We start from the raw sequence: 44,370 nt of genomic DNA on the forward strand, positions 1-44,370 counted from the left end.
ATCGGCGCCGGGTGACTTCGTCACCGTCGGGGAGCACCGGCTGCACGTGCTCGACGAGGGTTCGGGTCCGCCGCTGCTGCTGATGGCGGCGTTGGGAAGCAACTGGTTCGACCTCGATCCGCTGGTGGCCCGGCTGTCGACGTCGTGGCGGGTGATCCGCTACGACCGTCCGGGGTACGGGTTGTCGAGCCCGGTCGGGCGGCAGCACCTCCCGACCCTGCTCGGCGAGGTCGAACGGATGGTCGCGGTCCTCGAGGCCCGCGGTGTGACCGAACCCGTCGTCGTGGTCGGACATTCGCTGGCCTCGCTCTATGTGGAGGCCTTCGCCCGGCAGTACCCCGGCCGGACGGCGGGCGTGGTCGTGCTCGACGGCTCCTATGTGCTCGTGCCGTGGCGCCTGGTGCCGCTGTCGTTCCGGGTCGGGAACGCACACCGGCTCATGGGTGTGGCCCGTGCGGTGACGAGTCGCGTCGGCATCCAGCGGTGGCCGAGCCTGCAGGTGTGGAAGCGGGTCGTACCGGCGCCTCCCGAGGGCCGCGGTGAACAACAACGCCGTTGGGGAGCCCGCATCTTCGGGCAGCCGCCGTTCCTGCTGGCGATGCTCGTCGAGAACGCCGCCTTCGGTGCGATGAACAAGACCCTGCGCGGCCTGCGTCGCACCGCCCCGATGCCCCGAGTACCGGTCGTCGTGGTGGTCGCCTCGTCGACGCTGCGCGGATGGCGGGTGTTCTGGGAGTGGAAGCAACGGCGCTATTCGGACATCCTCGGCGCCGATGAGATCGTGGTCCTTCCGCAGGCCAAGCACTTCCTGGTCTCCGAGCGGCCCGACGAGGTCGCGGGGATCATCGACGGTCTCGTTGGAGAACGGCAGCCCGAACCTACCCGGGAGTAACCCGAAACTTGCGGTAACACCTAAACTGGTCCGCATGAGTGACCTGACCTTCACCCCGACGGCTGATCTCGTCGACGAGATCGGGGCCGACGTCCGTAGTTGCGACACCCAGTTCAACCAGTACGGCGGGAACCGCGAGTTCGTCGGCCGCGTGACCACGGTCAAGTGCTTCCAGGACAACGCGCTGCTGAAGTCCATCCTGAGCGAGTCCAACCCCGGCGGCGTGCTGGTCATCGACGGCGACGCCTCGGTGCACACCGCGCTGGTCGGCGACATCATCGCCGAACTCGGCCGGTCCAACGGCTGGGTGGGGATCATCGTCAACGGCGCCATCCGCGACGCCAAGGCCATCGGCGGGATGACGATCGGCGTCAAGGCGCTGGGCACCAACCCGCGCAAGTCCACCAAGACCGGCGCCGGCGACCGCGACGTGCCGCTGACGATCGGTGGCGAGACCTTCAACCCGGGCGACATCGTCTACTCCGACGACGACGGCATCGTGCTCGTCAGTCCCGAGAGCTGATCGCCCGGTCTTCGACCGTCCATCGCAACGCCCCGAGCCTGCACTGAGGAGACCCGAAATGCCGAAGCCCACCTCCGAATATTTCGCCCGTCTCGGGGCCCTCGTCGCAATCGACGACGCCGCGAGCCGTCCCACCCGGTCGGTGCTCGAGGCCTTCAGCGGCACCGAGATGGCCACCATCCCGGTCGCGACGGCCGAGGACCTCGAGACCGCGGTCGCCCGCGCGCGGCAGGCACAGCAGGGGTGGGCCGCCCGGACCCCGGCCGAACGCGCCCAGGTCATCGACAAGTTCTCCGACCTCGTCTTCCGCAACGCCGAGTCGTTGATGGACATCGCGCAGGCCGAGACCGGCAAGGCCCGGATCTACGCGCAGGAAGAGGTCATCGACGTCGCGATCACCGCGCGTCACTATGCGACCGCCGGACCCAAGCTGCTCGCCGACCGCAAGGTCAAGGGCATGCTGCCCGGCGCGACCAGTGTCCGGGTGCGTCACCTGCCCAAGGGCGTCATCGGCGTCATCAGCCCGTGGAACTATCCGCTGACGCTGGCCGTGTCCGATGCTGTCGCCGCGCTCGTCGCCGGCAACGGCGTGGTGATCAAGCCCGACAGCCAGACCCCGTACTGCGCTCTCGCTCTCGCGGAGCTGCTCTACGAGGCCGGCCTCCCGCGTGAGCTCTACGCCGTGGTCCCGGGACCGGGTGGCGTCGTGGGTCAGGCGATCATGGCCTCGACCGACTACGTGATGTTCACCGGCTCGTCGGAAACCGGTGCCACCCTCGCCGAGCAGGCGGGTCGTCGGCTCATCGGTTTCTCGGCCGAGCTGGGCGGCAAGAACCCGATGGTCGTCACCGCGAACGCCGACATCGCCAACGCCGTGCAGGGTGCTGCGCGCGCCGCGTTCTCCAACTCCGGTCAGCTGTGCATCTCGATCGAGCGGATCTACGTCGACAAGCGGATCGCCGATGAGTTCGCCGAGCGTTTCGCGGCTTTTGTCTCGATGATGAAGCTTTCGGGCACATACGATTTCACCGCCGACATGGGTTCGCTGGCGTCGGCCGCGCAGATCGACACCGCGGAGGCACACGTCCAGGATGCGGTCGCCAAGGGCGCCAAGGTCCTCGCCGGCGGCAAGCGGCGTCCCGACCTCGGCCCGTTCTTCTTCGAGCCGACGGTGCTGACGGACGTCACCGACGACATGGTCTGCTACGGCAACGAGACCTTCGGGCCGGTCGTCTCGATCTACCCGGTCGACTCGACGGATGAGGCCATCAAGCTCGCCAACGACACCGAATACGGGCTCAACGCAAGCGTTTTCGCCGGCAGCAGCGCCGAGGCACAGGCTGTCGCCGAGCGGCTGCGGGCCGGCACCGTGAACATCAACGAGGGATACGCCGCCGCCTGGGCGTCGACCGCCGCGCCGATGGGCGGCATGGGAATCTCCGGTGTGGGCCGACGCCACGGCGAAGAGGGCCTCCTCAAGTACACCGAGGCGCAGACCATCGCCGAGCAGCGCTTCATCGGCATCGACCGGGCCCCGCTGGTCCCCAAGAACGTCTACCGGGCCATCACGCCGACCGCGGTTCGCGCACTGAAGTACCTGCCCGGCCGCTAGATCTCGATCTCGCCGTTTCGCCCTGACCCGACGCCGCGTCGCGGTTACGGTGACTCCTGTGATCCGGACACGTCGTGCACACAGGAAGCTCATCCGACCGGCGGCCAGGGGGCTCGCGGCGATCACCGCATCCGCGGCCGTGCTCGTCGGGATGTCCATCGCCGCCCCGGCGGCTCAGGCGCAGGCGCCGCTGCAGGTCTCGACGGTTGCCGACGGCCTGACCATCCCGTGGGGCGTCGTCGTCGCACCGGACGGCACGGTGTTGACCGGGGAACGCTCGGGGAAGTTCCTCGCCGTGCGCCCCGACGGGAAACGGGTGAACGTCGCGGCAGACCTGTCGAAGATCTTCGCGGTCAAGGAAGCCGGGCTGATGGGTCTCGCCATCGACCCGCGCTTCTCCGACACCCGACGGGTGTATTCGTGTCAGGCGGAATACACCGTGCCGGGAGCGTTCACGCTGCCCGGATCGGTCGCCGACCTCCCGATCCCGGCGCCGCAGACCGGCCAGACCATCAAGGTGGTGTCCTGGCGGGTCAACGCGGACTGGACCCAGATGGCCCGGGAACGCACTCTGCTCAGCGGCATCCCGGTCACCTCCGCCGGCCGACACGCCGGATGCGGTCTGGCCGCCACCGCCGACAGTATCTGGGTCGGCACCGGTGACTCCGCCACCCCGTCGGTTCCCCAGGACCGGAAGTCGCTGGGCGGCAAGGTGTTGCACATTCGCCTCGATGGCACCCCGGCGCCGGGCAATCCGGACTCGCGCAGCCCGGTGTACAGCCTCGGCCATCGCAACATCCAGGGAGTCGCCGTCGCCCCCGGCTCCGGCCGCGTGTACGTGGCCGAACAGGGCACGAGCCGCGACGACGAGCTGAACCTGATCGTTGCCGGCGGCAACTACGGTTACAAGCCGGACCGCGCCCCGCTGATCTACGACGAGTCGGTACCGATGACCGACACCCAGCGGGTGCCGGGCGCGATCGGGCCGGTGTGGTCGTCGGGGAACTCCACGATCGCGACGCCGGGCATCGCCTTCCTGCCCGACACCGGGTGGGGACCCTACAGCGGAGGACTCGTGCTGACCGCACTGAAGGGGAAGCGACTGGTCTTCCTGAAGCTCTCCGACGACGGGCGCCGCGTCGTGTCGAAGACCGAGGCCCTCGAACAGAAGCACGGCCGTCTGCGGAGTGCCGCCGTGGCACCTGACGGATCGCTGGTGCTGACCACAAGCGATGGTGACAGAACCGATCGCATCCTGCGGGTGCGCTGGGAGGACTGACCGTGTGCGACGAGACGATCGTGCGTCACGCACACGAGGAGGCCCAGCGGATGTCGCGGCGCAAGGCGATCCGGGTCGCCGCGGGCGTGGCGACGGGTGTGTCGGCGGCGGCGGTGGCCGCCGGGGTCGGGGTGACGGCCATGGCCCATGCGGCGCCCGGTACGGGGGCAGGTCGTCGGGTCGTCGACCTGACCCACACGCTGTCCTCGTCGTTCCCGCTGTGGCCCGGCGAGCCGCCCGTCGTGACGGTTCCGACCTCCCGGGTCGGCCCGGGCAATTCGGGGTTCGCCACCAACTGGATGTCCTTCGCCGAGCACAGCGGCACCCACGTCGATGCGCCCGCGCACAAGATCGGGAACGGCATCACCGTCGACCGGATCGACCCGCGCAACCTGGTGGCGCCGCTTGCGGTCATCAGCATCGCGGGGCACGCGCGCAGGAACCCGCGCGCGAGACTGAGCGAACGTGACGTCGCGGACTGGGAGAAGAGCCACGGCCGGATTCCGCGGGGTGCGCTGGTCGCCTTGCACACCGGCTGGGAGCCGCGAACGGGTGGCGCGCATGCGGCCGGTTTCTCCGGTGACGTGGTCGACATGCTCGTCGCCGAGCGCCAGATCGTGGCCATCGGAACCGACACCCTCAGCATCGACATCTTCGACGAGACCGCAGCCCACACCGCGATTCTCGGGGCCGGAAGATATGCGGTCGAGGCCATGGCCGAGCTCGAGGCCGTCCCACCCCTCGGCGCCACGGTGATGGTCGGGGCGCCGAAGTTCGCCAACGGGACCGGAGGCCCCGCCCGCGTCCTGGCCATGGTGTGACGGCGATGGCGGGAGACCGGTGACGCCCGAAACGCTGACCACATTCCGACGCGGTCCGTACACCTTCGACGTGCTCGACGCCGGTCCGCGCGACGGGGAACCGATCGTGTTGTTGCACGGATTCCCGCAGCGGGCGAGCTCGTGGGATCTCGTCGTTCCTCTGCTGCACGACAAGGGGTTCCGCACGATCGCCCCGGACCAGCGCGGCTACTCGCCCGGGGCGCGACCCACCCGACGCCGGGACTATGTCCAGGGAGAGTTGGTGGCGGACGTGCTGGCGCTGCTCGACGCCGCGGGGGTCGACGATGCGCACGTCGTCGGACACGACTGGGGTGCGGCGGTGGCGTGGACACTCGCGGCCCATCACTCCGACCGGGTGCGGACGTTGACCGCACTGTCGGTTCCGCACCCCGGTGCGTTCCTGCAGGCGATGCCCCGTGGACAGTTCCTCCGGTCCTGGTACATGCTCGCGTTCCAGATCCCGGCGCTGCCCGAGAAGTTGCTCGGGCGGTTGATGACCGCCCGGCCGGATTTCGGTGTGCGCATGGGACTTCCGGAACCGTTCGCCTCCCGCATCGTTCCGGACGTCGCGGAGTACGGGGCGTTGCCCGGCGCGTTGGGCTGGTATCGGGCGATGCCCATCCCAGACAAGAGGTCGACGCCCCGGCAGGTGCGGGTTCCGACGACGTACCTCTGGGGCGACCGCGACATCGCCCTGGGCAGGGTCGGTGCGCAACTGTCCTCGGGATGGGTCGACGCCCCGTACGACTTCGTCGTCCTGCCGGGTGCCGATCACTGGCTCCCGGAATCCCGGCCGGACGAGGTGGCGGCGGCGATCTGCAGGCGCATCGAGTCGTCGGCTGTCCGATAGGTCCCAGTTGTCGGAGAACGTATCCGGATTGATGCTTCGACCTGGGTTTAGATCCTGATCGCGTAGGTAATCCGGCCGATGTGAACCGATCTGATCGAGTGACCCACCCCGAGGCCCCTGAGGTCGTAGGGTCGGACCCAGATCGCTCGGAGGGTACCCATGGAGCAGCTCGTGGGAACGAAGAGGCAACCGACGACCGCTTGCGAGGTCTCGTGACACGAATCGAATTGCAACAAAGGCTTTTCCGTGGCTGAACGCGGCGCAACACCCAAGGTCTCCCCGCTGCGTCGAGGTTTCCTCGGCGCGATCCGGCACCTGTTCAACCCCCTGCACCCCGACGACTACCTGGAGCTGATCAACCCGCTCTGGACCACTCGGGAGCTGCGCGGGCGGGTCGTCGAAGTACGACCCGAGGGTGCGGATGCGGCAACGGTGTGGATCCAACCGGGCTACGAGTGGCCGGGCCACCAACCGGGACAATATGTGCGTCTCGGAGTGGTCATCGACGGGGTGTTCCATTGGCGCGCTTACTCGTTGACCTCCGACCCCCACCCTCGTGACGGTCTGATCAGCGTGACCCCGAAGCTGGTGGAGGAAGGCAAGGTCTCGCCCTACCTCGTCCGCGGCATCCGCCCGGGGGAGATCGTGCGGCTCGGTGAGATCGAAGGCGTGTTCACGCTGCCCGATCCGCTGCCGGAGAAGATGCTGTTCATCAGTGCGGGCAGCGGCATCACCCCGATCATGAGCATGCTCCGCGACCTCGACCATCGCGATCGGGTCGATGACGTGGTCGCGATCCACTCGGCGCACAGCGACGAGCAGGTGATGTTCAAGTCCGATCTCGAGTCGATGGACGAGCGGCACGGCGGATTCGATCTGACGTTGCGCATCACAGGCCGGGACGGCCGGATCAAGGCGACCGACCTCGACGAACTGTGTCCGGACTGGCGTGAACGGCAGGTCATGTGTTCCGGACCCCGTGAACTCCTCGACAGTCTCGTCGAGCATTTCGAGTCCGAAGGCGTCGGCGACCGGATCCATCTCGAACGTTTCCAGCCGATCATCGGCGGGAACGCGGGTGAGGGAGAGGGGGGCACCGTCCGGTTCACGCGCAGTGACACCGAGGTGACCTGCGAGCCGGGCCAGCCGATCCTCGTCGCAGGCGAGGAGAACGGCATGCAGCTGAAGTTCGGCTGCCGCATCGGTATCTGCCACACCTGCACCGGGGTTCTCAAGCAGGGGAGCATCCGGGATCTGCGGACCGGCGAGGTCAGCTCGCCGGAGGGATCGAGCATCCGCATCTGTGTGAACACCGCAGAGGGAGACGTCGACGTCGAACTCTGACCCAGGGTCAGACCGAGACCACCGACCGAAGGTCGGACACGACCGGAAGGACCAGAACATGACAACCACCGATTCCGGACAGCGCGTGACCAATCCGTTGGCGCACCTCGATCAGGAGACGATCGACAAGCTCGCCGAGGAGTTCGACGCGATCCACGATGAGGTCTACGGGGACCTCGGCGACCGCGACCGGCGCTACATCAAGACCGTCATCGCCACCCAGCGGCAACTCGCCGCGCTGGGGCGCATCGTGTTGCTCAACTCGCGTTCGCGGGGAGCCTGGGTCGCAGGTACGGCGTGCCTCGGTATGGCCAAGATCCTGGAGAACATGGAGATCGGCCACAACGTGATGCATGGACAGTGGGATTGGATGAACGATCCCTACATCCATTCCTCGGTGTGGGACTGGGACACCGCCTCCACCGCCGAGGCGTGGAAGCACTCCCACAACTACATCCATCACACGTTCACCAACATCCGCGGTAAGGACAAGGATCTCGGCTACGAGATCATGCGGATCGACCCGAACCAGAAGTGGCATCCGGTCTACCTGCTCCAGCCGTTCTACAACGTCCTGCTCACCGCGTTCTTCGAATGGGGTGTCGCGCTACACGATCTCGACCTCGAGGCGATCCGACGCGGCGAGAAGCCGATCTCGGAGCTGACCAGGGATCTCAAGGGCATCGCGGGCAAGATGCGTCGCCAGGTCGTGAAGGACTACATCGGCTGGCCGGCGATCAGTGCGGGCGCATTCCTGTTGAGCCAGGCCGCGACCGGCGGTGCGATCCGTCAGCCGTCGACCTCGCGGATCGGCAACGCGATCCGACGACGCGGCGGGCGACGGGGGAAGGCCGCGGCGAAGTTCGCCGATCAGGTCCTGCCCGGTGCGGAGAGCACCTTCCTCCGCACGCTGACCGCGAACTTCACCGCCAACATCATCCGGAACGTCTGGGCGCACGCCATCATCTTCTGCGGCCATTTCCCAGACCAGACATACACATTCAGCAAGGAAGAGACCGAGAACGAGACCCGCGGCGGCTGGTACGTCCGCCAGCTCGTGGGTGCGGCGAACATCGAGGGCAGCCCGCTGTTCCACATCATCAGCGGCAACCTCGGCTACCAGGTGGAGCACCACCTGTATCCCGACATGCCCAGCACCCGGTACTCGGAGGTCGCACCCAAGGTGAAGGACATCTGCGAGCGCTACGGATTGCCCTACAACACCGGGCCTTTCGGACAGCAGTGGGGACAGGTCCACCGCACCATCGCACGCCTGGCATTCCCCGGCGGCAAGGCCCGCCCGAAGCCGGGACCGTACCACCGGCCGCCGCACTCGCGGGGCGAGGAACCGGGTCCGAGCGAAGCCGCACGTTTCCGTGGACGGCTACCCGCCGAACACCCGAACGCCGGACCCGAACACGAGTCGGGCGGCGTCGAGGTCTCACCCCCGCCGCGGTAGTTACCGGCGCAGGATGCGCCGCAGCACCACGAACACCAGCATCGCCACGACCGCCGCCAGCCCCGCGTAAGCGGGGGTGAGGTTGGTCGTCGGCGGTTCGGTGGGTGCGCCGGACCGCAACTGCGCGAAAGTGGCTCGCGCGGCATCGGATTCGGCGACGACGTCAACCGGCGGATGCGTCGGTGTCGGCGTGGGAGTCGCCGGCGCCGCGGGCGCGGGAGTGGGAGTCTCGGCGGCGGGGGCCTCGGTGACGGGAGGCGCCGACTTCGGCGGCGCCTTCTTCGCGGGGGCCTTCTTGGCGGGCGCAGCGCTCGCGGCCTTCTTCGCCGGCGCCTTCTTCTGGGCGGCCTTTTTCGCGGGTGCCTTCTTCGCGGCCTTCTTGGCCGGCAACTTGTCGCCGCCGGATTCCGCCGCGGCCTTCTTGGTAGGCGCCTTCTTGGCCGGGGTCTTTTTCGGCGCAGGCTGATCGGGAGCCGGCGCGGGATCGGCCGCAGCCGACTCCGGGGGAGTGATGGGGAACAGGGTCGGTTCGTCGTTGTCCGCACCGCCGTCGGACGGCGTGACGTTCGGCTCCTGCTCGGTCATACGGCGCTCCCTTGCGTGTGTCCCGGTCGTGCGTGTGTCTCCGGGGTGTGCGCGCAGGGGAGACCCCCGACGCGACGCGTGGAACCCATCTTAGAGGTTCAGGATCGGACGCCGAGCCTCGCGAGAATGTCGGCGTCGATGGCGACGAGTTCGTCGTCGATCGACTGGTGAGCCGTCCGGCGCTGTGCGGCGGACATGGTCTCGGCCGCGCCGACCGCGACGTCGAGATTGTCCAGACGCTGGGTCATCGCCGCGACGAAGTCCTTGGCGTCGGCGCTGGTGTCCTGCGCGACGACCTTGTCCAGGGCGGTGCGCGTCGTGGCGATCCGCGCGGACAGGGCGGCACCGTGGCCGCTGAACTGGCGCAACACTTCTGGCGACACACCTGCACGACTGGCCTGCAGTGCCGAGAGCTGAGCGCGACCGGCGACCGCGGCCCGGTAGGCGATCGGGACGGCGATGGGAGCCACGAGGCGGGCGACGGTGAGGTAGCGCTTGACGCTGGCCGGGCTGAACACCTTGGCGTCGGCGGCCGCCTTCGCCTCGGCACCGACCTTCTTGGTCTCGGCCTTGACCACCTTCTCCTGGGCCTTCGCCAGCTGCTTGGCGGTCTTGCGCTCGGCCTTCAGATCCTTCTGGAGGTACTTGTGCTCGGTCTTGCGACGAGCCTTCTGTTCCTTCCGCCGGTGCTTGGCGTCGAACTTCGCCTCGAGCTTGGCTTTCGTCTTGAGAGCCTTGGCCTCTGCGCGGCGCTGAGCGCGAGACCTACCGTCGGAGGACAACAAACCCATCGAATGACCTTTCGCTGCTGCCGAGTGGACCGCTGCGGGCGTGGTAACAAGTACAAGCATGACACGTGGCCCGGTGGGGCCACGCGTCCGACTGCTCGAGCCGAGAAAGGGATGGCGTGGCCTCTGTGGTGTTGTCGCCGCGCGATCTGGCGGGTTGCGAGCACCGGGTCGCTCTCGACTTCGGTCACGAGGGGCGTCCCGGTACCGAACCCGACCCGCCCGGCGTCCAGCGACGCAAGGAGGCCGCGGCCGACCATCGGGCCGCGGTCCGTGATCTGCTCCGCGGTATCCACAGCGATCAGCCGGGTGCGTTCGTCGCCATCGATCCGGAGTCCCGGGCCGTGGACCGGGTCGCCGCCACCATGAAGGCCTGCGACGAGGGTGTCGCGTGGATCTGGAATGCGGCGCTGCCCACCGATGTCGAGCACGGGCGTCGCGGCCACGCCGAACTCCTGGTGAGGGTGGGCGACGGTTACGTCCCGGTCATCGTCGTCAATCACCGGATAACCCAACCCGCGAAGACCGCCCCGGATCCGAGCCGTCCGCCGACGCTGGTCACCAGCCCGCTCTGGGGTTGGGCGCCCACGCCCGACCCGTATCGCACCGCCCGGCCCAACCGGCGCGACGCCCTACGCCTCGCCCAGCTCACCGCGATGCTGGTCGAGATCGGTCGCGCCCCGTCGTCGGAGAGCGGTGACCTGCGCGGCGGCGTGATCGGCGTCGACGCCGATTGCATCGTGGTGCACGACACCGGCGCAATGCTCGACGACTACAACGAGGTCCTGGACCGGCGCCGGGCGATCGCAAGCCAGCAGGTGCCGACCGAACCGCGGCGCGTCGCCGAATGCCGGTCGTGCCCGTGGTGGGTGAAGTGCGGCCCGGAACTGGAGGCCGTCCGCGACGTGTCGCTCGTCGCCACCGGGAACCAGGGCACCGCACTCATCGAGGCGGGCATCACGACGATCGACCAGCTCGCCGCGCACCGCGGGGATCCGCCGGAGAACTGGCCGGGCAGTGCGCGATTCGACGATGCGGTGATCGGTGCGATCGCCTGGCTGACCGGAACCGAACTCGTCCGGCGCCTGGACACCCCGCGGGTGTACCGCGCCGACGTCGAGGTCGACGTCGACATGGAGAGCTACGGCGAGCACGGTGCCTACCTGTGGGGCACGCTGCGCACCGACACCACCGCGCCCGACGAGCCGGTCGTGTACCGGCCGTTCGTCACCTGGGACCCGTTGCCCACGCGCGACGAGGCGAGGTCGTTCGCCGAGTTCTGGGCCTGGCTGACGGCCGAACGGCTCGCCGCCCGGCAGAGCGGGAAGACCTTCGCGGCGTACTGCTACTCACAACAGGCCGAGAACCGTTGGCTGCTGGGTTCGGCCGACCGGTTCGCCGGCGAACCCGGTATCCCGACGCGCCGCGAGGTGGAGGCGTTCATCGCCTCCGACGAGTGGGTCGACATCTACGAGGCCGTCGGCGAGAACTTCATCTGCCCCCGCGGCAAGGGTCTGAAGCGGGTCGCGCCGGTCGCCGGGTTCGCCTGGCGCGATGACGACGCGAGCGGCGAGGCGTCGATGGAGTGGTACCGCGCCGCGGTCGCGCTGGGCGGTGGACGCCCCGATCTCGGTCAGCGCGAGCGCCTGCTGGAGTACAACGAGGACGACGTGCGGGCCACAAAGGTGTTGCGGGAGTGGATCTCCGGGAGCGCCGTCGACGACGTCCCCCACGAACGCGATCTGCTGGCCCGGACCGACTACTGATCTGCCGGGTCGGTGGGACGAGTCCGGGGGACGTCAGGAACGCAGGGTGCGCAGGGAGTCCAGGAACGATCCGCTGCCGAACAGGGCGACGGCGCCGAGCAGCATCAGGCCACCTGGGGCCACCCCGACCAGGAACTTCTTGACCCCGGTCAGGATCGTGTCGGGGGACGAATCCGGCAATGCCTGAGCTGGACCGTCCGACGGTCCTCGGGGGTTCGGCACCGGCGCGGCGGACTCGTCGGAGTCGGGCGAATCCCCCTCCGGCGATCCGGCATTCGGGGTCTCGCCGACGCGGGGTGCCGATGCTCCGGCGCCTGCGGGTGCTCCGGCGCCTGCGGATGCTCTTGCGGCGGGTGCTGCCGGCGGTGCCGCTGGGGCGGGCGGACCGCTGGGGGCGGCGACGGTCGGGACGGCGTCAGGGGCCGGAGGCTTTCCCTCTCCGTCCCGCGGCGGGGTGGCGGCGCTCGGGGGCAGCGGAGCCGACGGCAGGTTCGGCCGGACGTTCACCGGCGGCGGGGGGATCACGATCCCGGTCGTCGAGGGCTCCGTCGACGACCCGGTTGCCGAGGTCTCTGACGTCGCCGAAGTGCCCGAGCTCTCCGATGCGGAGGATTCCGGCGTCGAGCTCCCGGTTCCCGGGCTGCTCGTCGTGGTGGTTCCCGACGGTGTCCCGGGGCCCGACGGGGTGCCGGTCGGCGGGGAGACCCCGAAGTCGTCGTCGGAGTCGTCAGCATCGTCGCTGTCGTCAGCATTGTCGGAGTCGTCGTCGGCACTGTGTGCGCCGTAACCGCCCGAGTCGGAATTGCCCGACCCGCTGTTCCCCGGTCCGGAGTCGCCGGAACCGATCGGGGCCGTCGAGGCGATGCCGGGAGCAAGAGCGAGGAACGCGATCATCGCCAGGGCGGCACAGAAAGATGCCACGGATCGACGCCGCCGGCGGCTGTGGCGAGGCGCCGGAATGCGGTGGGTCATCGATCGGCTCCGGGCGTACAGTTGTGTGTGAGGTCCAAGGGGGCGGGACGGGATCTCGACGCCCTCCGGGCGTCGCAGTGAGGTCCCCAGACCATGTGTCGTAAGCAGTCCGACAACGTGTTACCCCCCGAAATGTGAAGAACGCCACACTAACGTTCGTTACATCATCACCACAGGTGATACGCATGGCGTGCGACGGTCCGGTACGTTCTGACCGTACCGGTCGTTGCAACGGCCGAGTGCAGCGGGCTTTAATGTTTGCAAATTCAAGTTTCGCATTTCGGAGAAGATGGTCATGACTTCAGAAGGGGCGGAGAAGCCCATGGGCGACACCGGACGCACCGACTCCGATCGTTCGAGAACGAAGGAATCGGATGCACTCGATCCGGGGTTGTTCGCCCGGCGACTCGAGGAGCTTTTTCGGACCGTTCCCGGTCCGAACGGGAGGGCATACAGTGCCAAGGCGATTGCGGCGCGGTCGACGGAGCGGGGGTTCCGTCTGGGTGAGTCGTATCTGAGCCAGTTGCGATCGGGGAAAGCCAAGTCCCCGTCGTTCCGAACCGTCGAGGGAATCGCGGCCGCATTCGGGGTCGACGTGCATTACTTCCTCGAGGATCGGGCCGCGCAGCGCACCCGCGACGAGATCGATCTGATGCGGTTGCAGGCGGACACCAACGTGCAGTTGGCGGCATTCCGCCTTGCGGGACTCTCGAGCGATTCGGTCACCGTGGTGAACGAACTGATCAAGGTACTGCGCGAGCAGCAGGGGCTGCCGAAGGATCCGCCGGACGTCATCGCGGCGGGACTCAGCGACGAGAAGCCGTCGGCTGATTCGCGTCTGCGTGTGGTCGGGGAGACGAGCGAGGGCTGACCCGGTTCTCGGCCTGACGGTCGAGACCGCGTCGCACCGGTCGCCGGGCGTCGGACACGAGGATGGGCCGTGGGGTGTCGGCCCAACACCAGTCCGAACCGGTGACCGCCTCGTGGCGTTCTCTTCCGCGCCCGGTGGACACAAATCGCGTGCCCTTGCGGCGTCGTGGTTCGATTGTGCACATGCGTCGATCCGAGCGTGCTCTGCGGGTGCTGTGTCGCACCGCGTTGCGTGGACTCGATCTCGATCTCCCGCTGGACGTCACGCAGTTGTGTGACCGCTACGGCGAGCGACGGGGTCGTCCGATCCGGTTGCTGGCCCATCCGTTGCCCGCGGGTGTGCCCAACGGGATCTGGTTGGCGGCCGCCGACGCGGACTACTTCTTCTATCAGGCGAACACCTCGCCGTTGCATCGCGACCAGATCGTCATCCACGAGTTCGGGCACCTCATCGCCGGGCATCAGATGCTCGGCGAGGTGTCCGTCGAGGGGCTGGCCGCGCTCACCCAGGATTCGTCCGACGCGGCACTACGTCGTACCTGCTACTCGGATGACCGTGAGTGGGAGGCCGAGATGCTGGCGTCGATGATCCTCGCCTGGGCCGAAGACGCCAGCACCGGCGTCGGCAGTACAGTCGCGCACGACGAGCTACGGGGCCTCCAGCGATTGCTGGGTGGGCACCGCGGATGGCTGTGACCGGGTCGGCCGCCACGGTCGTCGTCCTCGCCCAGGGCGTCGAGGCGGGTATCGGCATCGTCAATGCGCTTGCGGGCGTGGTCTTCGCGATCGCGTTCTGCTGGCGACTGGACCAGATCCGCCGGGCCGGCTGGGGACTCCAACCGCTGGCGATGATGGTCGCGGTCGCATCCTTGACCGTCGCCTTCGTGGTGGTCGACGAGACGGTGGCCTCCACGCTCAACACCAGGGGATTCGAAGGACTGTCGAGGGTGGCGTTCTACGCGCTCCTCGCGATCGGGGTGGCCGCGCTGGTCGTGGTGTTCTTCTTCCCCGACCGGGTGTCCCGCGAACGACGCGCAGGCTGGGAGGCGCTGCCGCTCGTCGCGGCGCTCATCGGTCTCCAGATCACCATGCTGGTGATCCCGGAAGAGATCCGGACCGAGACCATCAGCGAATGGACCGTCCAGAACTGGGGTTTCGCGCTCTTCATGCTGATCGCGAGCGGCTACCTCACATACGGCTTCCTGGCCTGCGTCAACAGTGTCCGGAAGTTCTATGCGACGGCCGACGGGTACCTGCGGGTGTCGCTGGGTCTGCTGATGGCCGGACTCGGGTTCCTGGCGCTCGGCGCGATCGCGCAGATCGTGTTCGTCGCGGTCAGTGCGACCAATGTCGCGAGGTCCCCGTGGCTCGTCACCACCAACCGGGTCCTGGCGATCATCGGGGTCGTGTCGTTCCTGCTCGGCATCAGCTACCCGATGGTCTACTCCAGGGTTCAGACCCTCGTGGCGAACCGGCGCCGTCGTCGACTCGACACCGAACTCCTGCCGTTGTGGCGCCTGGTCACCGGCGCGGTACCGGAGGTCGTCCTCCCCGGTACGGGGCAGCTGTCGCCGACGACGCAGCTCCACCGCCGTGTGGTCGAGACACGTGACGCGTTGACACAGCTCAGCCCGTATCTGCCGCCGGTGTTCGAGTACGCCCAGGCCGACGTGCAGGTTCGGTTGCTGCGCACCGCGGTGGCGGAGATGAGGGCGGCGGCCGACGGGTCCGGAGACAAGATCAGCGGCGCGGTCCGCGACCTCGCCCCCGCCGACGGCGAGGGTCTGGAAGCGGATGCCGCACCGCTGATCAGGTTGTCCGAGGAGCTGATGGCGACCGAGGGTGCCGAGGTGGCGTCCGTCGGTCGATCAGCCGAGGACCGGGATTCGGGACTCTAGCGCGGAGCCATCCGGATCGCGCCGTCCATGCGGATGGTCTCGCCGTTGAGGTAGTTGTGCTCGACGATGAACTCGGCCAGCTGTGCGTACTCGTCGGGCTCGCCGAGACGCTGCGGGAACGGGATGGCCTCGGCCAGGGTCTTCTGGAACTCAGGGGTGACGCCCGCGAGCATCGGGGTGCTGATGGTGCCGGGGGCGATGGTGCAGACGCGCACACCGATCCGGGCGAGGTCGCGGGCCGCCGAGATGGTCATCGCGTGGACGCCGCCCTTCGACGCGGCGTACGCGATCTGACCGATCTGGCCCTCGAAGGCAGCCACCGAGGCGGTGTTGATGATGACGCCGCGCTGGCCGTCACCGTCGATGGTGGACTCCTCCGACATGCGGTTGGCGGCCAGCCGCATCACGTTGAAGGTGCCGACCAGGTTGATGTCGATGACCTTGCGGAAGAGGTCGAGTTCGTGGGGGCCGTTCTTGCCGAGGATGCGTGCGGCCCAGCCGACGCCGGCGCAGTTGACGGCGACACGCAGAGGTGCGCCGGACTCGGCGATCGTGTCGATGGCGCCCTGGACCTGCGCTTCGTCGGTGACGTCGGCGGCGATCAGGGTGACGCCGTCGGTGGGTGCTGCCTTGTCGATCGAGGCCTGCAGGTCGAGGCCGAAGACCTGTGCGCCTGCGGCGGCGAAGCGACGGGCGGTGGCTGCGCCGAGGCCCGATGCCCCGCCGGTGACCAGAACGGAAGCGCCTGAAACGTCCATGGGTGAAGTAGTCCTTTCGCGGTACCGATTGCCGCCGGACCCGTGTCCCGGTAGTGGACGACGTGCACCGGCGCGGGGTGCACGTTCACGATAGTCAGCTGTTGCGGGGTGTCCGCGTTCAGCCCTCGTGTACACCGAGCGAACGCTCGGGAACGGCTGCTTCGGAGTCGGAGTCGGCGCGGAGTCGCCGGTCGCGACGGATGAGGAACGTGCCCACGCCGATGATGACGACGGCCGCGGTGATGGTCGCGGCGATCATCGGGGTCGACGCCCCGGCCAGGCCGGTCGCGGTGAGCCACATCGCGAAACCGAAGAACAGGACGGCCGCACCGATCGCGATGACACGCTCGGGAAGGTGCTTGCCGAGCAGGACGCCCACGCCGATGGCCAGGGCGTCGGCGGCCACCATGCCCACGGTGGAACCGATCCACACGCCGAGCCAGTCGTGGTCGGTGGCCAGGGTGATGGTGGCGAGCATGGTCTTGTCCCCGAGTTCGGCGAGGAAGAAGGCCGACATCACGGCGAGGAACACCGAGGCGCCGACTCGCGTCGCGCGGTTCTGGTCCTCGTCGTCGAGGCGGTCTCCGTAGATCGTCCACAGGCCGAAGACGAGCATGGCGAGGCCGGCCAGGACCGACATGAGATCGGCCGGTAGCGACATCCCGAGGAAATGACCGAAGAACACCGAGGCGGCGTGGACCGCGGTGGTGGCGACGGTGATGGCGAGGAGGACGACCCACCAGCGGTACCGCAGGGCGTAGGTCATCGCCATCAGCTGTGACTTGTCGCCCAGTTCGGCGACGAAGATCACGCCGAAACTCAGGAGCAGGGCAGCAATCACGAACGCCAGGTTAGTGAGCCCTAACTGGCGAATGCAACTCGTCAGTAACCCGTATCTGTGCAGGTCGGGGGCACAAAACCTAAAGTTCGGCGACCCTGATCCAGACGTGTGGGCGACCCTGGAGAACGCCTTCGCCGAGACCTCGGGGCCCTAAGCTGCGAGAAGCATGGCGAGCACCGCGGTGTCCGGGTCGGCGTTGGGGTCGATGCCCACCTCGTTGCGGAGGTTCACCACCGTCCCGTCGGCCTCCGCCTCGGCCCAGCCGGCCCGGTGCTCGAGCCCGAGCTCGGGGAGCCCCGGCAGCAACACACATCCCGACGCGACCTCGGAACACTCCGGCAGCGACGGACGGGTCTGCGACGGCGGATGCAGCATGACGAGCGCCGGGGGATTGTTCAGGAACTTGCCGGCCTCGACGAAGCTGTCGTCGACGACGTTTCCGATCGCGACCATCATCCCGACCGTGTCCTCGCCGCCGTGCGGCGGACGTTGCTCGACGACGCCGAAGATCGTCGTGGTCGGGAGGAAGCCGGGCCGGCACGCGATCCGCACCGAACCGACGAGGGTCTGCGTCCACTCGAGAGTGGACTCCGGCCAGCGGCCCGAGATGAGGATTCCGTTCAGCGTGCCCTCATGCTGGAACGGGGTGAGTCCGATCGGAATCGACTGCATCGTGTCCTACCTCCAATCCGGGTGGGAGACCTGGTCATTGGGACCCAGGACCGCCGAAGATCACCCGTGTGAAAAGAATCCACCGCAGGGACGAAACGGACAAGCCGAACCACGTTCTTGTGACGGTTCGTTTACATGCGATCAACCGACGGCTCCGGGACCCAGGCACACTGGACCGGTGAAGAACTCGCCCCCGTTGCGTCCGATGGAGTTCGCGTCCGTCGCGATCTTCGGCGGCCTGACCGTCGCCGCGGTGGTCATCGCCTCGGTCATCCCGCTGGCGCAGGCGGCCGGGCTACTCGCCCCGGTTCCTCTTGCCCTCATCGCGGCCCGTACGCGGCCGCGTGCACTGCTCACCGCCACGGTGGCGACCACGGCGGTCGCGTTCGCGATGGCGGGGACCGGCGCCATGGCCACCGTGCTCGGTTCGGCGCTGATCGGCGGGATCGTCGGCGACCTCAAGCGCCGCCGCCGCGGGCTCGGGGCGCTCGGACTGGCCACGCTGGTGGCCTCGCCGCTCCTCGGTGGGGTCTCCGTCCTGATCCTCTGGGTCCTGGTGCCCCTGCGTGAGCTGACCATCGAGGCGATGACGAACTCCCTCCACGGCGTCGCGAAGTGGCTGCGCGGGTGGGGGCCCACCGATGCCGTGGCCGACGCACTCGACTCGATGAGCCGCAGCATCGCCGGCCACTGGTGGGCGTGGATCTGGATCTCCGGAACGGTCGGCACCGCGATCTCGCTGCTCGCCGCCTGGTGGATTCTCGGCGGTGTGATCGCGCGACTGCGCGACGTGCCCAGCGAGGACACACTCACCTCCGACGGGCCGGCGTCCACCGCAACCGAAGTCGCGCCGCTGCCGATCGTCGCCGAACGTGTCGGCTTTGCCTACAACCCGGACGCGAAACCGGTTCTCCACGACATCGATCTGCGCATCGAGCCCGGTGAGTTCGTGGCGGTCGTCGGCGCCAACGGTTCGGGTAAGTCGACACTCGCGAAGATCCTGGCCGGCCGTGCCCCGACCACCGGCGTCGTACACCGCCCGGGTCTCGCCGGGCTCGGCGTACACGGCGGCACCGCGCTCGTCCTGCAGCGCCCGGAGATCCAGATGCTCGGTTCCCGCGTCGCCGACGACGTGGTGTGGGGTCTGCCGCCGGATGCCGACGTCGACGTGGAGGCGCTCCTCGCCGAGGTCGGCCTGACCGGTCTCGGCGACCGCGAGACCACCGATCTGTCCGGCGGGCAGCAGCAGCGCTTGGCGGTCGCTGCGGCCCTCGCCCGCGATCCACAGCTCCTCATCGCCGACGAGGTCACCTCGATGGTCGACCCGGAGGGCCGCGGGCAGCTCCTGCATCTGCTGGCGACGCTACCGGCCCGACGCGGGATCGCGGTCGTGCTGATCACCCATCGCGGCAGCGAGGCCGCGGCCGCCGACCGCGTCATCCACCTCGAGGCCGGCCGGGTGGTTCCGCATCCGCCGCACTGGATGCCGGATCCCCACCTCGACCTCGACCATGCTTCGCCGACCGGATCGTCGACGTCCCTCGCGGCACCGGGGCCGCACATCGGCGGGCCGCTGCTGGTGCTCGACCACGTGGGATATGCGCACCTACCCGGGTCGCCCTGGGAGGTCGTGGCCCTCACCGACGTCACGCTCACCGTGTATCGCGGCGAGGGGTTGCTCATCGTCGGCGGCAACGGGTCGGGCAAGACGACCCTCGCCTGGATCATGGCGGGCCTCCTGTCGCCGCGCACCGGAACGTGTCACCTACTCGACACCGCCGGAAAGTTCACTCCCGCAGCCGGTTACGACGCCGGGGAGCCGGTCACCGAGCATGTCGGCGCGGTCGGTCTGGGTTTCCAGCACGCGCGCCTGCAGCTGCAGAAGGTCACCGTCGCCGACGAGATCATGGCGGCCGGCGGCGAGAAGGTCGGGACCGCCGAGGTCGCCCGCGTTCTCGAACTGGTCGGTCTGCCCCGGCAGATGGCGGCCGGCAAGGTCGATTCCCTGTCGGGCGGCCAGATGCGTCGCGTCGTGCTCGCCGGCCTCATCGCCCGCAACCCCGACATGCTGGTGCTCGACGAGCCGCTCGCCGGTCTCGACCCGTTGGCCCGAGAGGAGATCGTCGCGCTGCTCGCACGCCTGCGTGCCGAGGGCATGACCATCGTGATCATCTCGCACGACTTCGAGTCGCTGGACTCGGTGTGCACCCGCCGCGTCCGGCTCGTCGACGGGCAGTTGCTGCCCGACACCCATCAGAACGTCGATCAGCCGTCCGGCTGGGACGGAGGAGCCCTATGACCATGCGCACGGTTCCGTTGCGGCAGGTCCCCGGCGATTCCTTCGTCCACCGGTTGTGGGCGGGAACCAAGCTGGTGATCGTGCTGATCCTCGGCATCATGACCTGGGTGCTGCCGTCGTGGCCGGCATTGGGGATGGTGGCCGCGATCGTCATCGTCACCGCGCTGATCGCCGGGATCCCGTTGGGCGCCATCCCCCGTCCACCGTGGTGGTTCTGGGGGTTGATCGGTATCGGCGTCGCCTTCAACGTCTCGTTCGCCGGTCTGCACGGCGGACTGGTGTTCCTCCGGGCGGTGACCCTCGCGCTCGTCCTCGTGGCGAGTTCGATCCTCGTCATCTGGACCACCCCGATGGCCGACGTCGCGCCGGCGATCGCACGGTTGATGCGACCCCTCCGGCGGCTGCGTCTGCCCGTCGATGAATGGGCCGTCGCAATCGCGTTGTGCCTGAGGGGACTTCCGCTGCTGATCGAGGAGCTGCGCATGCTGCGCGCCGCGCACAAGCTGCGGCCGACGGCAAAGGGGCGCAGCGATCATCCGTCGGCGGAGATGGGGATCATGGATCTCATCACGGCCGCCATGTCATCGGCGCTGCGTCGTAGCGCGGAGATGGCCGAGGCGATCACCGCCCGCGGCGGCACCGGTCGTCTCACCGCTCATCCGGCCCGGCCGGGACGCGCAGATCTGCTGGCGCTCATCGCCATCGCCGTCGCCTGTGGTGTGGCCGTCGCGGTGACGCTGATCTTCTGACAAACGGCGCCGGCCACCCGAAGGTGACCGGCGCCGTTGGTGTCTGGCGAAGGGAAGATCAGGCAGGCACGATGAGGCCGCTGCCCTGGGTCTTCGCGCGACCGTAACGCTCACCGGCGTCGGCCCAGTTGACCACGTTCCACCAAGCCTTGACGTAGTCCGGCTTGACGTTCTGGTAGTCGAGGTAGAAGGCGTGCTCCCACATGTCGAGCATGACGACCGGGATGATCGCGGCGGGGATGTTGCCGCTCTGGTCGGTCAGCTGCAGGATGACCAGCTTGCCACCGATGGTGTCGTAGCCCAGGATCGCCCAGCCCGAACCCTGCAGGGTGGTGGCAGCGGCGGTGAAGTGGGCCTTGAACTTGTCGAAGCCACCGAACTGCTCGGTGATCGCTGCCGCGAGATCACCCTCGGGCTCGCCACCGCCGTTGGGCGACAGGTTCTTCCAGAAGATCGAGTGGTTGGTGTGGCCGCCCAGGTGGAAGGACAGGGTCGCCGACAGTCCGTAGACCTTTCCGGCGATGCTCTCGTCCTCGCGGGCCGCGGCCAGCTTCTCCAGGGTGTCGTTGGCGCCCTTGACGTAGGTCGCGTGGTGCTTGCTGTGGTGGAGCTCCATGATCCTGCCGGAGATGTGCGGCTCCAGTGCCGCGTAGTCGTAATCCAGATCCGGCAAGGTGTATTCAGCCACGATGTTCCTCTCTGAGGTGCTTTCGTATTCCCTGTTCACACGTGGGTCCGCCGATTGTGTCGGCGCCACGCGGATGTTTCCAGCCTTCCCCACACCATGGGTGATTGCAACAAACAGGCCCGAAGAAATATCAAGTGCGGTTGAAGATCACAGGCTTAGATGAATGCGAGCGCGACGATGACGGCCAATAGGGCGACGATGCTCAACGCGATGGTGCGGCAGCTTCTCGCGACGTCGTAGTTCGCGCGCGGTGCGCCGCGAGGAGTCCGGAGGGAACCTCGATAGTCTCCGGTCGCGTGCGTCGCCATTGTCGCCTTTCATCAGCGGATCGGCTCGGCACCCCGGCATCGTCGGCCCGAGGGCCGGCGGCGGACGTGACGGGTGTCACATGCCAGGATGTGACCGCCATCATAAACAGACTGGGACGGCTGACTCAACTCGGGAACTCAGGAGACGTCCAGGCGGCGCGCGTAGACTCGGCGCATGTCTTGGCTCGAGCAGCTCTTCGCCGCCAGTTCGCACAAGCAGGAACTCATCGCGGCCGATTCCGCACTACCCGGACGCGACACCGAGATCACGGTCCCCGGAGTCCATCTGGTTCTGGAGACGCCCATGCGTGGACGGCCGGAGGCCGACGGCTCCTACGCCAACGGCGGAATCGGCACCTTCGCCGACGGCCTGTCCGCGGTGATCCTGGCGGGTGGCTGCTTCTGGGGGATCGAGGAGATCTTCTGGCAGGTCCCTGGTGTGTACACGACGGCGGTCGGTTACGCGGGCGGCCACACGCCCAACCCGACTTACGAGGAGACCTGCACCGCGCGCACCGGCCACACCGAGTCGACGCTCGTCGTCTTCGACCCGGCGGTCATCGACCTCGAGGGAATCCTCAGGATCTTCTGGGAGTCGCACGATCCGACTCAGGAGATGCGTCAGGGCAACGACATCGGTACCCAGTACCGGTCGGCGGTCTACACCCTCTCCGACGACGACGCCACGATCGTCGAGGAGTCGGCGGCGAAATTCCAGACCGCGCTCGATGCCGCCGGCGTCGGGTCGATCGCCACCGAGATCAAGCCGCTCGCCGCTGCGGGTGACGGACACTTCTACTACGCCGAGGATCTCCACCACCAGTACCTGGCGAAGAACCCGCACGGTTACCGCTGCCACGCGGCGACCGGGATCAGCTACCCCGCCTGAGGTGTCCGAGCCGATCACCCTGCGGCAGTGGAATCGCACCCTGCTGTCCCGCCAGCACCTGTTGGAACGCGTCGACGAGGACGCGATCGAGGTGCTGGACCGGTGTGTCGGGCTGCAATCCCAGGACCCGCGTGCGGCGTTCTTCGGATTGTGGTCGCGTATCGAAGGATTCGACCCGGCCGAACTCGACGAACTCCTCACCGAGCGCGAGGTCGTGCGGATCGCGTTGCTGCGTTCCACGGTGTTCCTCATCGACGCCGAGGACGCCCGGTGGATACGGCCGCTCGCCGAGCCGATCCTCCGGCGTGAGATCGCCGAAGCGCACGTCCCGAGGCTGGTCGACGCCGATCCCTCGCGGGTGATCGCCGATGCCGCCGAACTCCTGGCCGGCCGCGAACTCTCCGGCGCCGACCTGGGAAAGCAACTGGCGCTGCAGCATCCGGCAGAGAACCCGTCGACGCTCACCGGGATCGCCCGCTGCGGACTCCCGCTCGTCCAGGTGCCGCCGCGCGGACTCTGGCGGGGCCGCGGGGCGCCCACCTACCGGTTGTTCGACGAATGGGCCGGTCCGGGCGAACCGGCGGTCGAGGGCGAGGATGCGCGAGCAGACCTGATCCGCCTGTACCTGCGCGGCTTCGGCCCTGCCACCGTCAAGGCCATCCAGACGTGGGCGGGCATGACCGGACTCAAGGCGCTCGTCGAGAAAATGGAGGCCGACTGGGAACTGGTCCGGCTGACCGGTCCGCACGGCGAGATCCTCTACGACCTCGACGGACTTGGCCTCGCCGACGCCGACGCTCCCGCGCCGGCCAGGCTCGTGGCGCCGTTCGACCACGTCATCGGCGTCTCGGCCGACCGCGCCCGGGTCGCCGACCCGGAGCTGTTCCGGCGGACCGTGACACCCAACGGTCGCTCGCCCGGCTTCGTCTTCGCCGACGGATTCCTCGCCGGCACATGGCATCTCGATGCCGACGCCGGGGTACGCATCGAGATGCTGCGTGAGGTCTCGAAAGCCGAGGAGCGGGAGATCGACGCCGAGGTCGAAAGGCTGCGCGAGTTTCTCAGTCGCCCGTCCGCGGATTACGCGAGGTGATGCAGTACGGGCGTCCCACCGGGTCGACCATCGTCGTCCAGTGCGGATGGTGCTCGATCGCGCGGGCGCCCCAGCCCTCATGGCGCGCCACCTCGTCGGGGACCGAGTTGGTCGCGAGGTCGAGGTGCCCGGTCGCCGGTGACGACTCGTCGGGCATCGTGCCGTCTGAATCGGATTGCCTGCGCTGCAACAGGATTCCGATGGTGATCGCCGGGTCGCGGCGCAGGGCCACGAGTTCGGGTCGGGAGCCGGGCGGTTTGAGCGGCCATCCGGTCAGCGCCGTCCAGAACGCGACCTCGGCGTCGAAGTCGGCTGCGGGGATGTCGATGCACAACTGGTCGATGATGCTGATCGCGTCGCCGGGCCACCTGATGGGCCGCGACCGTGTGGACTCGCCCTCCCACGGAACAAGGCAGAACACGAAACCGGCGGGGGATCGGAGGACGAGGTGGGTGCCGGCGTCGTTGCTCAGCGTCGCGCCCAGTCCCACGGCTTCCTCGGCTGCGGCGTGCGGGTCGTCGGTGTGGATGTCGAGGTGGACGCCGCCCGGACCGTCGTCGACCCGTTGCACCCGGAGGTGGGGGTCGCCGTGGAACGGTTCGAGGGAGGCGAACTCGCGGTGTTCGCCGCGGGGCGGCGACACAGTGCTACCCGCGATCGCGCGCCAGAAGGTCACTTCGGCACCGAACTCGTCGGCTGGGAAATCGAGGAATGCGCGGAGCCACCTGACCTGCACGCGGGAGAGTCTACGGTGCCAGTGCACCCGGTGCGCTGCGGAATGCGCAGGCGCCCCACGTGAAACAGGAAGCGGTTGGCCGCCATTAGACTCGGGCAGATGACTGCAGGACCGCTGGCGGCGGTGGGCAAGAAGTTCGCGAAGTCGCGTGCCGAGCACGTCGCGGTGGTCCGACTCGACGGCCCGATCGGCGCAGCCGGCATGGGCAAGCACGGGCTGACCACCGACACGGTCGAGCCGGTGCTGAAGCGGGCGTTCGCCACCGACCGGCTCAAGGCCGTCGTCGTCGTGATCAACTCACCAGGTGGTTCGCCGGCGCAGTCGGAGTACATCGCCGAGCGCATCCGGCAGCTGTCCGCGGAGAAGGGCGTACCGGTCCTGGCGTTCTGTGAGGACGTAGCGGCGTCCGGCGGCTACTGGGTCGCGTGCGCGGCGGACGAGATCTTCGCCGCCCACACGTCGATCGTCGGTTCCATCGGAGTGGTGTCCTCGGGGTTCGGCTTCTCGGCCCTGCTCGACCGGTTCGGCGTGCAGCGTCGTCTGTACGCCACCGGGGAGAACAAGGCCCGGCTCGACACCTTCTCGCCCGAGGTGGCCGAGGACGTCGAATGGCTCAAGGGTCTCCAGGGGCAGCTGCACGAGGCATTCATCGCATGGGTCCGGCAGCGTCGGGGCAAGAAGCTGACGGCATCCGACGAGGAGCTGTTCAACGGCGACGTCTGGGTCGGGCGTCGGGCGGCCGAACTCGGCCTGGTCGACGGCATCGGCGTCATGCGTTCGGTGGTCGCCGAGCGGTATCCCGACGCAGAGATCACGGTCATCGAGGCACCCAAACCGTTGCTCGCGCGTCTGGTGGGCAATCAGATGACGGTCTCCGGTCTGGCCGAGAGCCTCACGTCGGGCGTGATCGCCGCGATCGACCGCGCCCCCGCGGTGCGGACCGGGTTTTTACACCGTGACTGACGGGTAGTACCAGACCCAGTTCGGGGGGTTTCCCCAAGGGTTTGTCCCCACGTTATCCACAGGTGTGTGCACTGGAAAGAAAATGCACCACCGGGCGACCACTGCAGTTTGGTGAATTTCCTACGCGCACATTGGTCCAAACGAGTGATCGCAGTCACATCGACGAGGCCTTTGGCCAGGGTTTTTCCACAGTTTCCACAGCCTCATCCCCAGGTTGACGGTGAGGTGTGGATTGTGGACAGTTGTCCGCCCGGGGCATGTGGATAAAACTATGACGATCAGCATAGGTCGCGTTGGGCGGTCTGTACGATTCCGAATGTGAGCTTCACAACACTGCCGGAAATGGCTGTGGAGGTGACGTGACGCCGACGGCGCCCCGACTGTGCCACCATGGAAATCGTGACCATGGGCGACATCACGCAGGTGCCGGTGACCGATTTGCCGGACGACTTCACTCAGACGGCCGACGCGGTGATGCTCGACGTCCGTGAGGACGACGAATGGGCGAACGGGCACATCCGCGGCGCCGTCCACATCCCGATGGCCGAGATACCGGGACGACTCGGCGAACTCGACCCCGACGCCGACCTCTATGTGGTGTGTCATTCGAGCGGACGCTCGATGCGGGTGCTGCAGTATCTCGCGCAGGTCGGGTACGACGGGATCTGCGTGCGCGGCGGAATGCTCGCGTGGCAGGAGCACGGCAAGCCCGTCGAGACCGGCACCGGGGACGGCGGGGGCGACGCCCACTGATGATCGACCTCTGTCCGCGGTGCCGCATCCAGGCGCCGCACCGCCCCGGGCGCGAGCACTGCCCTCGCTGTGGCGGCCCGCTGAGCGTCGTCGACGATGCCGCTCGGGCGATGTCCGCACCCGCGCGCCCCGTGACCCCCGCACCGCCCCGGACGGCGCCGACCGGCCGGCTGTACCGGGGTCGCAACGTCCGTTGGATCGCGCGGCGGCCTCCCGAGGCCATCCCCAGTCGCCGTGGACCGTCGGGCCCGCGCGGCCCGCGTCTCATCCCGCGCTACGTCTACATCCCGACCTGGGGACTGCACGACGAACCGGTGACCGCCGACGCGACGCACGACCGGATCGACTCCTCGCGGGCACGCCTGCTGTTCGCGCTCGTCGTGGCCGGCACGGCGCTCGCGGCGTCTGCGGTCATCCATCTGGTCCGCTACATCCTGCTGGCCGTCAACCGCACCCAGCCGCTCCCGGACCCGCTGATCGTGGTCTCGGACTGGTTGATCGTGTTCGCGGGTGTGGCCGCCTTCCTGGCCTACGTCTGGGCGACCCTCGCCTTCGTCCGCTGGGTGATGGACCTGCGGGCCGGTACCTATGAGGAAGCCCGACTCCTCGACCCGAGGCGTCCGCTGTGGGTGGGGTTGCTGGTGGGGGTTCCGCTGGTGAACCTGGTCGGTGCACCGCTCGTGCTCGGCGAGGTCGTGGCCCTGCGCGTGGCCCACGATCCGTCCCTCGACGCCGAACGTGTCGGCCGCCGCGTCCGCCGGCTGTGGGTCGCGTGGGTGGTCGTCACCGTCACAGCTCTGCTGGCGCTGATCGCCCGCGCCGTCGCGTGGGGGTCGGACTCGGTGCAGACCGGGGCCAACGCGCTCGCCATGGTGATCCTCAGTGCGGCCGTCTCGGCCGCCTTCGCCTTCTGGATGGCACGCCGCGTGCCGGTGCTGTTCGACGCCGCCACGGCGGTCCCGGTCCCGAAGAGAAGGTGGGTGGCGGTCGGATGAACTCAGGTGTGAACGTGGGCGCGGCCGAGAAGGTGTCGCGTTCGGGTAAGCCCGCGGTGGTCGCGCACCGCGGCGCCTCCGGTGACCGTCCGGAACACACCCTGGCCGCATACGAGCTCGCACTCGCGCAGGGCGCGGACGGACTCGAATGCGATGTCCGGTTGACCGCCGATCACGAACTCGTCTGCGTCCACGACCGGACCGTCGACCGCACGTCGAACGGTTCCGGCATCGTCAGCGAGATGACGCTCGCCCAGCTCCGCGAACTCGATTTCGGGAGTTGGCATTCCGCGGGCGATCCCGCGTCGATCCTGACGCTGCGCGAGCTGCTCACGCTCACCTTGGACTGGCGCCGGCCGGTCCGGTTGTTCATCGAGACCAAACACCCCGTGCGGTTCGGCAGTCTCGTCGAGCAGAAGCTCCTCGAGATCCTCCACGAGTTCGGCGTGGCCACCCCGCCGTCGGCCGATCACAGTCGCGCCGTGGTCATCTCGTTCTCCTCCGCCGGCGTCTGGCGTATCCGCCGCCATGCCCCGATGCTCCCGACCATCCTGCTGGGCGACACCGCCCGCGTGCTCGGTGGCAGTGCGGCGACCGCCGTCGGGGCCACCGGGATCGGACCCTCGGTGATGACCCTGCGGCAGTACCCCGATCTCGTCGACCGCGCCGCCGCGGCCGGACGCGTGACGTATTGCTGGACCGTCGACGAACTGGTGGACGTCCAACTCTGCGCCGACCTCGGGGTGCGCTGGCTCGCCACCAACCACCCGGCCAAGGTCCGTGACTGGCTGGTGACCGTCGACTGAGCGCGGCTCTGCACCTGCCCGGGCTTCTCGGCGCCGCGAGCGGCTCGTGAGAGAGTGGACCGATGGGCAAGAAGAGCAAGCGGGGCAGTGGACCCCGCCCGGGAAGCAATCGCGCCGAGCGGGTCGCCGCTCGTAAGGCTCGGCAGGCGGCGTCGATGGCACCGCCGCCGCGTCCCTTCGCGGGACTGGCCTCCGAATGCGATTTCGTCGCACTGCGGACCTTCGTCGCATCGGCGACCGCGCGTCTCGAACTGACGGAACCCGCCGACACGCGCAACGACGTCTCCCTCGTGACGATCCTGCCGGGTGCCGGTCCGGCATTGGCACGTGAATCCAACGGCGCCACAGAGGGTTTGGTGGGTCTGCAGACCGAGCCGGATCGCATGGCGCCGGCCGTCGAGCTGGCGGCCGCCATCGCGTGGGCCGCGCACGCCGAGGCCGGCAGCGAGTTCGACCTCGAGTCCGCCGACGAATCGCCCTCGCTCGACGAGGTGTTGAAGGCCGACGCAATCCTGGACATCACCGTGCACCAGGACTTCTCGTGGTGGTTCCCGGAGGGCACCGAGGTGCCCGCCGAGATCGCGCCGATGTTCGAGCGCGCGAACGAGTCCGTGCTGCCGACCGCGCGCCTCGTCGTCGAGAGCGGTTCGGGCGCCCCGTGGTGGGTCGATGCCGGCGAGCGGGCACATCTGCGCTGGATTCGCCCCGAGCCCGAGGACGACCTCATGGCCGCGATGGCCCGCCTCCATGCGGCCGGCCGTCTGACGATGGGCGAGGGCTCGCGTTTCGCGGGGTCGTTCCGCACCCATGGCCTGCTGGTCCCGGTCTTCGACCTCGACAACGAGATGCACCACGAGGAGTGGCAGGCGGGTCTCAACCAGCTCGATCAGTGGCTGGGCGAGGCGCTCGCCGACACCTCGGAGCTGACGATCGCCGAGCGGAGCTCGCGCGACGGCATCCGCGGCCGCCAGGTCACCCTGCGCTGAGCACGAACATCTGAAAACCGTTTCGGCGGCGTGACTTCGGGTGAAGTCGCGCCGCCGAAATCGTGTGAGGGCTCGTGCCTAGATGTTGCCTCCGGCAACGGGGGGCGAGGTCGGATCGTCGGCTGTGGCGCTGTTGAACTCGCGCTCGACGAAGTTCTCGAGGTCGAACAGATTGCCCTTGCACCGGTCGGCGATGGTCTGCAGGGTCGTCATGGTCGCGACCTCCTCGACCTGCTCCTTGAGGAACCACTGCATGAACTGCTCGCCGAGGTAGTCGCCGGTGTCACGGGCCGACTTGGCGAGATCGACGATCTGCTGGGTGACCGTCTTCTCCTGCTCGAGAGCGAGATTGATCGGTGCCTTGTAGTCCTCGAACTTGTTGTTCGGGGCGGAGACGCCGGGGATCTCGACCTCCATGTCCCGGTCGAGGAAGTACTGCACGATCATCATGGCGTGGTTGCGCTCTTCGACGGCCTGGCTGTAGAAGAGCTTCGCCAGCTGGGGCATGTCGTGGTTGTCGAAGTAGGTGGCGACCGCGATGTACTGCTGCGAGGCGTAGAACTCGTTGCCGATCTGATCGTGCAGCAGCTGGTGGAACTTCGTGAATTCGGTCATGCGCCCATCGTAGGTGCCGAAAAGTGCCTTCTACCAGCAAGTTCAGGCTAACTAAGGCAAGTCTGACCTGTCTTTGGGCAGCCTGGCCACCCCTGGTCACCCGGCGTCGACGAGCAATTCGTCGGGGATGGGCTGACCTGCGCGGAGGAGGCCGAAGAACTGCTCGGTGGTCTCCGTGACCGGTAGTGCCAGACCGTCATCGGTGTAGATGCTCTCGCCCGTGGGTGTGGTGGTTGTCACCGGGTCGCGGAGCGCGAACATCAGCGAGGCCAGATTCCAGATGTGGTCGCGCTCGTCGACGGTGAGGGAGTCGATGGCGCCGCCGATGAAGCCGAACAGCCGGAACGGATTGAACAGCACGCCCGGGCTGGTCGCGCGGGAGACCAAGGCGGCGAGGAACTTCCGCTGGTTGATGACGCGCTCGAGATCGGCACGAGGGAAGGCGCGGGTCCGGACGAGGCCGAGCGCCTGGCGCCCGTTCAGGTGGTGGCACCCCTTCGACAGTCTGAGTCCGGCCTTGGGGTCGTTGAGCGGTTGGTCGATGCACATGTCGACTCCGCCGACGGCGTCGACCAGGGTGTCGAAACCGCCGAAGCCGATCTCCGCGTAGTGGTCGATGTGGATTCCGGTCAGGTTCTCGACGGTCTGCACCAGCAGCTGCGGACCGCCGATGTTGTACGACGCGTTGACCTTCAGGCTGCCGTTTCCGGGGATCTCGACGTAGAGGTCGCGCGGGATGCTGACGACCGTCGCCTTCCCGTTCCCGGGTGGGTTGTGCACCAGCATGATCGTGTCGGTGCGTGAGCCGTCGGCGTCGCCGGTGGACAGGTTGGTGCGCTGGTCGTCGGACAGGTCGGAGCGGGAGTCGGTGCCGACGATGAGCCAGTTGGTACCGGGTGTGTCCGACGGCCGCCCGGCGTACGCGGGGAGCGCGTCGATGCGGTCGAGACGCGAGTCGTAGTAGAAGAGCAGCCCGGCGCTGCCGAGTACGAACACGAGCAGCAGGATCAGCAGGATCTTGCCGACCCGCAGTGAGCGCCTGCGACGACGCCGGGGACGCGGCGGCTTGGCGGCGGGCGGGGGACCGGCGGCGGGCGGTGCGGGCGGTGCGGGCGGACGCGTCGATGACCGGCCGCGGTCACCTCGGCGTTCGCCGGCCGGGATCGGTTCGGGTTTCTGGGTGGGGGCGTACTGGCCCGGTGCAGCGCCCTTACCCGGGGCGGGGCCGGCTGCCGGGGCAGGGCCGGGCGCCCGACGCGGTGGGGGACCCTGCGCGGGGATTCGCGGCATGGCCTGGGGGTGTGCGGCGGGAGCGGGACCCTGCGGATGGGGGCGGTGGGGTGCACCGGGCGGAGGCCCCTGACGTGGTGGTATGCCCCCCGCCGGCCGCCCGGGCGGTACCTGTGGCCCCGGTCGACCGCGCCGAATGATCGGCGGGTCCTGCTCGTTCATCCCAACCAATGTACGCATCCACCGGTGTTCGGCACGGATTCGACGCAGATCACAGGAATGATCGGCCCGCGACGGGGTATCCGGGTCGCCATGACCGACGATGTGGCCGCACGGCCCGACACCGAGACCGGTGACGATCGCACTCCGCTCCGGCGCGCGATCTCCGGCAAGATGCTGTTCCTGTTCATCCTCGGCGACGTGCTGGGCGCCGGCATCTATGCACTTGTGGGCGAGATCGCCGGCGAGGTCGGCGGGGCCATCTGGGTGCCGCTCGTGGTGGCCCTGGTCATGGCGCTGCTGACGGCGGGGTCGTATGCGGAGCTGGTCACCAAATACCCCCAGGCCGGCGGCGCCGCGGTCTTCGCGCAGCAGGCCTACCGGTCGTCGCTGGTCTCGTTCCTGGTGGGGTTCTGCATGCTGGCCGCCGGTGTCACGAGCGCCGCGGGTCTGGCGCTGGCGTTCGCCGGTGACTATTTCAAGACCTTCCTGAACGTGCCCACGACCGCCACCGCCCTCGTCTTCTTGCTCGCGATCGCGGCACTCAATGCGCGTGGCATCAGCGAGTCGGTGCGCGCGAACGTCGTGATGACGGTCGTCGAGGTGTCGGGTCTGGTGCTCGTCGTCGTCCTGGCCGCGGTTGTCCTCGGCCGGGGAGACGGCGAACCGCATCGCGTGTTCGAGTTCGACAGTTCGACGACCCCCGCGCTGGCGGTGCTGAGTGCGGCGTTGCTCGCCTACTACTCGTTCGTGGGCTTCGAGACGTCGGCGAACGTGGCCGAGGAGGTCCGCAACGTGCGGCGGGTCTACCCGAAGGCACTGTTCGGCGCGCTCATCACCGCGGGTGTCGTCTACGTGCTCGTGGGCCTCGCGGTCTCGATCGTGGTGGCGCCGGATGAGCTCGCCGGCTCGTCGGGTCCGCTGCTCGAGGTGGTCTCCATCGCCGACGTCGGTGTACCCGACAAGCTGTTCTCGCTGATCGCCCTGATCGCGGTGGCCAACGGTGCGCTGCTCACGATGATCATGGCGTCGCGTCTGACGTTCGGGATGGCCCGCGACGGACTGCTGCCCTCGGCACTGGCGAAGGTCCTGCCGGGTCGTCGTACGCCGTGGGCGTCGATCATTGCCACCACCGCCATCGCGATGGTGCTCTCGGCGACCGGTTCGGTGGCCGCGCTCGCCGAGACCGTCGTTCTGCTGCTGCTGTTCGTCTTCCTCAGCACCAACATCGCGGTTCTGGTGCTCCGACGCGACCGCGCCGACACCGATCACTTCCGGGCGTGGACGATCGTGCCGGTGCTGGCGATCGTGACATGCATCGTGCTGCTGACCCAGCAGAGTGCCGAGACCTGGTTGCGCGCAGGCATTCTGATGCTCGTCGGTCTGGCGCTCTTCGGTCTGGCCCGTGCCACCGGTTCGGGTAAGCACACCGAGGCACGCGACTGACCGGTTCCGTGGATCAGCCGACCCAGGAGAGGTGATCGCGCAGCAGCGCGTAGCCGATGAAGGCGACGACGTCGATGACGCCGTGGGCGATGACGAGTGGCCAGGCGCGGCCGGTGACCTGGTAGAAGCGGCCGTAGACGACGCCCATCACCACGTTGCCGAGACCGGCGCCGAAGCCCTGGTACAGGTGGTAGCCGCCGCGGAGGACAGCGCTGGCGGCGAGCGACCGGGTGTCCGAGACGCCGAGCTGGCGGAGTCGGGTGATGAAGTAGGCGACCACCACGATCTCCTCGGCGGCCGCGTTGCCGATCGCGATGAGGATGAGCACGGGCCATTCCCACCAGGTGTCCGCCTGGCTGGGTACGAGACTCGCGTTGAGTCCGAAGGCGCGGGCGACCGCGACCAGCGCGAGACCGGGGATGCCGATGACGGCGGCGAGGACGAGTCCCGCGGGCACGTCGCGGCGCGGGGTCCAGCGGCCGAGCCCGACGCGCGACAGCCCGAGTCCGCTGCGCCACAGCAGGTACACGCCGAGCGCGGCGATAGCGAACAGTCGCAGGATGCTCAGGACCTGACGTGCGGCGTCGATGAGGGCGAGGTCGGAGCGGCTGGGGTTGAGGGCGACGGTCGTCCCGCCGATGCCGCCGGCCAACTGGGCTTCGAGGAGTGCGAGCGCGGCGGAGACCGCGGAGAACGCGAACGTCAGGACGCCGACGATGACGAGTTCGGCGATCAGACCGCGACGCTCGACGCGGTCGGTGACGACCGGGAGGTCGTGGGGCGACGGCCGCAGGTACTCGCACAGAGGCATGCCGGTCAGCCTAGAACCCCTCGCTCCCTGAGGTGCGAGCGTCAGTCGGGCATCGAATTCAGAAACGGGCAACCCGCGAGGTTGCGGAGAGCCCGGGACAGCTCGAAGACGTCGGCTACCGGGCGGGGGAACGGAAGGCGGACGTCGGAGTCGCCGTCGAGGCCCTCGATCCGGAAGCGGATGCCGAAACGGTCGAGGCCGAGAGGACGTACGCGGCCCTGGCGCAGGTCGGTGGGCAGCTTGCGGGCCAGCTGACCGACGAGGTCGGCGTGGTCGGCGTCGAGGTGTTCGAGCCAGCCGGCCTCGCACTCCCAGAACGGATCGGGTTGGGCGTCGGCCAGTTCGGCGGCCGGCACCGACGTCGCGCCGGAACTCGATGCCAGCACTGCGGAATCGACCTGGAGGCGGAGCATCGACGCACCGTGGCCGATGTCGAGCAGGCCGTCGTCGGGGTGTTCGCCGGCGATCTCGATGGCGAGGTCGCGTTCGAGGTCGCGGGGGACCTCGTGGAGCGTGCCGTTGAGCCAGATGACCGAACGGACTCGTTCGCGCAGGTCGATGGGCGCCCAGTCGGTGACCTCGAGCATCGCGGGTGTGCCTTCGGCGCCGCGGACGGCCGCCATTGCCTCGCCGTCGGTGGGGACGAGGACGAAGGCCTGTGACTCGAACAGATGGATGACGTCGATCGGAGTGGTGTCGGCGCCCTCGATGGCGAGGATGGCGGAGCCCCCTCGGCGGCAGGCCGTCTGGATCATCTCGGCATCCGTGGGTCGGTCGGTCGTCGTACGCGTCATGTTGTCTCTCCGGTCGGCGCGGGCGGCTGCGGTGCTCGTCGGCTCTTGAAAGGTAACCCTAACCTAAATACGGGTGGCGCGATCGTCAATGGGTCCTCGGACCGTCGGCTTCCGGGCCTTGCGGCCTGTCCGGTGTGGTCACGCGCGTCCACTAGGCTCGTGTGGTGCCTGTGATCGCCTACTTCGGCCCGCCCGGAACCTTCACCGAGATGGCACTCGACGCGGCCATCGCCGCCCATGACCCCGCACTCGGGGGTCTCGACCTCTCGGGTGACGTGACCAAGCTCGACGCCTCGAGCCCGGCTGCCGCCATCGCGATGGTGCGCAGCGGCGAGGCCGACTACGGTTGTGTGCCCATCGAGAGTTCGCTCGAGGGATCGGTCCCGGTGACGATGGACGCCCTCGTACCGCCGGCGCGGTCCACCGACGGGCGCGTGCAGGTGTTCGCCGAGACCGTCCTCGACATCGCGTTCGCGATCGCCGCGAACGGCCCGCTCGCCCCGGAGGACGTCCGCACCATCGCGGCGTATCCGGTGGCCGCCGCGCAGGTCCGGCAGTCCGTGGCCGAGCTCTTCCCGAACGCGGAGTTCGTCACCTCCGGATCGAATGCCGCCGCCGCGCTGGACGTCGCGTCCGGCAAGGCCGACGCCGCGGTGACGACCGGCCTCGCGGCGGGACTGTCGAGCCTGACTGTGATCGCCGACGGCATCTGCGACGCCAAGGAGGCCACCACGCGCTTCCTGGTCCTCGGACGCCCCGCGGCCCCGACGCGCCGGACCGGCACCGACCGCACGTCGGTGATCCTCGACCTGTCCAACGAGCCCGGCAGCCTGATGAATGCGATGAACGAATTCGCCTCGCGGGGCATCGATCTCACGCGCATCGAATCCCGACCGCAGCGCGACGAGGCGGAAGGCCGGGCCATCGCCGGGCGCTACCGGTTCTTCCTCGACGCCGTCGGCCACATCGACGACGCCGCGGTCGCGGAAGCCCTTGCGGCGCTGCACCGCCGGTGCGAACGGGTCGTCTACCTCGGCTCGTGGCCCGCGGTACGGACGACGGGATCGGCGCCACCCGACCACGCCGAGTCGCTGGCCTGGATCGAATCGCTGCGACAGGGAGAGGTCTGATGGCGCGCCTGCATCTCGTCCGGCACGGTGAGACCACCGCGAACGTCATGCGCCGGCTCGACACCGCGCTGCCGGGCGCCGCGCTCACCGATTTCGGAGCGCGACAAGGTGTTCGATTCGGTCTGGAGAATCGACCGGAACGCGAGGCGGTCCTGTTCAGCTCGGAGGCCCGGCGCGCCCGGCAGACCGCCGAACTGATCAGCACGGTGTGGGACGTCCACACCGAGGCCGTCGACGGCGTACACGAGGTCCAGGCCGGTGAGCTCGAGGATCGCAGCGACCGTGGGGCCCACGACGTCTTCCACGACGTCATGGAGAAGTGGCATGCCGGTGACCTCGACGTGCGCATCCCCGGCGGGGAGTCGCTCGCCATGGTCTACGACCGCTACATCCCGACGGTCGAGGACCTCGCCCGCTCGTACCTGACCGGAACCGAACCGCGCGATGTGTTCCTGGTCAGCCACGGTGCGGCGATCCGCCTCATCGCGGCGCGCCTGGCCGGCATCGACTCGCGATTCGCCGCGGCGACGCACCTCGGTAACACCGGCTCGATCGAACTCGAGTACTCCGACGGCATCTGGGTCTGCCACCGCTGGGGAGCCGAGACCGCACCGTTCGAACGGGTCGACGAGCCGCTGGTCGACGACCCCATGGGCTAGCTACTTGATGATCGCGTCGACCGTCTTCTTCAACGCCGACGGCTGAGACGGGCGTCGTGGTGCCTTCTCCTTGAGTCGGAGCATCTCTTCACCGATCTCCTGGAGATCCTTGCGGCCGAGGGCTTCCCGCACCTTCGGGAACCACTCGTCCTCTTCTTCCTCGATGTGGTGCTCGACGTTCTCGATCAGCACGGTCGTCTTGGCGTCGAACCGCTCGGAATCCGGCTTCAGCGCGGCCAGTTCGACGACGAGGACGTCGGCGACGTGGTGCTCCTCGTAGGACTCGAGGATGTCGTCCTCGAGATCGGGCACACGCTTGCGGATCTCGGGATACATGCACTCGTTCTCGATGTAGGTGTGCACGGTGAGGGCCTCGATGATCTTGTCGACGATCTTGCCCTTGGTCTTGGTGGCGTTCGGGCCCTGGGACCTGAAGTCGCGGAAGAGTTTGCGGATCTCCTTGTGGTCGTCCTTCAGGATGACGATGGCGTCGGTGGACATGGCGGAACTCCTGGATGTGGGCTGGACATCGGGATCTCGGTATTCCGCATTCCGGCCACGATGAAACATCCCATCTGACCTGGGGTTCCGGGGCGGGTTCTAGCCCCAGCCGTTGGCGTGTAGCCAGGCGTCGTCGATCCCGAAGTGGTGGGCGATCTCGTGCATGACGGTGACCGCGACCTCGTGCACCACCTCGTCGCGCGAATTGCACATGGCCAGGATCGGGTCCCGGTAGATCGTGATCGTGTCCGGCAGGAATCCGCCGTAGTCGTGGTCGCGCAGGGTCAGCGCCACACCCTGGTAGAGCCCGAGGATGTCGGGTTCCTCGGGGTTGTACGGCTCGACGAGGATGACGACGTTGTTCATGGCGCTGGTGAGGTCTGACGGGATGGTGTCCAGTGCGTCGGAGACCAGCCCGTCGAACTCGTCGTCGGACATCGGTACGGCCATGGGTCAGCCCGCCGGGGCGGGGGCCTGGTCGGGGTTCGGCGCGATTCCCGGCGGGAGCGGCACCGGCGTCGGGAGAGCGCGACCGGGCGGAGCGGCGGGCGGCGGGACGGGCGCCTTGCCGTTGATCAGCAGCGCTCCGTCCTTGGCGTCACCGACGAGGGTGGCGAACCCGCCGCGCTTGTCGGGCAGACCGAGGTAGCAGACCACCTTTCGGCTGCCGGCGAGCCAGCTCGGCTCGCTGAGGACCGACCACTGCACGTTGAGAGTGGTCTTGTCGAGGGCATCTGCGCCACCGGCGAAGCGCTCGGCCTGTTTCGGGCAGATCGTGCCGAGGTAGTTGTTCTGGGCGCCGGTCGCGGGCCACGGCTTGTTCGACATCCGGTCGCCGAAGCGGACCGCGAGGTCGACGATGCCGGTGGTCTGGAAGGCGTGCGGCTCGGCGCAGTTCACCGGGAACCCGGTGGGGTTGCGGTTCTCCTGGTCGATGCCGATGCAGGTTCCCTCGGGCCACACGTACGACTGGTTCTGGTCGGCGACGCGGCCGGAGAACTGCACGGGCTGACCGTCGGCGCCGTCCTCCTGGATTCCGCAACGGAGTTGCCGGGCGCCCTTGTCCCATTGGGCCTGCGACGGGTACATCATGCCGACCGAGAAGCGGCCCTGCGGGTCGAGGCGGCCGTCGAGGTACTGATCGACGATGACCGGGCACTGTTCGTCGCGGATGGCGGCGAAGCGATCGGGCCCGGGCCACAGCGCGTCCTCGCCGAACTCGACGCCGGGGATGAGGGAGGTGTCGATGCCGCCGGCCACCTCGAAGCGGTGCTTCTGCGCGCATTCGACCGCGGTCGGTTGTCCGGGGTTGCCCTCGGGCCAGTCCAGACAGTCACCGGCCACCGACTGGGTGAAGGCGTTCTGGACGAGGCGTTCACCTTCCCCGACCTTGCTGCCGCCGACGCTGCCGGAGTCGTCGAAGACTCCCATCGCGAAGGCGATACCGCCGGCGACGAGTGCACCGACGACGATCGCGGCCAGCACGACGAAGACGGGGTTGCGCGTGGCGGACCGCGGGGGGCGGGTGGCGGCCTGGGCCGGCTCGTCGTGCGGTTCGGCCGGGTCGACGGGGGTGAAGTCGTCGTCGACGGCGTCGTGCGCGACGTGGTCGGGCTGGTCGCGATCAGGGTCGGGCTCGTTCATCGGGATCCATCATGCCTGGTCGATCCGGTCGGGCACACCCGCATCAGCCGATGCGGACACCGGGTCGCGCCGGCGAGGGCTGCCTACACTCGCGGGAATGCCCGCCGATTCCTCTCCCGTGCCCGGCCCCGACGCCACACCGGATCCCGAGCTGGTCGAACTGGCCACCCGACTGTTCGAGATGGCCCGCGCCGGCGACGCCGCCACACTGGGCGGTTACGTCGACGCCGGGGTGCCGGTGAACCTGCGCAACCAGTCGGGCGACTCATTGCTGATGCTCGCGGCCTATCACGGGCACGCGACGGCGGTCTCGGCCCTGCTGTCGCGCGGCGCCGATCCCGACCTCGCCAACGACCGCGGGCAGACCCCGCTGGCCGGTGCGGTCTTCAAGGGATTCGACGATGTGGTCCGGTTGCTCGTCGACGCCGGGGCCGACCCGCACGGCGGTACCCCGTCGGCCGCCGATGCCGCCGCGATGTTCGGTCGCGACGATCTCCGGGCGCTCTGGAGCTGACCGTGGGCCGGGCCCGGGTTTCACTTCGGTGGCGTGATCGGGTTCGCATCGCGCGCTCCAGTAGGGTTTGAAGGCGTGATCGACCTGAAGATTGTTCGTGACGACCCGGATCTGGTCCGTGCTTCGCAGCGCACCCGCGGCGAGGACCCCGGCCTGGTGGATGCCCTGCTCGATGCCGACGCGGCCCGTCGTGCGGCCATCGTCGACGCCGACACGTTGCGATCCGAGCAGAAGGCTCTCGGAAAGCAGGTCGGCAAGGCGCAGGGTGACGAGAAGCAGGCGCTGCTCGCCAAGGGCAAAGAGCTCGCCGAGCAGGTCAAGGCCGCGGTCGCGCGTCAGTCCGAGGCCGACGAGGCCGCCGCGAAGGCGCACCGCGCGATCTCCAACATCGTCGCGCCGGAGGCTCCCGCGGGCGGCGAGGACGACTACGTGGTCCTCGAGCATGTGGGTGAGCCCCGCGAGATCGAGAACCCGAAGGATCACCTCGAGCTCGGTGAGTCGCTCGGTCTGCTCGACATGGAGCGCGGCGCCAAGGTGTCGGGTTCGCGGTTCTACTTCCTCACCGGCCAGGGCGCCTTCCTGCAGCTCGGCCTGCTCAACATGGCCGCGCAGAAGGCTGCCGCCAACGGCTTCACGCTGATGGTCCCGCCCGTCCTGGTGCGTCCGGAGGTCATGGAGGGCACCGGCTTCCTCGGCGCCCACGCCGACGAGGTCTACCACCTCGACAAGGACGACGACCTGTACCTGGTCGGCACCTCGGAGGTGCCGCTCGCCGGGTACCACATGGACGAGATCCTGGACCTGTCCGACGGACCGAAGCGCTACGCCGGCTGGTCGACCTGTTTCCGCCGCGAGGCCGGCAGCTACGGCAAGGACACCCGCGGCATCATCCGCGTGCACCAGTTCGACAAGGTCGAGGGCTTCATCTACTGCAAGCCCGAGGACGCCGAGGCCGAGCACCAGCGTCTGCTGGGCTGGGAGAAGGACATGCTGGCCGCGATCGACGTGCCCTACCGCGTCATCGACGTCGCCGGTGGCGACCTCGGTTCGTCGGCCTCGCGCAAGTTCGACTGTGAGGCATGGGTTCCCACGCAGAACACCTACCGTGAGCTCACGTCGACGTCGAACTGCACGACGTTCCAGGCTCGCCGCCTCTCGATCCGTTACCGCGACGAGAACGGGAAGCCGCAGACCGCGGCGACGCTCAACGGCACGCTCGCGACGACCCGCTGGCTGGTGGCCATCCTCGAGAACCACCAGCAGCCCGACGGTTCGGTGAAACTGCCGCCGGAGCTCGCGAAGTTCGTCGGCACCGACGTCCTCACGCCTCGGTGATCTGAGCCGGCGTCATGACCAGCGGGATCGTCATCGCGGTGATCGGCGCGCTGGCGTTCGCCGCCGCGGCCGTACTGCAGGCGCTCGGCGCCGAGCAGGTCTCGCAGCGCGCGGCCATCCGTGAGGAGCGGCGACGATCGGCGGCGGCGCACCCGTCGCTGAAGTCCACCGCGCTGACGATGCTGACGGTGCCGTTCCTGGTGGGGTTCGTCTTCGACATCATCGGGTTCGTCGCGACGATCATGTCGGCGCGGCTCATCCCGCTGTTCCTGTCGCAGACCATCATCTCGGCCCGGCTGGTCGCCACGGCGCTGCTCGCCATGGTCGTGCTGAAAGTCGGTCTCACCATGCGTGATTGGATCGCCGGTGCGGTGGTCGTGGCGTCGCTGATCCTGCTGGCGGTGTCGGCCGGCCGCGAAGGAGTGGACCACACCGCGTGGATGCGGTGGGCCGTACTGGTCGCCGGTCCCGCGCTGATCCTCGTCGGTCTGATCGTGATGCGGCGCCTGCAGACCCACATCGCCACGGTCACCGGGCTCATCGCCGGCGCGGTGTTCGGTGTGATGGCGGTGGCATCCCGCATCCTCGATGGCGTCGACCCCCTCGACCTCACCGTCCTGTTCACCGACCCGGCCCTGTATGCGTTGTTGCTCAGCGGCATCGGCGGCTTCTACCTGTTCACCGTGGCACTGCAGACCGGCTCGGTGAACGGTGCCGCGGCAGCGCTCGTCGTCGGGCAGACGGTCCTCCCGGGCGCGGTCGGCATCGCCTTCCTCGGCGACGTCACGCGCGCGGGCTGGGGACCGGTCGCGATCGTCGCCTTCGCCGCGGCGGTCGGCGGGGGAGTGGTGCTCGCGTCGTCGGGTGCCGTCACCGCGGTGGAGACCGCCGACGCCGCGAATGCGCCTCGCGGATACGGACATCCGCCGCGGGAAGTGGGCCGACCCCGCTAGCTCGCGGGACGACGTGGTGGCACGGATTCGATCACCTGGTTCCGGTGGGATACTGCGATCTGGACAGCGGCAGGACGTGGTCTTCGGGTAGGACGGGAACAGGTCGGGGAATGGCAGCCATGGGTGATGCGCGACCGGGGCTGGTCGGGCGGGACGCCGAACTCGCCGCGCTCCGACACTTTCTCGACGACGCTCGGAACGATGGCGCCGCCTTGCTGCTCACCGGCGATCCCGGAGTCGGCAAGACCGCGCTGCTCGACGCCGCCGTTGACACCGCAGTGGACGCGGGTATGCGCGTCATCCGCGGGAGCGGTATCGAATTCGAGTCCGAGCTCGGTTTCGCCGTCCTGCATCAGCTGGTCCTCCCGCTGGCGGCCGAGCTCGACCGTCTACCGGAGTCCCAGCGCGCGGCTCTCGATGTGGCGTTGGGTCTCGGAGACGGTGACGCGCCCAGTCAGATAGCGGTTCTGAACGCCGCGTTGGGTTTGTTCGCCGAGGCCGCGGCCGACGATCCTCTTCTACTCGTGATCGATGATCTGCACGTGGTGGATCAACCGAGCATCGCCGCGATCGGCTTCATCGCCCGGCGGGTGCACGGGCGGCGGATCGGAGTTCTCGCGGCCCGGCGGTCGGGACCCGACGGTGCATTCCGGCCGACCGGCGTCGCCGAACTGGATGTCGCCCCACTGACGGATGCGGACTCCCTCCGCCTTCTCACGCGTCGTTTCGCTCATCTGCCCAGAAGAGTGCTGTCGTCGGTGGCCGACAACGCGCAGGGCAATCCGCTCGCACTGCTCGAGTTCGCCGGGACCACGGGCGCATCGGGTGAGCGCGCCGGCTGGGTGGGTGGGCCGGCCCGAGATGTCAACGCACTCTTCAGCGCTCGGATCCGTCGGCTACCCGAGCGGACCCGCGATCTGCTCCTGCTGGCCGCCCTCGAGGGTTCTGGCGATCTCCGCATCCTCCAATCAGCAGGTGCGCCCGAAGGATTCGACGACCTGGCCCCGGCCGAACGCGATCACCTGGTGATCGTCGCAGAGGACGATCACACGATGCGGTTCCGGCATCCGCTGGTCAGGTCGGCGGTGGTCGACGGTTCCACCGCAGAGCAGCGCCGCGCCGCGCACCGGCGCCTCGCGGACGTGCTGGTCGACCGCCCCGACCGCCGTGGTGTCCACTTGGCGAAGTCGACGACCACGCCTGACGAGTCGGTGGCCTCGGTGGTCGAGGTGGCGGCCCAGACCAGCTTGCGCCGAGGCGATCCCGGCGGCGCGGTTGCGATGTTGCGCCGGGCGGCGGAGCTGAGCCCGGACGCCGAAGAGGGGAGGCGGCGGTTGTCGCAGGCCGCCTATGTGGCCGCCTGGATCGCCGGTGAACTCGACACCTCTCATGAACTGTTGCACGCGATCAAGGGAGTTCCCGGAGGTCAACCTATCGGCGCCACTGCGGCGGCCGCGCTTCTCATCCTCGTCACCGAGGGTGACGCCGACACCGCGTACACCATGTTGATGCCGGCGCTCGAGGCCGCGACATCCGTCGACGGTCCGCGCACCGGCGACGTCGAGGACGCTCTCTTCACTCTCACCCTCGCAGCCGACTATCTCGGCGGTCGCGAGTACTGGCAGCCGTTGATGGACCTCGTCGCGCGATTCCCCGACCCGTCACCGGCATCCGCAGCCACGCTGGCCCGCGTCCACCATGATCTCGGTTCGATGGACAACGAGCAGCTGCGGCGCCTCGACGCGGCGATCGACCGTCTGCGCGATGAGACCGACACCGACATCGTGATCCGCACCGCGCTGGTCGCCTCCTACGTCGATCGCCTACCCGGTTGTCGGGAGTCCGTCACGCGGGTCATCCGCGACGGCGGGGCGGTCGGATCGAGCATGCCCGGTCTCATCTACCTCGCCCTCGACCATCTCTATGCTGCGCGGCTTTCGGCGGCGTCGGATGCCGCCGCGGAGCTCATCGCACTGTCAGAGAAGACCGGGTACCCGTTGTGGGCCCAGGTGGGGCACTATGCCGCGGCGATGGCTGCCGCGGAGCGCGGAGACCTCGACGAGTCCATCGAACACTGCGAGCGGATCTGGGGCTGGTCCGGTCCGCGCCGGGTGCACCGGCTCGTCAAGTGTGCCAACTTCGCCAGGGCCAGGGCGGCACTCGGAGTCGCCGACTTCGAGACGGCCTACCGCCACGCCGCGGAGGTGTGCGCGCCCGGTGAGCTCAACCGGTTCAATCCCGAGGCAGTCTGGGCTGCAGCGGATCTCGTCGAGGCCGCAGTGCGTACCGGGCGGATCGACGACGCCCGTGCCCACGCCGAAGCCTTCCGTAGGGCCGGCCTCGAACACATCTCGTCGCGGTTGGCTCTCATCTCCGGGTTGTGTGTGGCGATGGCGTCAGAACCCGACGAGGCCGTACGGGTACACGAGGAGACACTGGCGATCTCCGACGTGGACCAGTGGCCCTTCGAGACCGGTCGAGTGCACCTCGCATACGGTGAGGTTCTTCGTCGCCAGGGCCGGTCTCGTGATGCTCGACATCAGTTGGACACCGCGCGAGAGTTGTTCACCGACATCGGCGCTCGTTCATGGGGGGACCGTGCGAACACCGAGCTGCGTGCCACGGGGATGAGTCGGGCGCAGTCCGGGTCGAAACTCACCCCGCAGGAACTCGAGGTCGCGAGACTTGCGGCGTCGGGTCTGTCGAACCCGCAGATCGCCGAGCGGTTGTTCCTGTCGCCACGCACCGTCTCGTCGCATCTGTACCGGGTGTTCCCCAAACTCGGGATCACCTCGCGGGCAGCGCTTCGCGATGCGCTCGACGCCGCGGCGGATACCGACCGAGAATGATGTAACCGTCTGCCGCACAGGGTGTTGTCTACCGGCCCCTTGTGGATGGGGATCCGTGTTTGTCGGTGGGGTGATCTAGATTGGTTGGTAACAGATCCGGCCATCCAGGTTGGGCTGTAGACGTTGTGGGGGCAGCGTGGGCATGTGGACCGATCTTCCGGGCGGGTTCCTCGCCGGGGTCGATCCTGCCCACCCCGAATCATCCTCTACCGCAACCCACATGGAACGGCTGCGGGCGATCCGCCACGGCGAAGCGTATCTGGCGTGGTGCCGGTATGAATCGATCGTCACCGTCTACGACCAACTCGTCATCCACACCAGTGGCGGGTTCTTCATCGACCGCTACACCGAGATGGTCACCCGGGTGTGCCGCGAAGCCGCCATCACCCGCTACCAAGCCGATCAGTGGGTCGGTGAAGCCCTTGCCCTGCGCGACCGGTTACCGAAAGTGCTG

General features: G+C 68.5%; 43 protein-coding genes and 1 pseudogene. 29 read left to right on the forward strand and 15 right to left on the reverse strand.

Features of this window, described 5'->3' with window-relative positions; translation table 11 throughout:
• From OK17_RS21900 to OK17_RS21935, 8 genes are all read left to right on the forward strand, one after another.
• Positions 1 to 892 (forward strand): alpha/beta fold hydrolase (locus tag OK17_RS21900; protein ID WP_461418749.1); only part of this gene is annotated, 892 nt, incomplete at its 5' end.
• A 34-nt stretch (positions 893 to 926) separates the two neighbouring features.
• On the forward strand, positions 927 to 1,415 hold the full coding sequence (gene rraA, locus OK17_RS21905) for a ribonuclease E activity regulator RraA (RefSeq protein WP_232718350.1): 489 nt from the start codon (positions 927 to 929) through the stop codon (positions 1,413 to 1,415).
• A 58-nt stretch (positions 1,416 to 1,473) separates the two neighbouring features.
• On the forward strand, positions 1,474 to 3,027 hold the full coding sequence (locus OK17_RS21910; RefSeq protein WP_461418750.1) for a succinic semialdehyde dehydrogenase: 1,554 nt from the start codon (positions 1,474 to 1,476) through the stop codon (positions 3,025 to 3,027).
• Between the two features lie 58 nt (positions 3,028 to 3,085).
• Positions 3,086 to 4,306, forward strand: coding sequence for a PQQ-dependent sugar dehydrogenase (locus OK17_RS21915; RefSeq protein WP_461418751.1), 1,221 nt, complete (start codon positions 3,086 to 3,088; stop codon positions 4,304 to 4,306).
• Positions 4,307 to 4,308: 2 nt separating this feature from the next.
• Positions 4,309 to 5,127, forward strand: a complete 819-nt coding sequence (locus tag OK17_RS21920) for a cyclase family protein (protein ID WP_232718353.1) — start codon at positions 4,309 to 4,311, stop codon at positions 5,125 to 5,127.
• Between the two features lie 19 nt (positions 5,128 to 5,146).
• Positions 5,147 to 5,998 (forward strand): alpha/beta fold hydrolase, encoded by an 852-nt coding sequence (locus OK17_RS21925; protein WP_461418752.1) that lies wholly within the window; start codon positions 5,147 to 5,149, stop codon positions 5,996 to 5,998.
• Positions 5,999 to 6,244: 246 nt separating this feature from the next.
• Positions 6,245 to 7,342 carry a ferredoxin reductase gene (locus tag OK17_RS21930; protein ID WP_232718355.1) on the forward strand — a complete coding sequence of 366 codons (1,098 nt, stop codon included), beginning with the start codon at positions 6,245 to 6,247 and terminating at the stop codon, positions 7,340 to 7,342.
• Positions 7,343 to 7,400: 58 nt separating this feature from the next.
• Positions 7,401 to 8,801 carry a fatty acid desaturase family protein gene (locus OK17_RS21935; protein WP_232718356.1) on the forward strand — a complete coding sequence of 467 codons (1,401 nt, stop codon included), beginning with the start codon at positions 7,401 to 7,403 and terminating at the stop codon, positions 8,799 to 8,801.
• Here the strand turns inward: OK17_RS21935 and OK17_RS21940 are convergent, their stop codons facing one another.
• Entirely contained in the window at positions 8,802 to 9,386 is a 585-nt protein-coding gene (locus tag OK17_RS21940) for a hypothetical protein (protein ID WP_461418753.1), read from the reverse strand.
• A gap of 98 nt (positions 9,387 to 9,484) precedes the next feature.
• Positions 9,485 to 10,177 carry a DUF6474 family protein gene (locus OK17_RS21945; RefSeq protein ID WP_232718358.1) on the reverse strand — a complete coding sequence of 231 codons (693 nt, stop codon included), beginning with the start codon at positions 10,175 to 10,177 and terminating at the stop codon, positions 9,485 to 9,487.
• 116 nt (positions 10,178 to 10,293) lie between these two features.
• On the opposite strand from OK17_RS21945, the gene OK17_RS21950 reads away from it, so the two are divergent.
• Positions 10,294 to 11,940 carry a TM0106 family RecB-like putative nuclease gene (locus tag OK17_RS21950; RefSeq protein WP_232718359.1) on the forward strand — a complete coding sequence of 549 codons (1,647 nt, stop codon included), beginning with the start codon at positions 10,294 to 10,296 and terminating at the stop codon, positions 11,938 to 11,940.
• Positions 11,941 to 11,973: 33 nt separating this feature from the next.
• Here OK17_RS21950 and OK17_RS21955 read toward each other — a convergent pair whose 3' ends face one another.
• Positions 11,974 to 12,861: a hypothetical protein gene (locus OK17_RS21955; RefSeq protein WP_461418754.1), complete on the reverse strand. Its 888-nt coding sequence runs from the start codon at positions 12,859 to 12,861 to the stop codon at positions 11,974 to 11,976.
• A 346-nt stretch (positions 12,862 to 13,207) separates the two neighbouring features.
• Here OK17_RS21955 and OK17_RS21960 point away from each other — a divergent pair, with 346 nt between their 5' ends.
• From OK17_RS21960 to OK17_RS21970, 3 genes are all read left to right on the forward strand, one after another.
• The gene (locus tag OK17_RS21960) at positions 13,208 to 13,783 is read left to right on the forward strand and encodes an XRE family transcriptional regulator (protein WP_232718360.1); all 576 of its coding nucleotides are present in this window, start codon (positions 13,208 to 13,210) and stop codon (positions 13,781 to 13,783) included.
• 182 nt (positions 13,784 to 13,965) lie between these two features.
• Complete coding sequence (locus tag OK17_RS21965) at positions 13,966 to 14,478, forward strand: hypothetical protein (RefSeq protein ID WP_461418755.1); 513 nt, start codon at positions 13,966 to 13,968, stop codon at positions 14,476 to 14,478.
• Positions 14,469 to 15,680, forward strand: a complete 1,212-nt coding sequence (locus tag OK17_RS21970) for an MAB_1171c family putative transporter (RefSeq protein ID WP_461418756.1) — start codon at positions 14,469 to 14,471, stop codon at positions 15,678 to 15,680. The genes OK17_RS21965 and OK17_RS21970 overlap by 10 nt, the downstream gene beginning before the upstream one ends.
• On the opposite strand, the gene OK17_RS21975 is transcribed toward OK17_RS21970, so the two are convergent.
• The 3 genes from OK17_RS21975 to OK17_RS21985 form a co-directional block, all read right to left on the reverse strand.
• Positions 15,677 to 16,438, reverse strand: a complete 762-nt coding sequence (locus tag OK17_RS21975; RefSeq protein ID WP_006358859.1) for an SDR family NAD(P)-dependent oxidoreductase — start codon at positions 16,436 to 16,438, stop codon at positions 15,677 to 15,679. The genes OK17_RS21970 and OK17_RS21975 overlap by 4 nt on opposite strands.
• Positions 16,439 to 16,556: 118 nt before the next feature.
• Positions 16,557 to 17,279 (reverse strand): TMEM165/GDT1 family protein, encoded by a 723-nt coding sequence (locus tag OK17_RS21980; protein WP_232718363.1) that lies wholly within the window; start codon positions 17,277 to 17,279, stop codon positions 16,557 to 16,559.
• 150 nt (positions 17,280 to 17,429) lie between these two features.
• Positions 17,430 to 17,951, reverse strand: a complete 522-nt coding sequence (locus tag OK17_RS21985; protein ID WP_006868036.1) for a hypothetical protein — start codon at positions 17,949 to 17,951, stop codon at positions 17,430 to 17,432.
• A gap of 178 nt (positions 17,952 to 18,129) precedes the next feature.
• Between OK17_RS21985 and OK17_RS21990 the strand changes: the two genes are divergently transcribed.
• Both OK17_RS21990 and OK17_RS21995 read left to right on the forward strand, forming a co-directional pair.
• A complete protein-coding gene (locus OK17_RS21990) occupies positions 18,130 to 20,250 on the forward strand; it encodes an ABC transporter ATP-binding protein (RefSeq protein ID WP_232718364.1) in 2,121 nt (706 codons plus the stop codon).
• Positions 20,247 to 20,999, forward strand: a complete 753-nt coding sequence (locus OK17_RS21995) for an energy-coupling factor transporter transmembrane component T family protein (protein WP_232718365.1) — start codon at positions 20,247 to 20,249, stop codon at positions 20,997 to 20,999. The genes OK17_RS21990 and OK17_RS21995 overlap by 4 nt, the downstream gene beginning before the upstream one ends.
• Positions 21,000 to 21,057: 58 nt before the next feature.
• On the opposite strand, the gene OK17_RS22000 is transcribed toward OK17_RS21995, so the two are convergent.
• The gene (locus OK17_RS22000) at positions 21,058 to 21,687 is read right to left on the reverse strand and encodes a superoxide dismutase (protein WP_461418757.1); all 630 of its coding nucleotides are present in this window, start codon (positions 21,685 to 21,687) and stop codon (positions 21,058 to 21,060) included.
• Positions 21,688 to 22,170: 483 nt separating this feature from the next.
• On the opposite strand from OK17_RS22000, the gene msrA reads away from it, so the two are divergent.
• Positions 22,171 to 22,884: a peptide-methionine (S)-S-oxide reductase MsrA gene (msrA, locus tag OK17_RS22005; RefSeq protein ID WP_461418758.1), complete on the forward strand. Its 714-nt coding sequence runs from the start codon at positions 22,171 to 22,173 to the stop codon at positions 22,882 to 22,884.
• Between the two features lies 1 nt (position 22,885).
• The gene (locus OK17_RS22010; protein WP_461418759.1) at positions 22,886 to 23,977 is read left to right on the forward strand and encodes a winged helix DNA-binding domain-containing protein; all 1,092 of its coding nucleotides are present in this window, start codon (positions 22,886 to 22,888) and stop codon (positions 23,975 to 23,977) included.
• Here OK17_RS22010 and OK17_RS22015 read toward each other — a convergent pair.
• On the reverse strand, positions 23,946 to 24,713 hold the full coding sequence (locus OK17_RS22015) for a VOC family protein (protein ID WP_461418760.1): 768 nt from the start codon (positions 24,711 to 24,713) through the stop codon (positions 23,946 to 23,948). The two genes, OK17_RS22010 and OK17_RS22015, sit on opposite strands and share 32 nt — an antisense overlap.
• A gap of 99 nt (positions 24,714 to 24,812) precedes the next feature.
• On the opposite strand from OK17_RS22015, the gene OK17_RS22020 reads away from it, so the two are divergent.
• The 5 genes from OK17_RS22020 (at position 24,813) to OK17_RS22040 (ending at position 29,216) form a co-directional block, all read left to right on the forward strand.
• On the forward strand, positions 24,813 to 25,676 hold the full coding sequence (locus tag OK17_RS22020) for a S49 family peptidase (RefSeq protein WP_232718370.1): 864 nt from the start codon (positions 24,813 to 24,815) through the stop codon (positions 25,674 to 25,676).
• A 390-nt stretch (positions 25,677 to 26,066) separates the two neighbouring features.
• Positions 26,067 to 26,429, forward strand: a complete 363-nt coding sequence (locus OK17_RS22025) for a rhodanese-like domain-containing protein (RefSeq protein WP_232718371.1) — start codon at positions 26,067 to 26,069, stop codon at positions 26,427 to 26,429.
• A gap of 110 nt (positions 26,430 to 26,539) precedes the next feature.
• On the forward strand, positions 26,540 to 27,424 hold the full coding sequence (locus tag OK17_RS22030; RefSeq protein ID WP_232718372.1) for a DUF4328 domain-containing protein: 885 nt from the start codon (positions 26,540 to 26,542) through the stop codon (positions 27,422 to 27,424).
• Positions 27,421 to 28,230 (forward strand): glycerophosphodiester phosphodiesterase, encoded by an 810-nt coding sequence (locus OK17_RS22035; RefSeq protein WP_006868046.1) that lies wholly within the window; start codon positions 27,421 to 27,423, stop codon positions 28,228 to 28,230. Before OK17_RS22030 ends, OK17_RS22035 begins: the two co-directional genes overlap by 4 nt.
• A gap of 62 nt (positions 28,231 to 28,292) precedes the next feature.
• Positions 28,293 to 29,216: a DUF5926 family protein gene (locus OK17_RS22040; RefSeq protein ID WP_232718373.1), complete on the forward strand. Its 924-nt coding sequence runs from the start codon at positions 28,293 to 28,295 to the stop codon at positions 29,214 to 29,216.
• A 78-nt stretch (positions 29,217 to 29,294) separates the two neighbouring features.
• Here OK17_RS22040 and OK17_RS22045 read toward each other — a convergent pair whose 3' ends face one another.
• Complete coding sequence (locus OK17_RS22045; protein WP_232718374.1) at positions 29,295 to 29,831, reverse strand: ferritin; 537 nt, start codon at positions 29,829 to 29,831, stop codon at positions 29,295 to 29,297.
• A gap of 96 nt (positions 29,832 to 29,927) precedes the next feature.
• Positions 29,928 to 31,121 carry an LCP family protein gene (locus OK17_RS22050; RefSeq protein ID WP_461418761.1) on the reverse strand — a complete coding sequence of 398 codons (1,194 nt, stop codon included), beginning with the start codon at positions 31,119 to 31,121 and terminating at the stop codon, positions 29,928 to 29,930.
• A gap of 252 nt (positions 31,122 to 31,373) precedes the next feature.
• Here OK17_RS22050 and OK17_RS22055 point away from each other — a divergent pair, with 252 nt between their 5' ends.
• The gene (locus OK17_RS22055; RefSeq protein ID WP_232717533.1) at positions 31,374 to 32,726 is read left to right on the forward strand and encodes an APC family permease; all 1,353 of its coding nucleotides are present in this window, start codon (positions 31,374 to 31,376) and stop codon (positions 32,724 to 32,726) included.
• 13 nt (positions 32,727 to 32,739) lie between these two features.
• Here the strand turns inward: OK17_RS22055 and OK17_RS22060 are convergent, their stop codons facing one another.
• Both OK17_RS22060 and OK17_RS22065 read right to left on the reverse strand, forming a co-directional pair.
• Complete coding sequence (locus tag OK17_RS22060; protein ID WP_232717532.1) at positions 32,740 to 33,537, reverse strand: CPBP family intramembrane glutamic endopeptidase; 798 nt, start codon at positions 33,535 to 33,537, stop codon at positions 32,740 to 32,742.
• Positions 33,538 to 33,578: 41 nt separating this feature from the next.
• Entirely contained in the window at positions 33,579 to 34,331 is a 753-nt protein-coding gene (locus OK17_RS22065) for a DUF2470 domain-containing protein (protein WP_232717531.1), read from the reverse strand.
• A gap of 161 nt (positions 34,332 to 34,492) precedes the next feature.
• Here OK17_RS22065 and pheA point away from each other — a divergent pair, with 161 nt between their 5' ends.
• Both pheA and OK17_RS22075 read left to right on the forward strand, forming a co-directional pair.
• On the forward strand, positions 34,493 to 35,461 hold the full coding sequence (gene pheA, locus OK17_RS22070; RefSeq protein ID WP_461418762.1) for a prephenate dehydratase: 969 nt from the start codon (positions 34,493 to 34,495) through the stop codon (positions 35,459 to 35,461).
• Positions 35,461 to 36,120, forward strand: coding sequence for a histidine phosphatase family protein (locus tag OK17_RS22075; protein WP_232717529.1), 660 nt, complete (start codon positions 35,461 to 35,463; stop codon positions 36,118 to 36,120). The genes pheA and OK17_RS22075 overlap by 1 nt, the downstream gene beginning before the upstream one ends.
• On the opposite strand, the gene OK17_RS22080 is transcribed toward OK17_RS22075, so the two are convergent.
• The 3 genes from OK17_RS22080 to OK17_RS22090 form a co-directional block, all read right to left on the reverse strand.
• Positions 36,121 to 36,621 (reverse strand): hemerythrin domain-containing protein, encoded by a 501-nt coding sequence (locus OK17_RS22080; protein ID WP_006868056.1) that lies wholly within the window; start codon positions 36,619 to 36,621, stop codon positions 36,121 to 36,123. It lies immediately after the preceding gene.
• 99 nt (positions 36,622 to 36,720) lie between these two features.
• The gene (locus OK17_RS22085; protein WP_461418763.1) at positions 36,721 to 37,071 is read right to left on the reverse strand and encodes a metallopeptidase family protein; all 351 of its coding nucleotides are present in this window, start codon (positions 37,069 to 37,071) and stop codon (positions 36,721 to 36,723) included.
• 3 nt (positions 37,072 to 37,074) lie between these two features.
• Positions 37,075 to 38,265 carry a septum formation family protein gene (locus tag OK17_RS22090; RefSeq protein ID WP_461418764.1) on the reverse strand — a complete coding sequence of 397 codons (1,191 nt, stop codon included), beginning with the start codon at positions 38,263 to 38,265 and terminating at the stop codon, positions 37,075 to 37,077.
• 97 nt (positions 38,266 to 38,362) lie between these two features.
• Here OK17_RS22090 and OK17_RS22095 point away from each other — a divergent pair, with 97 nt between their 5' ends.
• The 5 genes and pseudogenes from OK17_RS22095 to OK17_RS22115 form a co-directional block, all read left to right on the forward strand.
• Positions 38,363 to 38,779, forward strand: coding sequence for an ankyrin repeat domain-containing protein (locus OK17_RS22095; protein WP_461418765.1), 417 nt, complete (start codon positions 38,363 to 38,365; stop codon positions 38,777 to 38,779).
• Between the two features lie 75 nt (positions 38,780 to 38,854).
• Positions 38,855 to 40,114 carry a serine--tRNA ligase gene (gene serS, locus OK17_RS22100; RefSeq protein WP_461418766.1) on the forward strand — a complete coding sequence of 420 codons (1,260 nt, stop codon included), beginning with the start codon at positions 38,855 to 38,857 and terminating at the stop codon, positions 40,112 to 40,114.
• A gap of 14 nt (positions 40,115 to 40,128) precedes the next feature.
• The gene (locus OK17_RS22105) at positions 40,129 to 41,067 is read left to right on the forward strand and encodes an EamA/RhaT family transporter (protein WP_461418767.1); all 939 of its coding nucleotides are present in this window, start codon (positions 40,129 to 40,131) and stop codon (positions 41,065 to 41,067) included.
• 110 nt (positions 41,068 to 41,177) lie between these two features.
• A complete protein-coding gene (locus tag OK17_RS22110; RefSeq protein WP_461418768.1) occupies positions 41,178 to 43,916 on the forward strand; it encodes an ATP-binding protein in 2,739 nt (912 codons plus the stop codon).
• A gap of 142 nt (positions 43,917 to 44,058) precedes the next feature.
• A pseudogene (locus tag OK17_RS22115) lies at positions 44,059 to 44,370 on the forward strand (HNH endonuclease); the annotation flags it as partial.

The organism is Gordonia sp. GN26 (assembly GCF_054823965.1).

Coding starts and splice junctions, on each gene's coding strand:
- OK17_RS22085 (WP_461418763.1), bottom strand. CDS start 37,071: ATGGCCGTACCGATGTCCGACGACGAGTTCGACGGGCTGGTCTCCGAC.
- OK17_RS22030 (WP_232718372.1), top strand. CDS start 26,540: ATGTCCGCACCCGCGCGCCCCGTGACCCCCGCACCGCCCCGGACGGCG.
- OK17_RS21935 (WP_232718356.1), top strand. CDS start 7,401: ATGACAACCACCGATTCCGGACAGCGCGTGACCAATCCGTTGGCGCAC.
- OK17_RS22020 (WP_232718370.1), top strand. CDS start 24,813: ATGACTGCAGGACCGCTGGCGGCGGTGGGCAAGAAGTTCGCGAAGTCG.
- OK17_RS22090 (WP_461418764.1), bottom strand. CDS start 38,265: ATGAACGAGCCCGACCCTGATCGCGACCAGCCCGACCACGTCGCGCAC.
- OK17_RS22095 (WP_461418765.1), top strand. CDS start 38,363: ATGCCCGCCGATTCCTCTCCCGTGCCCGGCCCCGACGCCACACCGGAT.
- OK17_RS21995 (WP_232718365.1), top strand. CDS start 20,247: ATGACCATGCGCACGGTTCCGTTGCGGCAGGTCCCCGGCGATTCCTTC.
- OK17_RS21985 (WP_006868036.1), bottom strand. CDS start 17,951: ATGCAGTCGATTCCGATCGGACTCACCCCGTTCCAGCATGAGGGCACG.
- OK17_RS22110 (WP_461418768.1), top strand. CDS start 41,178: ATGGCAGCCATGGGTGATGCGCGACCGGGGCTGGTCGGGCGGGACGCC.
- OK17_RS22035 (WP_006868046.1), top strand. CDS start 27,421: ATGAACTCAGGTGTGAACGTGGGCGCGGCCGAGAAGGTGTCGCGTTCG.
- OK17_RS22040 (WP_232718373.1), top strand. CDS start 28,293: ATGGGCAAGAAGAGCAAGCGGGGCAGTGGACCCCGCCCGGGAAGCAAT.
- rraA (WP_232718350.1), top strand. CDS start 927: ATGAGTGACCTGACCTTCACCCCGACGGCTGATCTCGTCGACGAGATC.
- msrA (WP_461418758.1), top strand. CDS start 22,171: ATGTCTTGGCTCGAGCAGCTCTTCGCCGCCAGTTCGCACAAGCAGGAA.
- OK17_RS22060 (WP_232717532.1), bottom strand. CDS start 33,537: ATGCCTCTGTGCGAGTACCTGCGGCCGTCGCCCCACGACCTCCCGGTC.
- OK17_RS21945 (WP_232718358.1), bottom strand. CDS start 10,177: ATGGGTTTGTTGTCCTCCGACGGTAGGTCTCGCGCTCAGCGCCGCGCA.
- OK17_RS22080 (WP_006868056.1), bottom strand. CDS start 36,621: ATGTCCACCGACGCCATCGTCATCCTGAAGGACGACCACAAGGAGATC.
- OK17_RS22075 (WP_232717529.1), top strand. CDS start 35,461: ATGGCGCGCCTGCATCTCGTCCGGCACGGTGAGACCACCGCGAACGTC.
- OK17_RS21970 (WP_461418756.1), top strand. CDS start 14,469: ATGGCTGTGACCGGGTCGGCCGCCACGGTCGTCGTCCTCGCCCAGGGC.
- OK17_RS22045 (WP_232718374.1), bottom strand. CDS start 29,831: ATGACCGAATTCACGAAGTTCCACCAGCTGCTGCACGATCAGATCGGC.
- OK17_RS22050 (WP_461418761.1), bottom strand. CDS start 31,121: ATGCCGCGAATCCCCGCGCAGGGTCCCCCACCGCGTCGGGCGCCCGGC.
- OK17_RS22105 (WP_461418767.1), top strand. CDS start 40,129: ATGACCAGCGGGATCGTCATCGCGGTGATCGGCGCGCTGGCGTTCGCC.
- OK17_RS21910 (WP_461418750.1), top strand. CDS start 1,474: ATGCCGAAGCCCACCTCCGAATATTTCGCCCGTCTCGGGGCCCTCGTC.
- OK17_RS21940 (WP_461418753.1), bottom strand. CDS start 9,386: ATGACCGAGCAGGAGCCGAACGTCACGCCGTCCGACGGCGGTGCGGAC.
- OK17_RS21960 (WP_232718360.1), top strand. CDS start 13,208: ATGACTTCAGAAGGGGCGGAGAAGCCCATGGGCGACACCGGACGCACC.
- OK17_RS22055 (WP_232717533.1), top strand. CDS start 31,374: ATGACCGACGATGTGGCCGCACGGCCCGACACCGAGACCGGTGACGAT.
- OK17_RS22065 (WP_232717531.1), bottom strand. CDS start 34,331: ATGACGCGTACGACGACCGACCGACCCACGGATGCCGAGATGATCCAG.
- OK17_RS21965 (WP_461418755.1), top strand. CDS start 13,966: ATGCGTCGATCCGAGCGTGCTCTGCGGGTGCTGTGTCGCACCGCGTTG.
- OK17_RS21975 (WP_006358859.1), bottom strand. CDS start 16,438: ATGGACGTTTCAGGCGCTTCCGTTCTGGTCACCGGCGGGGCATCGGGC.
- OK17_RS22025 (WP_232718371.1), top strand. CDS start 26,067: ATGGAAATCGTGACCATGGGCGACATCACGCAGGTGCCGGTGACCGAT.